Annotated in this window: 54 protein-coding genes (2 of these 54 running past the window's edge); 40 read left to right on the top strand and 14 right to left on the bottom strand. The window is 71.4% G+C overall.

Annotated features, from left to right (window positions below; translation table 11 throughout):
- On the top strand, positions 1–38 hold the 3' end of the coding sequence (locus ACFWZH_RS11150) for a DUF397 domain-containing protein (protein ID WP_384428021.1). 202 nt of this gene lie to the left of the window's left edge; 38 of the gene's 240 nt are visible here — the last part of the coding sequence; its start codon lies off the left edge, out of view; the stop codon is at positions 36–38.
- A gap of 146 nt (positions 39–184) precedes the next feature.
- Here the strand turns inward: ACFWZH_RS11150 and ACFWZH_RS11155 are convergent, their stop codons facing one another.
- Positions 185–667, bottom strand: coding sequence for an ATP-binding protein (locus tag ACFWZH_RS11155; protein ID WP_384428023.1), 483 nt, complete (start codon positions 665–667; stop codon positions 185–187).
- A 314-nt stretch (positions 668–981) separates the two neighbouring features.
- Between ACFWZH_RS11155 and ACFWZH_RS11160 the strand changes: the two genes are divergently transcribed.
- The 5 genes from ACFWZH_RS11160 (at position 982) to ACFWZH_RS11180 (ending at position 5,463) form a co-directional block, all read left to right on the top strand.
- Positions 982–1,845: a helix-turn-helix domain-containing protein gene (locus ACFWZH_RS11160; protein WP_384428025.1), complete on the top strand. Its 864-nt coding sequence runs from the start codon at positions 982–984 to the stop codon at positions 1,843–1,845.
- Between the two features lie 84 nt (positions 1,846–1,929).
- Entirely contained in the window at positions 1,930–3,387 is a 1,458-nt protein-coding gene (locus tag ACFWZH_RS11165; RefSeq protein ID WP_384428027.1) for an aldehyde dehydrogenase family protein, read from the top strand.
- Positions 3,388–3,510: 123 nt separating this feature from the next.
- Positions 3,511–4,059 carry a DinB family protein gene (locus ACFWZH_RS11170; RefSeq protein WP_384428029.1) on the top strand — a complete coding sequence of 183 codons (549 nt, stop codon included), beginning with the start codon at positions 3,511–3,513 and terminating at the stop codon, positions 4,057–4,059.
- 65 nt (positions 4,060–4,124) lie between these two features.
- A complete protein-coding gene (locus tag ACFWZH_RS11175; RefSeq protein ID WP_384428031.1) occupies positions 4,125–4,769 on the top strand; it encodes a PadR family transcriptional regulator in 645 nt (214 codons plus the stop codon).
- Between the two features lie 130 nt (positions 4,770–4,899).
- Positions 4,900–5,463, top strand: a complete 564-nt coding sequence (locus tag ACFWZH_RS11180; RefSeq protein WP_384428033.1) for a hypothetical protein — start codon at positions 4,900–4,902, stop codon at positions 5,461–5,463.
- Between the two features lie 2 nt (positions 5,464–5,465).
- On the opposite strand, the gene ACFWZH_RS11185 is transcribed toward ACFWZH_RS11180, so the two are convergent.
- The 3 genes from ACFWZH_RS11185 to leuE form a co-directional block, all read right to left on the bottom strand.
- The gene (locus ACFWZH_RS11185) at positions 5,466–6,881 is read right to left on the bottom strand and encodes a glutamate decarboxylase (protein WP_384428035.1); all 1,416 of its coding nucleotides are present in this window, start codon (positions 6,879–6,881) and stop codon (positions 5,466–5,468) included.
- A gap of 14 nt (positions 6,882–6,895) precedes the next feature.
- Complete coding sequence (gene wrbA / locus ACFWZH_RS11190) at positions 6,896–7,519, bottom strand: NAD(P)H:quinone oxidoreductase (RefSeq protein WP_384428037.1); 624 nt, start codon at positions 7,517–7,519, stop codon at positions 6,896–6,898.
- Positions 7,520–7,683: 164 nt separating this feature from the next.
- The gene (leuE, locus tag ACFWZH_RS11195; RefSeq protein WP_384428192.1) at positions 7,684–8,349 is read right to left on the bottom strand and encodes a leucine efflux protein LeuE; all 666 of its coding nucleotides are present in this window, start codon (positions 8,347–8,349) and stop codon (positions 7,684–7,686) included.
- Positions 8,350–8,464: 115 nt separating this feature from the next.
- Between leuE and ACFWZH_RS11200 the strand changes: the two genes are divergently transcribed.
- Entirely contained in the window at positions 8,465–9,223 is a 759-nt protein-coding gene (locus ACFWZH_RS11200; RefSeq protein ID WP_384428039.1) for a MerR family transcriptional regulator, read from the top strand.
- Between the two features lie 54 nt (positions 9,224–9,277).
- Here ACFWZH_RS11200 and ACFWZH_RS11205 read toward each other — a convergent pair whose 3' ends face one another.
- Positions 9,278–9,646 carry a YbjQ family protein gene (locus tag ACFWZH_RS11205; RefSeq protein ID WP_384428041.1) on the bottom strand — a complete coding sequence of 123 codons (369 nt, stop codon included), beginning with the start codon at positions 9,644–9,646 and terminating at the stop codon, positions 9,278–9,280.
- A gap of 198 nt (positions 9,647–9,844) precedes the next feature.
- On the opposite strand from ACFWZH_RS11205, the gene ACFWZH_RS11210 reads away from it, so the two are divergent.
- On the top strand, positions 9,845–10,552 hold the full coding sequence (locus ACFWZH_RS11210; RefSeq protein WP_384428043.1) for a DedA family protein: 708 nt from the start codon (positions 9,845–9,847) through the stop codon (positions 10,550–10,552).
- Positions 10,553–10,724: 172 nt separating this feature from the next.
- Positions 10,725–12,434, top strand: coding sequence for a threonine/serine exporter ThrE family protein (locus ACFWZH_RS11215; RefSeq protein WP_384428045.1), 1,710 nt, complete (start codon positions 10,725–10,727; stop codon positions 12,432–12,434).
- 71 nt (positions 12,435–12,505) lie between these two features.
- Here the strand turns inward: ACFWZH_RS11215 and ACFWZH_RS11220 are convergent, their stop codons facing one another.
- Positions 12,506–13,000, bottom strand: a complete 495-nt coding sequence (locus ACFWZH_RS11220; RefSeq protein WP_017949744.1) for an inorganic diphosphatase — start codon at positions 12,998–13,000, stop codon at positions 12,506–12,508.
- An 86-nt stretch (positions 13,001–13,086) separates the two neighbouring features.
- Here ACFWZH_RS11220 and dacB point away from each other — a divergent pair, with 86 nt between their 5' ends.
- The 6 genes from dacB to folE all read left to right on the top strand — a co-directional run bounded on the left by dacB (position 13,087) and on the right by folE (position 21,111).
- A complete protein-coding gene (dacB, locus tag ACFWZH_RS11225; protein ID WP_384428047.1) occupies positions 13,087–14,664 on the top strand; it encodes a D-alanyl-D-alanine carboxypeptidase/D-alanyl-D-alanine-endopeptidase in 1,578 nt (525 codons plus the stop codon).
- Positions 14,665–15,150: 486 nt separating this feature from the next.
- Positions 15,151–16,293 (top strand): zinc-dependent metalloprotease, encoded by a 1,143-nt coding sequence (locus ACFWZH_RS11230; protein ID WP_384428049.1) that lies wholly within the window; start codon positions 15,151–15,153, stop codon positions 16,291–16,293.
- A 191-nt stretch (positions 16,294–16,484) separates the two neighbouring features.
- Entirely contained in the window at positions 16,485–17,492 is a 1,008-nt protein-coding gene (gene tilS / locus ACFWZH_RS11235) for a tRNA lysidine(34) synthetase TilS (RefSeq protein ID WP_384428051.1), read from the top strand.
- Between the two features lie 103 nt (positions 17,493–17,595).
- On the top strand, positions 17,596–18,135 hold the full coding sequence (gene hpt / locus ACFWZH_RS11240) for a hypoxanthine phosphoribosyltransferase (RefSeq protein ID WP_384428194.1): 540 nt from the start codon (positions 17,596–17,598) through the stop codon (positions 18,133–18,135).
- Positions 18,136–18,370: 235 nt separating this feature from the next.
- The gene (gene ftsH, locus ACFWZH_RS11245) at positions 18,371–20,383 is read left to right on the top strand and encodes an ATP-dependent zinc metalloprotease FtsH (protein WP_384428053.1); all 2,013 of its coding nucleotides are present in this window, start codon (positions 18,371–18,373) and stop codon (positions 20,381–20,383) included.
- Positions 20,384–20,505: 122 nt separating this feature from the next.
- Positions 20,506–21,111 carry a GTP cyclohydrolase I FolE gene (gene folE / locus ACFWZH_RS11250; RefSeq protein ID WP_384428055.1) on the top strand — a complete coding sequence of 202 codons (606 nt, stop codon included), beginning with the start codon at positions 20,506–20,508 and terminating at the stop codon, positions 21,109–21,111.
- Between the two features lie 57 nt (positions 21,112–21,168).
- On the opposite strand, the gene ACFWZH_RS11255 is transcribed toward folE, so the two are convergent.
- The gene (locus ACFWZH_RS11255) at positions 21,169–22,284 is read right to left on the bottom strand and encodes an alpha/beta hydrolase (RefSeq protein WP_384428057.1); all 1,116 of its coding nucleotides are present in this window, start codon (positions 22,282–22,284) and stop codon (positions 21,169–21,171) included.
- A 142-nt stretch (positions 22,285–22,426) separates the two neighbouring features.
- Here ACFWZH_RS11255 and ACFWZH_RS11260 point away from each other — a divergent pair, with 142 nt between their 5' ends.
- The 6 genes from ACFWZH_RS11260 to ACFWZH_RS11285 all read left to right on the top strand — a co-directional run bounded on the left by ACFWZH_RS11260 (position 22,427) and on the right by ACFWZH_RS11285 (position 27,806).
- Entirely contained in the window at positions 22,427–24,274 is a 1,848-nt protein-coding gene (locus tag ACFWZH_RS11260; protein WP_384428059.1) for a phosphatidylglycerol lysyltransferase domain-containing protein, read from the top strand.
- A 124-nt stretch (positions 24,275–24,398) separates the two neighbouring features.
- The gene (gene folP / locus ACFWZH_RS11265; protein WP_384428061.1) at positions 24,399–25,328 is read left to right on the top strand and encodes a dihydropteroate synthase; all 930 of its coding nucleotides are present in this window, start codon (positions 24,399–24,401) and stop codon (positions 25,326–25,328) included.
- 5 nt (positions 25,329–25,333) lie between these two features.
- Positions 25,334–25,804: a nuclear transport factor 2 family protein gene (locus ACFWZH_RS11270; protein WP_384428196.1), complete on the top strand. Its 471-nt coding sequence runs from the start codon at positions 25,334–25,336 to the stop codon at positions 25,802–25,804.
- A 444-nt stretch (positions 25,805–26,248) separates the two neighbouring features.
- On the top strand, positions 26,249–26,608 hold the full coding sequence (folB, locus tag ACFWZH_RS11275) for a dihydroneopterin aldolase (protein ID WP_384428063.1): 360 nt from the start codon (positions 26,249–26,251) through the stop codon (positions 26,606–26,608).
- Positions 26,605–27,198 carry a 2-amino-4-hydroxy-6-hydroxymethyldihydropteridine diphosphokinase gene (gene folK, locus ACFWZH_RS11280; RefSeq protein ID WP_384428065.1) on the top strand — a complete coding sequence of 198 codons (594 nt, stop codon included), beginning with the start codon at positions 26,605–26,607 and terminating at the stop codon, positions 27,196–27,198. Before folB ends, folK begins: the two co-directional genes overlap by 4 nt.
- A gap of 122 nt (positions 27,199–27,320) precedes the next feature.
- On the top strand, positions 27,321–27,806 hold the full coding sequence (locus ACFWZH_RS11285) for a DUF3180 domain-containing protein (protein WP_384428067.1): 486 nt from the start codon (positions 27,321–27,323) through the stop codon (positions 27,804–27,806).
- A 25-nt stretch (positions 27,807–27,831) separates the two neighbouring features.
- Here ACFWZH_RS11285 and ACFWZH_RS11290 read toward each other — a convergent pair whose 3' ends face one another.
- Positions 27,832–29,040 (bottom strand): ABC transporter ATP-binding protein, encoded by a 1,209-nt coding sequence (locus tag ACFWZH_RS11290; protein WP_384428069.1) that lies wholly within the window; start codon positions 29,038–29,040, stop codon positions 27,832–27,834.
- Between the two features lie 174 nt (positions 29,041–29,214).
- Between ACFWZH_RS11290 and ACFWZH_RS11295 the strand changes: the two genes are divergently transcribed.
- From ACFWZH_RS11295 to ACFWZH_RS11310, 4 genes are all read left to right on the top strand, one after another.
- The gene (locus tag ACFWZH_RS11295) at positions 29,215–29,949 is read left to right on the top strand and encodes an ABC transporter permease (RefSeq protein ID WP_384428071.1); all 735 of its coding nucleotides are present in this window, start codon (positions 29,215–29,217) and stop codon (positions 29,947–29,949) included.
- A gap of 2 nt (positions 29,950–29,951) precedes the next feature.
- On the top strand, positions 29,952–30,704 hold the full coding sequence (locus tag ACFWZH_RS11300; RefSeq protein ID WP_384428073.1) for an ABC transporter permease: 753 nt from the start codon (positions 29,952–29,954) through the stop codon (positions 30,702–30,704).
- A 204-nt stretch (positions 30,705–30,908) separates the two neighbouring features.
- Entirely contained in the window at positions 30,909–31,868 is a 960-nt protein-coding gene (locus ACFWZH_RS11305) for an ABC transporter substrate-binding protein (protein ID WP_384428075.1), read from the top strand.
- Between the two features lie 64 nt (positions 31,869–31,932).
- Positions 31,933–33,159: a hypothetical protein gene (locus ACFWZH_RS11310; protein ID WP_384428077.1), complete on the top strand. Its 1,227-nt coding sequence runs from the start codon at positions 31,933–31,935 to the stop codon at positions 33,157–33,159.
- 273 nt (positions 33,160–33,432) lie between these two features.
- On the opposite strand, the gene ACFWZH_RS11315 is transcribed toward ACFWZH_RS11310, so the two are convergent.
- A complete protein-coding gene (locus ACFWZH_RS11315; RefSeq protein WP_384428079.1) occupies positions 33,433–34,575 on the bottom strand; it encodes an NADH-quinone oxidoreductase subunit D in 1,143 nt (380 codons plus the stop codon).
- A 58-nt stretch (positions 34,576–34,633) separates the two neighbouring features.
- Positions 34,634–35,677 carry an SAM-dependent methyltransferase gene (locus tag ACFWZH_RS11320; RefSeq protein WP_384428081.1) on the bottom strand — a complete coding sequence of 348 codons (1,044 nt, stop codon included), beginning with the start codon at positions 35,675–35,677 and terminating at the stop codon, positions 34,634–34,636.
- Between the two features lie 332 nt (positions 35,678–36,009).
- Here ACFWZH_RS11320 and ACFWZH_RS11325 point away from each other — a divergent pair, with 332 nt between their 5' ends.
- Both ACFWZH_RS11325 and ACFWZH_RS11330 read left to right on the top strand, forming a co-directional pair.
- Complete coding sequence (locus ACFWZH_RS11325) at positions 36,010–37,215, top strand: sensor histidine kinase (protein ID WP_384428083.1); 1,206 nt, start codon at positions 36,010–36,012, stop codon at positions 37,213–37,215.
- A gap of 114 nt (positions 37,216–37,329) precedes the next feature.
- The gene (locus ACFWZH_RS11330) at positions 37,330–38,022 is read left to right on the top strand and encodes a response regulator (protein ID WP_384428085.1); all 693 of its coding nucleotides are present in this window, start codon (positions 37,330–37,332) and stop codon (positions 38,020–38,022) included.
- A gap of 46 nt (positions 38,023–38,068) precedes the next feature.
- Here the strand turns inward: ACFWZH_RS11330 and ACFWZH_RS11335 are convergent, their stop codons facing one another.
- Positions 38,069–39,178, bottom strand: a complete 1,110-nt coding sequence (locus tag ACFWZH_RS11335; RefSeq protein WP_384428087.1) for a DUF5937 family protein — start codon at positions 39,176–39,178, stop codon at positions 38,069–38,071.
- A 100-nt stretch (positions 39,179–39,278) separates the two neighbouring features.
- Between ACFWZH_RS11335 and ACFWZH_RS11340 the strand changes: the two genes are divergently transcribed.
- The gene (locus ACFWZH_RS11340) at positions 39,279–39,584 is read left to right on the top strand and encodes a hypothetical protein (RefSeq protein ID WP_384428089.1); all 306 of its coding nucleotides are present in this window, start codon (positions 39,279–39,281) and stop codon (positions 39,582–39,584) included.
- Positions 39,585–39,875: 291 nt separating this feature from the next.
- The gene (locus ACFWZH_RS11345; RefSeq protein ID WP_384428091.1) at positions 39,876–40,631 is read left to right on the top strand and encodes a GntR family transcriptional regulator; all 756 of its coding nucleotides are present in this window, start codon (positions 39,876–39,878) and stop codon (positions 40,629–40,631) included.
- A gap of 204 nt (positions 40,632–40,835) precedes the next feature.
- On the opposite strand, the gene ACFWZH_RS11350 is transcribed toward ACFWZH_RS11345, so the two are convergent.
- Positions 40,836–42,050, bottom strand: coding sequence for a threonine aldolase family protein (locus ACFWZH_RS11350; RefSeq protein ID WP_384428093.1), 1,215 nt, complete (start codon positions 42,048–42,050; stop codon positions 40,836–40,838).
- Positions 42,051–42,393: 343 nt separating this feature from the next.
- Here ACFWZH_RS11350 and ACFWZH_RS11355 point away from each other — a divergent pair, with 343 nt between their 5' ends.
- From ACFWZH_RS11355 to ACFWZH_RS11400, 10 genes are all read left to right on the top strand, one after another.
- Positions 42,394–43,422: a Rossmann-like and DUF2520 domain-containing protein gene (locus ACFWZH_RS11355; RefSeq protein WP_384428095.1), complete on the top strand. Its 1,029-nt coding sequence runs from the start codon at positions 42,394–42,396 to the stop codon at positions 43,420–43,422.
- 11 nt (positions 43,423–43,433) lie between these two features.
- Positions 43,434–44,621: a pantoate--beta-alanine ligase gene (gene panC, locus ACFWZH_RS11360; RefSeq protein ID WP_384428198.1), complete on the top strand. Its 1,188-nt coding sequence runs from the start codon at positions 43,434–43,436 to the stop codon at positions 44,619–44,621.
- Positions 44,618–46,399: an L-aspartate oxidase gene (locus ACFWZH_RS11365; protein WP_384428097.1), complete on the top strand. Its 1,782-nt coding sequence runs from the start codon at positions 44,618–44,620 to the stop codon at positions 46,397–46,399. Before panC ends, ACFWZH_RS11365 begins: the two co-directional genes overlap by 4 nt.
- Positions 46,396–47,478, top strand: coding sequence for a carboxylating nicotinate-nucleotide diphosphorylase (nadC, locus tag ACFWZH_RS11370; protein WP_384428099.1), 1,083 nt, complete (start codon positions 46,396–46,398; stop codon positions 47,476–47,478). Before ACFWZH_RS11365 ends, nadC begins: the two co-directional genes overlap by 4 nt.
- 5 nt (positions 47,479–47,483) lie before the next feature.
- Positions 47,484–48,281 carry a type III pantothenate kinase gene (locus tag ACFWZH_RS11375; protein WP_384428101.1) on the top strand — a complete coding sequence of 266 codons (798 nt, stop codon included), beginning with the start codon at positions 47,484–47,486 and terminating at the stop codon, positions 48,279–48,281.
- A 145-nt stretch (positions 48,282–48,426) separates the two neighbouring features.
- Positions 48,427–49,044, top strand: coding sequence for a hypothetical protein (locus ACFWZH_RS11380; protein ID WP_384428200.1), 618 nt, complete (start codon positions 48,427–48,429; stop codon positions 49,042–49,044).
- 62 nt (positions 49,045–49,106) lie between these two features.
- Positions 49,107–49,283: a hypothetical protein gene (locus tag ACFWZH_RS11385; RefSeq protein ID WP_384428103.1), complete on the top strand. Its 177-nt coding sequence runs from the start codon at positions 49,107–49,109 to the stop codon at positions 49,281–49,283.
- Positions 49,284–49,473: 190 nt separating this feature from the next.
- The gene (locus ACFWZH_RS11390; protein ID WP_384428202.1) at positions 49,474–49,971 is read left to right on the top strand and encodes a BlaI/MecI/CopY family transcriptional regulator; all 498 of its coding nucleotides are present in this window, start codon (positions 49,474–49,476) and stop codon (positions 49,969–49,971) included.
- A gap of 9 nt (positions 49,972–49,980) precedes the next feature.
- Complete coding sequence (locus ACFWZH_RS11395) at positions 49,981–50,499, top strand: amino-acid N-acetyltransferase (protein WP_384428104.1); 519 nt, start codon at positions 49,981–49,983, stop codon at positions 50,497–50,499.
- Positions 50,500–50,655: 156 nt separating this feature from the next.
- Positions 50,656–50,991: an Lsr2 family protein gene (locus ACFWZH_RS11400; RefSeq protein WP_384428204.1), complete on the top strand. Its 336-nt coding sequence runs from the start codon at positions 50,656–50,658 to the stop codon at positions 50,989–50,991.
- Here ACFWZH_RS11400 and ACFWZH_RS11405 read toward each other — a convergent pair.
- Positions 50,922–51,611, bottom strand: a complete 690-nt coding sequence (locus tag ACFWZH_RS11405) for an SCO3374 family protein (RefSeq protein ID WP_384428106.1) — start codon at positions 51,609–51,611, stop codon at positions 50,922–50,924. The two genes, ACFWZH_RS11400 and ACFWZH_RS11405, sit on opposite strands and share 70 nt — an antisense overlap.
- A gap of 498 nt (positions 51,612–52,109) precedes the next feature.
- Here ACFWZH_RS11405 and ACFWZH_RS11410 point away from each other — a divergent pair, with 498 nt between their 5' ends.
- Positions 52,110–54,635: an ATP-dependent Clp protease ATP-binding subunit gene (locus tag ACFWZH_RS11410; RefSeq protein ID WP_384428108.1), complete on the top strand. Its 2,526-nt coding sequence runs from the start codon at positions 52,110–52,112 to the stop codon at positions 54,633–54,635.
- Between the two features lie 226 nt (positions 54,636–54,861).
- On the opposite strand, the gene ACFWZH_RS11415 is transcribed toward ACFWZH_RS11410, so the two are convergent.
- Positions 54,862–56,068 carry the 3' end of an NACHT domain-containing protein gene (locus tag ACFWZH_RS11415; protein ID WP_384428109.1) on the bottom strand. 1,364 nt of this gene lie beyond the right edge of the window, so only the last 1,207 of its 2,571 coding nucleotides appear in the window; the start codon falls outside the window, past its right edge; it ends in the stop codon at positions 54,862–54,864.

Genomic DNA, 56,068 nt, shown 5'->3' on the forward strand with positions numbered 1-56,068 from the left:
TCAAGGACGGGGAGTTCGACCACCTCGTCCTGGACTGAGCCGGCGCGGGGAGCCCGCCGGCGCGCGCCCGTACTGCGCGCCCGCGTGCCCTACAAGACGACCGGCTGCCCATAAGGCGACCGGGCGCCCGTGGGTGACGGTGCGCCCGGTGTGCGGATCGGCCGCGAAGGGCCCGCGGCACGCGCTACGGCAGCCGGAAGAGCGCCCACACGATCTTGCCGTGCGTGACACCGGACAGCGGGTGCCAGCCCCAGCTGTCGCTGAAGGACTCGACCAGGTACAGCCCGCGCCCCGACTCGTCGGCGGAGTCGGCCTCGCCGGCGACCGGTGAATCGTCGCTCGGGTCCCGTACGGCGCAGATCAGCCGCTGCGACCAGCGCATCAGGTGCAACCGGGCGGGCGGTGTGGCGCCGGCGTGCTCCGAGGCGGCGAGGACCGCGTGGCGCAGCGCGTTGGTGACGAGTTCGGAGACGACCAGGGCGACCGGGTCGAAGAGTTCGTCGAGCTCCCAGCCCTGCAGGGTGTCGCGGGTGAAGTTCCGTGCGCAGCGCACCGATTCGTAGCGCGGGGGGAGCGTGCACGAGGCGGATCCGGAGACGGCCAGGGGATCGACGGGAGGAAAGCCCTGCCATAACGGCTCGAGCATGGTCAAAACCTTGGTCCCCATGCGAGGCACTCCTGGCGTTCGCGGACGTCATGACCCTGGCCGGTCAGCCGGATCTGGCGGATCTTTCACGAGCGTGCATGCGTGCGACGCCTATGGTTCCCAATGTGCGAGACAGATGCAAGGGCAGATGCACGTGCACGCGCCAGGATTGCGGCAGCGCGCACCGATTTGCTCGGAATTCTTTCCGTCGGTTCTTGTGGAGGCCGTGCGTGGGCCTCACATATCAGTAACCGGATGAGCACTCAACGAAGCGCGAACGTGGCAGACTTCGGCCCACTGTTGGACGGGGTGGGGGTCACAGGAGGGTCTGAGAGGTGTCCGGAAGTGAGTCGAGCGGGTCGGTGGTGCGGCGGATCCTGCTCGGGTCGCAGCTTCGCCGCCTGCGTGAATCCCGTGGGATAACCCGCGAGGCGGCCGGCTACTCGATCCGTGCGTCCGAATCGAAGATCAGCCGCATGGAGTTGGGCAGGGTGAGCTTCAAGGCGCGCGACGTCGAGGACCTGCTCACGCTGTACGGAGTCGGTGACGCACAGGAGCGTGAGGCGCTGTTGTCCCTGGCGCGCGAGGCCAATGTCGCGGGCTGGTGGCACAGTTACACCGATGTGCTTCCCGGCTGGTTCCAGACGTATGTGGGCCTGGAAGGCGCCACGTCCCTCATACGTGTCTACGAAGTCCAGTTCGTGCACGGGCTGCTGCAGACGGAGAGCTATGCGCAGGCCGTCGTCAAACGGGGCATGCCCGACGCCGGGCCCGCCGAGATAGAGCGCCGGGTCGCGCTGCGCATGGAGCGCCAGAAGCTGCTCGTCGCCGAGCGGCCGGCACAGTTCCACTGCGTGCTGGACGAGGCCGCGCTGCGCCGCCCGTACGGCGAACGCGAGGTGATGCGCGAACAGTTGAAGCATCTGATCGACGTGTCCGAGCGGCCCAATGTGCGCCTCCAGGTGATGCCCTTCAGTCTGGGCGGGCACTCGGGCGAGAGTGGCGCCTTCACCATGCTGGGCTTCCAGGAGTCGGGGCTGCCGGACGTCGTCTACCTGGAGCAGCTGACAAGCGCGCTCTATGTGGACAAGCCGGAGGAAGTGGCGCAGTACGGCCGGGTGATGGACCGCCTCCAGGCGGACGGCCCCAGCCCCGCCGAGACCAGAGATCTCCTGCGCGGACTGCTCCAACTCATGTGACGCGTCGGTAGGATGGCGCACCATCAGGAGTCAGCACCCCCCAACTTGGCGCTCCGTGTGCCCTGTTCTCCAGATCGGGATGGCATGTCCTACTTCGACGACTTGGCCTATCAGTTCATCGGCGGTGAGTGGCGCTCCGGAAGCGGCTCGTGGGACATCGTCGACTTCAACCCCTACAACGGCGAGAAGCTGACCTCCATACCCGTCGCCACGGTCGAGGAGATCGACCAGGCCTACCGCGCCGCCGAACGCGCGCAGCGGGAGTGGGGCGCGGTCAATCCGTACACCCGCCGGCTGGTCTTCGAGCGCGTGCTGCGGATCATCGACGACCGCGAGGCGGAGCTGGCCGAGGCGATCACCGCCGAGGTCGGCGGGACGCTCGCGAAGGTGGGCTTCGAGCTCCATCTGGCCAGGGAGTTCCTGCGCGAGGCGATCCAGCTGGCGCTGCGCGCCGAGGGCCGCATCCTGCCCTCGCCCATCGACGGCAAGGAGAACCGCCTCTACCGGCTGCCGGTCGGTGTCGTCGCAGTCATCAGCCCCTTCAACTTTCCCTTCCTGTTGTCGATCAAGTCGGTCGCGCCGGCCATCGCGCTGGGCAACGCCGTCGTCCTCAAGCCGCATCAGAACACCCCGGTCTGCGGCGGTGGGCTGGTCGCCAGGATCTTCGAGGAGGCCGGGCTGCCGGCCGGCGTGCTCAACGTCGTCGTCACCGACATCGCCGAGATCGGCGACGCGCTGATCGACCACCCGGTGCCCAAGAGCATCTCCTTCACCGGCTCGGAGAAGGTCGGCCGGCACGTCGCCACCGTCGCCGCCGCCCACTTCAAGCACACGGTGCTGGAGCTGGGCGGCAATAGCGCGCTGGTGGTCCTCGACGACGCGGACATCGACTACGCGGTGGACGCCGCGGTCTTCAGCCGCTTCGTGCACCAGGGCCAGGTCTGCATGGCCGCCAACCGGGTGCTCGTGGACCGTGCCGTGGAGCGGGAGTTCACCGAGAAGTTCGTCGCCAAGGTCGCGTCCCTGAAGGTGGGCGACCCCACCGACCCGCAGACCCATATCGGCCCGCTGATCAACGAGGGCCAGGCCGAGGCCGTCACCGCCCTGGTGGACCGCGCCGTCGCCGAGGGCGCCACGCCGCTGCTGCGGGGCGAGACCCGCGGCACGCTCGTCGCGCCGAGCGTGCTGGGCGGGCTGCCGGCGGACTCCCCGCTGCTCACGCAGGAGATCTTCGGCCCGGTCGCGGTGCTGGTCCCCTTCGACGGGGACGAGGAGGCCGTACGGCTCACCAACGCGACGCCCTACGGGCTCAGCGGCGCCGTGCACACCGGCGACATCGAGCGGGGCGTGCGGTTCGCCAAGCGCATCGACACCGGCATGTTCCACGTGAACGACGCCACGGTGCACGACGAGCCGATCGTCCCCTTCGGCGGCGAGAAGAGCTCCGGGCTGGGGCGGCTGAACGGCGACGCCATGGTGGAGGCCTTCACCACCACCAAGTGGATCTCCATTCAGCACGGGCGCTCGCAGTTCCCGTTCTGAGCGGGCTCGTATCTGCTGGGCATTGCGGACAGAGGCTGACCGCAAGGGCTCGTAGCGTGTGTGAGGTCGGAAGGGCGACGGCCAGACGGCCGGCCGCCCGGGATGTCACGAAAGGCGGATCCCATGCCCACTCACGTTCCTGCCGAGGCCCACGGCGACGAGACCGGTGCGCTGCTGTCCTTCCTGGAGGCCCAGCGCGGCGGGCTGCGACGGGCGGTCCTCGGGCTGACCGACGCCCAGGCGAGCAAGCGGCCGAGCGCCAGCGAGCTGTCGCTGGCCGGGCTGCTCAAGCATGTCGCGGAGACCGAGCAGGGCTGGATCGAGACCGCGCAGGAGCGGCCGCACTCCATCGAGCGCAGCCAGGACACCTGGCACCTGAGCTTCCAGCTGGAGGACGGCGAGACGCTGGCGGGTGTGCTGGAGTTCTGGGACGGCGTCGCGCGGCGGACGGAGGAGTTCATCCGGTCCGTACCGAGCCTGAACGACACCTTCCCGCTGCCCGAGGCGCCGTGGTTCCCGCCCCAGGCCCGGCAGTCGATGCGCTGGCTGCTGCTGCATCTGATCGAGGAGACCGCCCGGCACGCCGGCCACGCCGACATCCTGCGCGAGTCCCTGGACGGCAGGACGGCGTTCGCGCTGGTGGACGAGGAGCGGGCGGCGCGGGAGGGGTAGCGCCTCTGCGCGGTCCCGGCGCGCTCTAGGCTGACGGCAGGGGGCCGCGAGGGATTGAGGAGACGATGTCGGCGATCCGGCTGTTGGTATTGGGCGCCGTGCGGCAGCACGGGCGGGCGCACGGCTATCAAGTACGCAACGACCTGGAGTACTGGGGCGCCCACGAGTGGTCCAACGCCAAGCCCGGCTCGATCTACCACGCGCTCAAGCAGATGGCCAAGCAGGGGCTGCTCCGCGCCCATGACATCGCGCCCAGCACCGTCGGCGGTCCGCCGCGTACCGAGTACGAGCTGACCCCGGCGGGCGAGGCGGAGTACTTCGCCCTGCTGCGTACGGCGCTGTCCGAGCACGACCAGAAGTCCGACATGCTCAGCGCGGGCATCGGCTTCGTCGTCGATCTGCCGCGGGACGAGGCGCTGGCGCTGCTCAGGCAGCGGGTGCGGGGCCTTGAGGAGTGGCGCGGCACGGTCACCGAGTACTACACGCCCGAGGAAGGGCCCGGACAGCTCGGCCATATCGGCGAGATCATGAACATGTGGGTGCACTTCGCGGACAGCGGCGCGGTGTGGACGCGCGGGCTGATCGAGCGCATCGAGGGCGGCGCGTATGTCTTCGCGGGCGAGGGCGAGCCGTTCGTGGGGGTGCTCGCGGAGGGGCAGGAGAACCCGTACGCGACGAAGGACGTCCACCCCGGGGACCAGCGCCGGTGACCCCGATCCAGCGGGCAGCGCGCCTGGGGGAGAGGTGCCCCCTGGCCAAGTTTGGCGCGTAACGCGGCGGTCGGGTGCCGGGTTCGGCGGGCCGGGCCCCTGGCGGTGGGCCGGCTGCCAGTATGACGCCATGACGAACAAGCGATCGATTACGCGCATCGAGGTGGCGCCCCGTCTGGTCGCCCTCGGCATCGTGGCGAAGGAGGCGGCCGAGGAGGCGCTCGGGAGGGTCCGGGACTGGGCGGACGCTCCGCTGGAGGACGGCGAACTGACCGAGGTGCTCGTCGAGTTCGGTGTGGCCGTCGCCGTGTACGCGGACGAGGTCGACGACCTGGAGGAGTCCTACCGGGCCGTCCTGGAGGAGGCCGCCGCGTGCTCCGGCGGGCTGGTCGTCGTCGGCGACGTCGAGCTGATCAGGGGCGAGGGCGGCCGGGACCGCCTGGAGTTCGTCCGCGACGGCGAGCGGATCGGCCGGCCCGCCGAGCACGGCACCGGCCGGTCCCTGAGCCGGCCGGCCGTCTTCGCGTGCCTCGGCCGGCTGGCACCCGGCGGCGAGGACGAACGGACCTTCCACCGGGTGCTGCCGGGCGCGGGCACCGACGCCGACGGCGAGGTGTACGTCCTGGTCACCCCCGCCCAGGCGGCCGCGCTCGGCGAGGAGTTCGGCCTGGCCCTGGACGGCCGCGGGGCGTGAGGTCAGTGGTGGAAGGCGGTCGCCATCGACTCGGGCCGGTCCAGCGGGCGCGGCTGCGCCCGGAGCTCGGGCAGCAGCGCCTCCAGGTCCGCCAGGAACAGGTCGGCGAGGTCCTGGGAGAAGCCGTTGCGGCAGACCACCCTCAGGACGGACAGGTCCTCGCGGTGCGGCGGGAAGGTGTAGGCGGGGACCAGCCAGCCGCGCTCCTTCAGCCGCCGCGACACGTCGAAGACGTCGAAGGCCTTGACGTCGGCGGCGGTGGTGAAGGCGAAGACCGGCAGCTGGTCGCCGCGGGTGAGCAGGGTGAAGTCTCCCAGTGAGCCGATGCGTTCGGCCGTCGAGCAGGCCACGTCCCGGGTCGCCTGCTGTACGGCGCGGTAGCCGTCCCGGCCGAGCCGCAGGAAGGTGTAGTACTGGGCGGCGACCTGGGCTCCGGGGCGGGAGAAGTTGAGCGCGAAGGTCGGCATGTCGCCGCCCAGGTAGTTGACGCGGAAGACCAGCTCCTCGGGCAGCGCACCGGCATCGCGCCACAGCGCCCAGCCGACGCCGGGGTAGACCAGGCCGTACTTGTGGCCCGAGGTGTTGATGGAGGCGACCCGGGGCAGCCGGAAGTCCCAGACCAGCTCCGGGTCGACGAACGGCGCGAACATCGCGCCGGACGCGCCGTCCACATGGACCGGGATGTCCCAGCCCTGCTTCTGCTGCACCTCGTCGAGCGCCGCGCAGATCTCGGCCACCGGCTCGTAGGACCCGTCGAAGGTCGAACCGAGGATCGCGACCACGCCGATGGTGTTCTCGTCGCACAGCTCGGCGGCGGAGGGGGCGTCGAGGTGGAAGCGGTCGCCCTCCATGGGGACCTGGCGCGCTTCGACCTCCCAGAAGTTGCAGAACTTCTCCCAGCAGACCTGGACGTTGGCGCCCATGACGAGGTTGGGCCGGGCACTGCCCGGATACCGGTCCGCGTTGCGCTGCATCCAGCGCCGCTTGAGGGCCATGCCGGCGAGCATGCAGGCCTCGCTCGACCCGGTGGTGGAGCAGCCGACGGCGGCGGAGGGGGCGGGCGCGTGCCACAGGTCGGCGAGCATCGCCACGCACCGTCGCTCCAGTTCGGCGGTGCGCGGGTACTCGTCCTTGTCGATCATGTTCTTGTCCCGGCAGTCCGCCATCAGGATGCCGGCCTGCGGCTCCATCCAGGTCGTGACGAACGTCGCCAGGTTCAGCCGGGAGTTGCCGTCCAGCATCAGTTCGTCGTGCACGAACTGATAGGCGGTGTGCGGGGCGACGGGGCCGTCGGGGAGCGTGTGCCGGGGCGGCGAGGTCTCCATGCCGGCGACCGGGTCGGCCTCGCCGTAGAAGGGGTTGACCGGGTTCGCGCTGTGCCGGCGGTCGGATTCCGAAGCGCCCTTGTGCAGAGTCATCTGTCGCCCATCCGTCAACTCGTCGGTGCAAGGCCGTGTTTGATGGCTTTGGTGAACTTCACCACGCGCTCTGCCTGGATGCGGGCGGCGGTGCGCGCGTCGTCGTCGAGCGGGGTGTCCGGGCCGCCGACGTGGGAGGTGCCGTAGGGATTGCCGTCGGTGAACTTCGCCGGGTCGGTGTAGCCCGGGGCGACGAGGATGCCGCCGAAGTGGTGCACCGTCTGGTAGAGCGCGAGCAGGGTGGACTCCTGGCCGCCGTGCCGGGTGGCGCTCGCGGTGAAGCCGCTGTAGACCTTGTCGGCCAGCCTGCCCTGCTGCCAGAGGCCGCCCAGGGTGTCGAGGTACTGCTTGAGCTGGGAGGACACATTGCCGAAGCGGGTCGGGGTCCCCAGGACCACCGCGTCCGCCCAGAGCATGTCCTCGTGGGTGGCCTCCAGGATGTCCGCGGTGGCCGCGGCGTTCGCCGCCCAGGCAGGGTTGGCGTCGACGGCCGTCTGGGGGGCGAGCTCCGCCGTCCGGCGCAGCCGTACGTCGGCTCCGGCGTGCTCGGCCGCGTCCGCGATCAGCCGCGCCAGCTCGGCGATGGTGCCGGTCGACGAGTAGTAGATGACGGCGACGTGGACGTCGTGGACGGGCATGGACGCACCTCCTGGAACCCGACAATACGGGCGTATGGGGTGCGTGGCCTCCAGGGTTCGCCCAGTGGAAGCGCGAACGGGCGGGCGGCCGCCCCAGGGGGTGCCTTCCCCCCCAGGGCGGCCGCCCGCCCGCGCCCGGATCGATCCGCTCCGAAGAGCTCCGCTCAGCTCGCGCTCGCCAGCGACAGCTTCGCCGCGAAGCCGAGGAACGCCGCGCCGGCGCCCGCGGACAGCCCGGCCGTCAGCCGCCTGCGCCGCCGGAAGGTCGCCGCCAGGAACGTCCCGCTGAAGATCAGGATCGACAGATAGGTGAGGCTGAACAGCTGCGCCCAGGCGCCCAGCGTCAGGAACGACAGCACCGGGTGCGCGTAGGACGGGTCCACGAACTGCACGAAGAAGGAGATGAAGAACAAGATCGCCTTCGGGTTGAGCAGGCTGACCACGAGCGCCCGGCGGAACGGCCGCTCGACGGCTTCCTTCGCCGCCTTGGGCGCCCCCTCCTTCCGCTCGGCCCGGCGCGCCTCCCGGCCGCGCCACAGCGTCCAGGCGCCGCGCAGCATCCCGACCGCGAGCCAGGTCAGATAGCCCGCGCCGGCGAACTTGACGACGGCGAACAGCACCGGGCTGGTCTGCAGCAGCGAGGCCACCCCGCCCGCCGACAGCGTCATCAGCACCGTGTCACCGCACAGCACACCGGCCGCCGCCCGGTAGGCCACCCGGGGCCCGCGCCGGGCCGCCACCGACACCACGTACAGCGAATTGGGGCCCGGCAGCAGAATGATCAGCGCCAGCCCCACCAAATAGGTGGACAGATCCGTTATCCCCAGCATGTGCGGCAGGATCTCACCCCCCGAGACCGCCGCCACCGGATTTTTCAGCATGCGGACTTGCACCTCACGCGGCGTGAGGACCCATCGTGGAGCGCGTACCGAGAAGGGAGCGGAAGTGAGCTATTCGGTAGGGCAGGTCGCGGCCTTCGCCGGGGTGACCGTGCGCACCTTGCACCACTACGACGAGATCGGACTGCTGCTGCCCGGCGCACGCAACCACGCAGGTCACCGCCGCTACGGCGACGACGACCTGGACCGGCTGCAGCAGATCCTGTTCTACCGGGAGCTCGGCTTTCCGCTCGAAGAGGTCGCGGCCCTCCTGGACGACCCGGCCACCGACCCGCAGGAGCACCTGCGGCGTCAGCACGAGCTGCTGACCGCGCGGATCGGCAGACTCCAGGAGATGGCCGCGGCCGTCGAACACGCGATGGAGGCACGCAGGATGGGAATCAACCTCACCCCGGAGGAGAAGTTCGAGGCCTTCGGGGACTTCGACCCCGACCAGTACGCGGCGGAGGCCGAGGAGCGCTGGGGGCACACCGACGCCTACAAGGAGTCGCAGCGCCGGGCGGCCACGTACACCAAGGACGACTGGAAGCGGCTGAGGGCTCAGTTCGACGCCATCCACCGCAAGATGGCGGACCTGCTCGGTCAGGGGGTGCCGGCCGGCTCCGAGGCCGCGATGGACGTGGCGGAGGAGCACCGCCGGTTCATGGACGGCGCGTCCTACACGTGCAGCCACGAGTTCCACGCCTGTCTCGGCGAGATGTACGTCGCCGATGAGCGCTTCACCGCCACATTCGAGGCGATCAGGCCCGGTCTCGCGGTCTACCTGCGCGACGCGATCGTCGCCAACACCGCCCGCCACCAGTGATCCGTACGGGCCGGAGCACGCCTCCGGCCCGTACGGGTGTGCCGCCGACCGGGCTCAGCTCTTCGGCGCGATCACCACGGCCGTCCCGTAGGCGCACACCTCGGTGCCCACGTCGGCCGCCTCCGTGACATCGAAGCGGAACATCAGCACCGCGTTCGCGCCGCGCGAGCGGGCCTGCTCCACCAGCCGCTGCATCGCCTGGTTGCGGGTCTCGACGAGGGTCTTGGTCAGCCCCCGCAGCTCGCCGCCGACCAGCGACTTCAGACCCGCGCCGATCTGGCTGCCGAGGTGGCGGGAGCGCACGGTCAGGCCGAAGACCTCGCCGATCACCCGATCCACATGAAACCCCGGCACGTCGTTGGTCGTCACGACCAGGACGTCCGACTGCTCGTGCTGCCCACCGCCGTACTCGTCGATACCCATGGGTGCGCACCTCCTTGTGGCCAGCATCACCCGGCCCCGGGGGCTCGGCCAGCGGTCGGGGAGCGGTCGGGTGGAGGCCGGCGAGGGACGCCTGGAACCACGGGGGGCCGCGCGGCGTTGATAGTTTTGGGCCGCACACGCGCCTGCAACCCCGTCGCTCGCACGATCCGGCGCCCTCGACCCAGGAGCCTTCACCCCGTGAATACTCTCGCGCTCGGCCCCCAGTGGCTGGACCCGGACTATCTGATCGCGACATTCGGCCTGATCGGCGTCCTGGTCATCGTCTTCGCGGAGTCCGGCCTGCTGATCGGCTTCTTCCTGCCGGGTGACTCGCTGCTGTTCACCACCGGTCTGCTGGTGACCACGAACAAGCTGGACAAGCCGCTGTGGCTGGTGTGCTCGCTGGTCGTGCTGGCCGCGGTCCTGGGCGACCAGGCCGGCTACCTCTTCGGCCGGAAGGTCGGGCCCGCGCTCTTCAAGCGCCCCGACTCCCGCCTGTTCAAGCAGGAGAACGTCGAGAAGGCGCATGACTTCTTCGAGAAGTACGGCCCCAAGTCGCTGATCCTGGCCCGCTTCGTGCCGATCGTGCGGACCTTCACGCCGATCGTCGCCGGTGTGAGCCGGATGAACTACCGCTCCTTCATCACCTTCAACATCATCGGCGGCACGCTGTGGGGCGCCGGCGTCACCCTGCTCGGCGCGCTGCTCGGGAACATCGAGTTCGTCCACAAGAACATCGAGATGATGCTGGTCGCGATCGTGCTGATCTCCGTGGTCCCGATCGTCATCGAGTTCCTGCGCGCCCGCGGCAAGGCGAAGACGGAGCAGCCGGCGGCGGAGTCCGGCCCGGTGCGGCCGCACGGCGCCCCGGCGGAGCCCCGCCGCGGCCGGCACGCCAAGCGCTGACCCGCCACGGGCGGGCCCGTCCCGCCCTTGGCCACCCGCCTGTGGCAAGGGCGCGGGCGGCCCCGCACCGCGCGGTGACCGGCTATGTACGCCCCGGGCAAGCGCGCCGACCCGGCATCAGGCATCGTGTCCTTGACCACCCCCCCAGGAGGCCAACAAGGAGCGAAGACCTGTGGCGTCGGACCCACACGTATCGGAGCAGACAGGCGGACCCGAGGACCGCAAGCCCCTGTCGGACGAGGCGCACTCCGCCTTCACCCCGCCGCTCGGCGTCCCCTTGCCCCCTCCACCCGAGGAGGAGCACCCCACCTCCGAGTTCGCCCTCCCCACCGGTCTGCGTCCGGAGGCGCCGACCGAGCCGGAGGGATCCGCTTTCGCGCCGCCCGGCAGCACCACCGGGCAGACCCCGCTGCCCGCCCCCGTCGGCGCCACCGCCCTCGGTCTGGCGTTCACCCCGCCGCACGGGATACCCGCGGTCAGCCTCACCAAGGAAGCCCCTTGGCAGGACCGGATGCGGACCATGCTGCGCATGCCGATCCACGAGCGCCCGGTCCCCGAACGCCTGGAGCGCGGCGACGAGGAGACCGGCCCGGCCGTCCCCCGCGTACTCGACCTGACGCTGCGTATCGGCGAGATCCTGCTGGCCGGCGGCGAGGGCGCGGAGGACGTCGAGGCCGCCATGTTCGGTGTCGCGCACGCCTACGGGCTGGAGCGGGTCGAGCCGACCGTCACCTTCACCCTGCTGTCGATCTCGTACCAGCCCTCACTGGTCGACGACCCGGTCACGGCCAGCCGGACGGTGCGCCGCCGCGGCGTCGACTACACCCGGCTGTCCGCGGTCTTCCGGCTCGTCGACGACATCACCTCCGAGGGCATCACCCTCGAAGAGGCCTACCGCGGCCTCGCCGAGATCCGCCGTAACCGCCACCCCTATCCGAGCTGGGCGCTGACGGTGGCCTCCGGCCTGCTGTCCGGCGCCGCGTCCATGCTGGTCGGCGGTACGGCGCTGGTGTTCCTCGCGGCCGCGGTGGGCTCGATGCTCGGCGACCGGCTGGCCTGGCTCGCGTCCGGGCGCGGGCTGCCGGAGTTCTACCAGTTCGTGGTCGCGGCGATGCCGCCGGCCGCCGTGGGCGTCGCCTTCGGCCTGGCCCACGCCAACGTGCAGGCGTCCGCGGTCATCACCGGTGGGCTGTTCGCCCTGATCCCGGGGCGGGCGCTGGTCGCCGGCGTCCACGACGGGCTGACCGGCTATTACATCACCGCCGCCGCCCGCCTGCTGGAGGTCGGCTACCTCATCGTCGGCATCGTCGTCGGCGTGCTCAGCGTGCTCTACATCGGCCTGCAGCTGAACCCGGGACTCAAGCGGATCGACCCCGAGCAGGCACTGGGCATCTACAACGAGCCGCTGGTGCAGATCATCGCGTCGATGCTGCTGGCGCTGGCGTTCTGCGTGCTGCTTCAGCAGGAACGTTCCACTGTCGCCTTCGCGACCCTCAACGGCGGCGTCGCCTGGGTGGTCTACGGCGCCCTGGTCTACGTCGCCGGCATCAATCCGGTGCCCGCCACCGCCATCGCGGCCGGACTGGTCGGCCTCTTCGGCCAGTTGCTCTCCCGCTACCGCTATGCGTCCGCGCTGCCGTACGTCACCGCCGCCATCGGCCCGCTGCTGCCCGGTAGCGCCACGTACTTCGGCCTGCTCAACTTCGCCCAGGGGCACCTGCCGCAGGGCCTGACGTCCCTGGTCCAGGCCGCCTCGCTGGCGCTGGCCATCGCCGTGGGGGTCAACCTCGGCGCCGAGGTCGCCCGGCTGTTCCTGCGCGCACCCTCCATCCAGGAGGAGGCCGGCGGCCGCCGCGCGGCCAAGCGCACCCGCGGGTTCTAGAACGCGCCTCTCACGCACGACGGGCGGCAACCCGACTGGGTGCCGCCCGTTCGCGTAGGAAAATCAGCGCGTCAGTGCGCGCCGCCCTGCGCCTCGAGGCGCTTGAAGGAGGCCTCGATCTCGGCCTCGGCCTCGGCGCGGCCGACCCAGTTGGCGCCCTCGACGGACTTGCCGGGCTCCAGGTCCTTGTAGACCTCGAAGAAGTGCTGGATCTCCAGGCGGTCGAACTCCGACACGTGGTGGATGTCGCGCAGGTGCTCCACCCGCGGGTCGGACGCCGGGACGCACAGCAGCTTGTCGTCGCCGCCGGCCTCGTCCGTCATACGGAACATGCCGATGGCGCGGCACTTGATGAGGCAGCCGGGGAAGGTCGGCTCGTCCAGGATGACGAGGGCGTCCAGCGGGTCGCCGTCCTCGCCCAGGGTGTTCTCGACAAAGCCGTAGTCGGCCGGGTAGCTGGTCGAGGTGAAGAGTCGACGGTCCAGGCGGATCCGACCGGTCTCGTGGTCCACCTCGTACTTGTTCCGCGAACCCTTCGGGATCTCGATGGTGACGTCGAACTCCACGGGTGGCTCCTCCATGATCAACACATACGTCTGGTGATTAAGTGTCCCCCACGCAGGTGTGTGGTGGCGAAAGGGGCTGGTCCGAGGTGCCGGAGACCAGAACGTGGCAGGTCAGATGGCAGTCGGTGCAGCGCTCCGCGCGGGCGGCGACCCGCGCGGCGGGACAGCGCGCACAGGCGGCGGCCGACGCCGCGCGGCAGGCCTGGCAGGCCATACCGCGCCACACCCAGCAAACCTGGCAGCTGACGGCGGTCTCCGCAGCCACCGGGCTGGCGGTCGCGATCGCCGCGGTGGCGGCGGCCGGCCCGTGGGACTCCGGTCAGCGTACGGCCGAGCGCGCGGAGGCGGCCGTGATGGACGGTGCCAGTGGCGAGCATCACGCCGCGGACCCCGGTGCCCGGCCCAGCGCACCGCCGGTGCTGCCCGCACTCGGCGCCCCCACGCACGGCGCCGCGGGCGGCCGCGGCGCCGCCCCCGTCCCCACGAGCGAGGGGCTGGGCGACGCCCTCGACCCGCTGCTGGAGGACCCGGCACTGGGCACGCTGCGCACCGCCTCCGTCCTCGACGTGGCCGCCGGCCGCGAGGTCTACGGCGCCGGCCAGACCAAGGCCGCCACCCCGGCGTCCACCGTCAAGATCGCCACAGCGGTCGCCGCCCTGGCCACCCGCGGCCCCGATCACCGCATCGACACCACCGTCGTCATGGGCGGCAGGAACCGCATCGTGCTGGTGGGCGGCGGCGACCCCACCCTCACCGCCCGCGCCCCCCGGCAGAACGCCGCCGATCAGCCCGCGAACCTGCGGACCCTCGCCGACGCCACCGCCCGTGCCCTCCAGCGCCGCCATCTGACCAAGATCAGCCTCGGCTACGACACCTCCGCCTACTCAGGCCCCGTCGAGCACCCCATCGGCCCCAACGAGAACCTCGCCCCGGTCACCGCGCTGATGGCCGACGAGGCCCGCCTGGACGACAGCGAGCACGGCCCCGCACCACGGGAGGCGGACCCGGCCGAGGCCGCCGCCCGCACCTTCGCCGACCTCCTCCACCAGCGCGGCATCTCCGTCGACGGCGAGCCCTCCGCCGCCAAGGCCCCCGCACGCCCCGACCGCCTCGCCGCCGTCCACTCCCTGCCGCTCTCCGCCCTCGTGGAGCGGATGCTCACCTACTCCGACAACGACATCGCCGAGGCCCTGGCCCGCCAGGCCGCCATCGGCTCCCGCCAGCCGGCCAGCTTCGCCGGCGCCGGCAAGGCCGTACGCACCGCACTGGCCCGCCTCCGCCTCCCCCTCTCCGGCGCCGTCTTCGCCGACGGCAGCGGCCTGGACCGCGCCGACAGGGTCAGCGCCGGTCTGCTCTCCCGCCTCCTGCTGGCGGCCTCCGCCCCCGACCACTCCGCCCTGCGCCCGGTGGTCACCGGCCTGCCGGTGGCCGCGTTCACCGGCACCCTCAGCAACCGCTACGCGGGCCAGAGCGCCGGCGCCGGCGCCGTACGCGCCAAGACGGGCACCCTCACCGGAGTGAACACCCTCGCCGGCACCGTCGTCGACGCCGACGGCCGCCTCCTGGTCTTCGCCTTCATGACCACCGGCACGACGGACGCGCAGGGCGCGCAGCGGGCCCTGGACAACTTGGCATCGGCGGTGGCCAATTGCGGATGCCGCTGACGCTTGGGCCTGGCTTCCCACGTTGTCGGCTTTCCCGCCGTGGTGGGTTTTCGCCGTTGCGCCTGGCGGCGGGCGGTTGTTTGTCGGCTGCGGTGACAGCCCTACGGACTCCGTCCTACGGTCTGTCCCCTCCCGTGAGTGGGTGGAAGAGCGGTCGGCGGGGGCGGGCCCTGTCCGTCGACTGCCGGCACACGAAGGCTGACGTTCACCCCTACCGGTCTCCTCTCCCCCTCCCACGGGAGGGGACAGACCGCAGGACGGAGTCCGGAGGGGCGCACCCGCTGCCGAAAACGCCCCGCGCAGCGGCACCAGCCCGCCGCAGGCGCAACGGCGAGAAGCCAGACGGGTCGGCCGCAGCAAAGCGCAGCGAAAGGGCCGCCAGGCGCCACGGCGACAAACCCCACGGCGGGAAAGCCGAAAACGTGGGAAGCCGCCCAGCGCAGCGGATGGGTACCAGCCGTCCCCGCAGCCCCGTACGGTGAACTCATGACGAGCATCGGTGGAGCCGAGATGGTCGACTGGAATCTCGCGGTGGCGACCGCGACCCGTTTCGTGCGGCCGGGCCCGGAGGTGAGCCGGGACGAGGCGCGGGCGATCGTCGCCGAGCTGCGCAAGCACGCCAAGGCCTCCGAGGCGCATGTGCGCGCCTTCACGCGGATGGCACAGCCCGACGCGACGGGCGAGACGCCCCATGACACACCGGTTCTGGTCGTGGACCGGCCCGGCTGGATCAGGGCCAACGTCGCGGGGTTCCGGGCCGTGCTCAAGCCGCTGCTGGCCAAGATGGAGGACCGTCGCTCGACGCTCCCCGGGGGCGCGGTGCTCGGTGCGGTCGGCGGCAAGGTGACCGGCGTGGAGCTGGGCATGCTGCTGTCGTTCCTGGCGTCGCGGGTCCTCGGCCAGTACGAGACGTTCGCGCCGGCCTCCCGGAGCCTGCCGGCCGCGGCCCAGGGCGGCAGGCTGCTGCTCGTGGCGCCGAACATCGTCCATGTGGAGCGTGAGCTGGAGGTCGAACCGCACGACTTCCGGCTGTGGGTGTGCCTCCACGAGGAGACCCACCGCACCCAGTTCACCGCCGTCCCGTGGTTGCGCGACCACATCGAGGGCGAGATCCAGTCGTTCCTCGGTGAGACCGACATCGATCCGGGCACCCTCCTGGAGCGGCTGCGCGAGGCCGCCCAGTCGCTGGCCGGCGCCAAGCCCGAGGGTGAGCAGGGCGACGAGGGCCACTCGCTCGTCGATCTCGTGCAGACACCCGCGCAGCGCGAGATCCTCGGGCGGTTGACGGCGGTGATGTCCCTTCTGGAGGGGCACGCGGATTATGTGATGGATGGCGTGGGGCCCGATGTCGTGCCGTCGGTCGCCGAGATCCGGGAGAAGTTCCAAAAGCGGCGGGCCAGCGGTGCCGGCCGGCTAGACCTGGCGCTGCGTAAACTGCTCGGTCTGGACGCCAAGCTGCGGCAATACCGCGACGGCGAGCGCTTCGTGCGTGCGGTCGCGGAGGAGGTCGGCATGGACGGATTCAACCGGGTCTGGACATCGCCGAACACGCTCCCCACCAAACAAGAGATCGCCAAACCGGCGGACTGGATCGCGCGGGTGCACCGCAAGGCGGACGGGGCACCGTAGAGGAACGTTGTGAGCTGGGCACGCCGCGTGGCAGAAGAGCGCCCCTTCAATCACCCGTCTGAGGGACCGTTGGCGATGGATAGGCGTGCAATGCTCGGGGAACCGCTCGCCTCTGTCACCATCTAGGCACTCTGTGTGACGAAAACGCCCTCACCGGCTGAGGCTCCCCAGCTGAACGATTGGAAACGGACATGGGTCCCCATCCAGCGGTCGCCGCGATACGCCTGGCGGTCCGCCGCGTACTCCACGACGTGCTCACCCACCACTGCGCACAGGACCGGCACGAGCCCCCGCTCGTGCTCGCCGCGTGCTCCGGCGGCGCCGATTCGATGGCGCTCGCCTCCGCTCTCGCTTTCGAGGCGCCCAAGCTGGGCGTCCGCGCCGGGGGCGTCACCATCGACCACGGCCTCCAGGAGGGCTCCGACCTCCGCGCCGCCGAGGTCGCCCTGCGGATGCGGGCCCTGCGGCTCGACCCCGTAGAGGTCGTCGCCGTCACCGTGGGCCGCGAGGGCGGCCCCGAGGCCGCCGCCCGGGATGCCCGCTACGCCGCCCTCGACGCCACCGCCGAGCGCCTCGGCGCCGCCGCGATCCTCCTCGGCCACACCCGCGACGACCAGGCCGAGACGGTGCTCCTCGGCCTCGCCCGCGGCTCCGGCACCCGCTCGCTCTCCGGGATGGCCGCGAGCTCCGGGACGGGCGGGCGCTACCGTCGCCCCTTCCTGGACGTGGACCGCCAGACCGCCCGCAAGGCCTGCCTGATCCAGTCGCTGCCCGTCTGGGACGACCCGCACAACACCGATCCCGCCTACACCCGCTCACGGCTGCGCCACGAAGGGCTGCCCGCCCTGGAGAAGGCGCTCGGCAAGGGCGTCGTCGAGGCGCTGGCCCGTACCGCCCAGCTCTCCCGCGACGACGCCGACGCGCTGGACGCCTGGGCCGCCGCGGCCGAGGGCACGGTGCTCGACGACTCCGGCACCCTCGACGTCGCCGCCCTGTTCGCCCTGCCGCCCGCGGTCCGCCGCCGGGTGCTGCGCCGGGCGGTCATCGCCGCCGGTTCCCCGGCCGGTTCGCTCTTCGCCCGCCACATCGAGGAAGTGGACCGGCTGATCACCGCCTGGCGGGGGCAGGGGGCCATCAACCTCCCCGGGCGCGTGGGTGTCCGCCGGCAGGGTGGCAGACTGGTCATCCGGCAGGGCTGAGCCGCAGACGCTGCCCGGCCTGTGAAGTCCCACGACTTCTGCAGTCTCACGACTGGCGTGAACACCGAACCGAGCGAGAGTGGCACGGGTGGACGACAAGGACATGGGCGCCGACCTTCAGTCGGTACTCATCACCAAGGAAGAGATCGACGCGAAGCTGGCGGAGCTGGCTGCGAAGATCGACGCGGAGTACGCGGGCAAGGACCTGCTCATCGTCGGTGTCCTCAAGGGCGCCGTGATGGTGATGGCGGACCTGGCGCGTGCGCTGTCCACCCCCGTCACGATGGACTGGATGGCCGTGTCCTCCTACGGCGCGGGCACCCAGTCCTCCGGTGTGGTCCGCATCCTCAAGGACCTGGACACCGACATCAAGGGCAAGCACGTCCTGATCGTCGAGGACATCATCGACTCCGGCCTGACGCTGTCGTGGCTGCTGTCCAACCTGGGCTCGCGCGAGCCCGCCTCCCTGGAGGTGTGCACGCTGCTGCGCAAGCCGGACGCGGCGAAGGTCGCCATCGACGTGAAGTGGATCGGCTTCGACATCCCCAACGAGTTCGTCGTCGGCTACGGCCTGGACTTCGCGGAGAAGTACCGCAATCTGCCCTTCGTCGGCACCCTCGCCCCGCACGTATACGGCGGCTGAGGCCGTCACTTCCGACCGGCGGGAACCCTTTCGGGTCTCCCGCCGTTGGAGCAGGGTGAGCGGAATCCTCGGCTGCATGTTCACTCCCGGCGCAGGCGCCGGGTGACAATGCTGGGGTACCGTCCGAAGGCAGTTCTTTTTCGGGCCAGTAATACACCGTACGCACGACCAGCCCTCAGAGGGCGTTGTGCCTCACTGTGGCAGGAGGGACGGGGCCGCTAACGGCTCCGTATGGATGGACGTGAAGCGATACTTCCGTGGGCCGGTCATGTGGATCGTGCTGGCCGTCCTCGCCGTGGTCGTGTTGATGCAGGTCGTCGGCTCGTCCGGCGGCTACAAAACGGTGGACACCGGTCAGGTCGTCAAGGCGATCGCTGACAACAAGGTGAAGTCCGCCGAGCTGACGACCGGTGACGAGAACAAGATCAAGGTCGAGCTGTCCGGCTCCAACAAGGTCGACGGCTCCAACAAGATCCAGGCAAGCTACATCGGCGACCAGGGCGTCGATCTGGCGAAGAACCTGCAGGCCAAGTACCAGACCGGCGAAATCAAGGACGGGTACACCGTCTCCCCGTCGAAGCAGAACCCGTTCGTCGGTGTGCTGCTCTCGCTGCTCCCCTTCGTCCTCATCGTGGTCGTCTTCCTGTTCCTGATGAACCAGATGCAGGGCGGCGGCTCCCGGGTGATGAACTTCGGGAAGTCGAAGGCGAAGCTGATCACCAAGGACACCCCCAAGACGACGTTCGCGGACGTCGCCGGGTCGGACGAGGCCGTCGAGGAGCTCCACGAGATCAAGGAGTTCCTGCAGGAACCGGCCAAGTTCCAGGCCGTCGGCGCCAAGATCCCCAAGGGCGTGCTGCTGTACGGCCCGCCCGGAACGGGCAAGACGCTGCTGGCGCGCGCCGTCGCCGGCGAGGCGGGCGTCCCGTTCTACTCGATCTCCGGCTCCGACTTCGTCGAGATGTTCGTCGGTGTCGGTGCCTCCCGGGTCCGTGACCTCTTCGAGCAGGCCAAGGCGAACGCCCCGGCGATCGTCTTCGTCGACGAGATCGACGCCGTCGGCCGGCACCGCGGTGCGGGCCTGGGCGGTGGCCACGACGAGCGCGAGCAGACCCTCAACCAGCTCCTGGTCGAGATGGACGGCTTCGACGTCAAGGGCGGCGTCATCCTGATCGCCGCCACGAACCGTCCGGACATCCTCGACCCGGCGCTGCTGCGCCCCGGCCGCTTCGACCGGCAGATCGCCGTCGACCGCCCGGACCTGCAGGGCCGTCTGGAGATCCTCAAGGTCCACCAGAAGGGCAAGCCGGTCGCGCCGGACGTCGACCTCTCGGCCGTCGCCAAGCGCACCCCCGGCTTCACCGGTGCCGATCTGTCGAACGTCCTGAACGAGGCCGCGCTGCTGACGGCCCGGAGCGACGAGAAGCTGATCAACAACCACTTCCTGGACGAGGCGATCGACCGCGTCGTGGCCGGCCCGCAGAAGCGGACCCGGATCATGTCCGAGAAGGAGAAGAAGATCACCGCGTACCACGAGGGCGGACACGCCCTGGTCGCGGCGGCCTCACCGAACTCCGACCCGGTCCACAAGATCACGATCCTGTCCCGCGGCCGGGCCCTGGGCTACACCATGGTCCTGCCCGACGAGGACAAGTACTCCACCACCCGCAACGAGATGCTCGACCAGCTGGCGTACATGCTGGGCGGCCGCGCGGCGGAGGAGCTGGTCTTCCACGACCCGACCACCGGTGCCGCGAACGACATCGAGAAGGCCACGGCCACGGCCCGCGCGATGGTCACGCAGTACGGCATGACCGAGCGGCTCGGCGCGATCAAGTTCGGCACCGACAACTCCGAGCCCTTCCTGGGCCGTGAGATGGGTCACCAGCGCGACTACTCCGAGGAGGTCGCCGCGCTGGTCGACGAGGAAGTCAAGAAGCTGATCGAGACCGCGCACAACGAGGCGTGGGAGATCCTGGTCGAGAACCGCGACATCCTCGACAACCTCGTGCTGACGCTCCTGGAGAAGGAGACGCTCAACAAGGAGGAGATCGCCGAGCTCTTCAAGCACGTGGTCAAGCGCCCGGCCCGCCCGGCGTGGACCGGCTCGTCGCGTCGTACGCCCTCCAGCCGCCCGCCGGTGCTGTCGCCCAAGGAGCTGGCCCCGGCCAACGGCTCCGTGACGACGACGGCCACCGTCTCGACGGAGAAGGCGGAGGCTCCCGAGGAGCCGCGCACGGAGAGCTGATCTCTCCGGGCCACCCCGGCCCCCGGAATAGATGCCGTGCCCCTCAGGTTTAGCCTGGGGGGCGCGGCATTTCGCGATTCCACCCGCGCTGCTGAGCGGGCGCAGAAGGAACGAGGCACCACATGACCGACCCTGTGACGCTGGACGTCGACGGCAAGATCGGCACGTTCGACGAGAAGCGTGCGGAGAACGCCGTCCGCGAGCTGCTCATCGCGGTGGGCGAGGACCCGGACCGCGAGGGGCTGCTGGAGACGCCGGCGCGGGTGGCACGGGCGTACAAGGAGATCTTCGCCGGCCTGTGGCAGAAGCCGGAGGACGTGCTGACGACCACCTTCGACCTGGGCCATGACGAGATGGTGCTGGTCAAGGACATCGAGCTGGTCTCCAGCTGCGAGCACCACCTGGTGCCGTTCGTCGGCGTGGCGCATGTCGGCTACATCCCGTCCACCGACGGCAAGATCACCGGCCTGTCGAAGCTGGCCCGGCTGGTCGATGTGTTCGCCCGCCGTCCGCAGGTCCAGGAGCGGCTGACGACGCAGATCGCGGACTCGCTGATGGAGATCCTGGAGCCGCGCGGTGTGATCGTCGTCATCGAGTGCGAGCACATGTGCATGACAATGCGCGGGGTGCGGAAGCCGGGTGCCAAGACCACGACGTCGGCCGTGCGCGGCCAGCTGCGGGACGCGGCGACGCGGGCCGAGGCCATGAGCCTGATACTGGCGCGCTGACGCCCGGAGGAGGCTCCGTCGCGGCGGGGACGTGATCCGCCGCGACGGCCGTTGCCGTCAGGCCTTCAGACGGCTGCCCATCCACTCCAGGGCCGCCGGAATCTCGCGGCGCCAGGTGTTGAAGTTGTGGCCACCGCTGTCGAGGATGATCGACGAGATGCGGGTGGGCGACTTCGTCTCCTCGATGAAGCGCAGCGTGTGCCGGTAGTTGCTCTCGCCCTGCTTGCTGCTGGTGACCAGCAGGTTCACCGGCGGGGCGGGCATGTTGCGCTGCCGCCACAGCAGGTTGTTCTCCAGCTCCAGCCGCTTGCTGCCACCGAAGAGCGGGCCGGTGGTGGCGTCCAGCGGCGCCTTGTACGAGCCGGAGAGGGAGACCGCGGTGGAGTACGCCTCGGGGTGGCGCATGGTCATCTTCAGTGCGCAGTAGCCGCCGGTGGAGTCGCCCATGACTCCCCAGTTCTTGGCCTCGCGACCTATTCGGTAGTGCCCGGCGATATCCGCGCGCAGGTCCTTGGTGAAGAACGTCTCGGTCTGCGGGCCGTTCGGTATGTCGACGCACTCGGTGTCGCGGGGCGGCGCCACGGTCGGCCGCATCATCACCAGGACGGTCGGCTGCATCTTGCGCTGTTTGAGCAGCTCGTGCTGGGTCTGCGGGAAATGCAGCTTCTTGTACAGGGCCTCCGCCGTGCCGGGGTAGCCCGTGAGCACCAGCGCCGCCGGGAATTTCTTGTTCGCGTATTTCTTCTGGAAGTACTGCGGCGGCAGATACACGAATGCGGGGCTGGCGATCTTGGAATGCTCGCCCTGGATCAGCACCTTGTCGATCCGGCCGGCGGCCGCGGGCCGGGAGCCGTTCTGCACGCTGATGCGCTCGGTGCCCAGCATCCGCAGCTTGGTTCCGTTCGGCCCGGTCTGGTAGTTCGTGACCACGCCCGGCTCCTGCTCCTGGCCGAAGAGGTCGGCCCAGGACGCGTAGAAACCGAAGGATTGGTTGGCGGACAGGCCGACCGCGGCGAACACGGAGAGCTGGGTCGCCAGCAGGAGTCCGACGCGTCCCAGGACGGCGCGCCAGTTTCCCTTGGACAGGCGCGGCCAGAGCCAGATGGTGAGGATGAAAAGTGCCACCGCGACGAGGACGGCAAGAAGCAGCACTTTCTTGCTGGTGAGACCCATGAGGTGCTTTCTTCCGGGCGGCCGGGCCATCCCGTGCCGCTATGGGAACCCCGAGCCCTGAAACGCCGTCATACAGGGCGCAAAAAGTCCAGATGCTGCGACAAGGCTCGCACGTTCTCTCGACCGGGGCGACGGGAAAGTGATGTCTGACAGGCTAGATGGCGAAAAGTCGGGGAAGGTTGCGTGGCGCACGCCACGCTGGCTCCGTGGCCCGCGGCCGGAGTCGGTGCCGGGGGTCGTCGGAACGGCCGGAGTGGTCGTCGGCCTGTTGAACCTGGCCGCCGGGGTGTTCCCACGGTTCCGGCACAGCCGGGTGCACGCCCTTGCCGAGGTGCTGCCGGGCGCGGTGAGCCCGCTGGCGGCCGCCGCCTCCATCGTCGTCGGCATCCTGCTGCTCCTGCTGGCCCATGGACTCAAACGGCGTAAGCGGCGGGCCTGGGGCGCGGCCGTGGCGCTGCTCCCGGTGGGGATCGCCGCTCAGCTGGTGTACCGCCACTCCGTCTTTGGAGCGCTGCTGTCGCTGGCGCTGCTGGTGTTCCTGGTGTGGCACCGGCGGGAGTTCGCGGCACTGCCCGACCCCCGCAGCCGCTGGAAGGCGGTGGCCAACCTCGTCGTCCTCGGCGGCGCCGGCTTCGCCATCGGCATGGTGATCGTCAGCTCCCACCCCCACAAGATCGTCGGCTCGCCGTCCTTCTGGGAGCGCGCCCAGCACGTCCTGTGGGGCCTGTTCGGCTTCGAGGGCCCGGTCGGCTACACCCACCAGGTCGACTACACCGTCGGCTACTCGCTCGGCGCGCTGGGCCTGCTGATCGTGGCCACCACCGCGTACCTCGCCTTCCGCCCCGAGCACCCGGCGGCCCGGCTGACCGACGAGGACGAGCGGCGGCTGCGCGAGCTGCTCGCCCGCCACGGCGGCCGGGACTCGCTCGGCTACTTCGCGCTGCGCCGGGACAAGGGCGCGGTCTTCTCCCCGTCGGGCAAGGCCGCGGTCTGCTACCGGGTCATCTCCGGCGTGATGCTCGCCAGCGGCGACCCCATAGGGGACGTCGAGGCCTGGCCGGGCGCCATCGAGCGCTTCATGGAGGAGGCGCGGGCGCACTCCTGGACGCCGGCGGTCACCGGCTGCAGCGAGACCGGCGGCCAGGTGTGGACCCGGGAGACCGGCATGGACGCCCTGGAGCTCGGCGACGAGGCCATCGTGGACGTGGCGGACTTCACCCTCTCCGGGCGCTCGATGCGCAACGTGCGGCAGATGGTCAAGCGCATCGAGCGCAACGGCTACGAGACCCGGGTGCGGCGGGTGCGCGACCTGGACCCGGCCGAGCTGGCCCGGATCCAGCAGGCCGCGGACGCCTGGCGGGACACCGACACCGAGCGCGGCTTCTCCATGGCGCTGGGCCGGATCGACGCCGTGGCCGACGGCGACGCGGTGATCGCCACCGCGCATCTGCCCGTCGCCGAGGGCGAGGAGCCCGGACCCTACGGCGATCTGAAGGCGATGCAGCACTTCGTGCCGTGGGGTGACAACGGGATCTCCCTGGAACTGATGCGGCGTGACCGCAGCGCCGACCCCGGCATGAACGAACTGCTGATCGTCGCCGCGCTGCAGGCCGCGCCCGACCTCGGCATCAAGCAGGTGTCGCTGAACTTCGCGGTCTTCCGCTCCTCCCTGGAGCGCGGTGAGAAGCTCGGCGCCGGACCGGTCATCCGGGTCTGGCGGGGAATGCTGATCTTCCTGTCCCGCTGGTACCAGATCGAGTCGCTCTACAAGTTCAACGACAAGTTCCAGCCACGCTGGGAGCCCCGCTTCGTGGTCTTCCGCAACAGCCGTGACATCCCGCGCATCGGTCTGGCGGCGCTGCAGGCCGAGGGCTATCTGGAGCTGCGCCTGCCGCGCGTACTGCGCCGGGGGAACGCCGCCGAGCCCCGGCCGTGCGTGCATACGGTGGAGCCGGTCCACGCGGCGGGTGCGGTCGAGCGGGCGGCCTGACGGGCGCCCGGCCCGGCCGCCCGGGCCGGGCGCGCGCCCCGCGCCACGAGGGCCCGGCGGCGGGCGCGTACCCGCACGCGACGGCCGCAATCCGGCCGGTCGGCACACGGCCTACGCTGGTGCCATGAGTACCTTGCGTGGCCGGGTGGCCGGACTGCCGGACTGGGACCGCTGCGCGGTGATGGGCGTCGTGAACGTGACGCCCGATTCGTTCTCCGACGGCGGTGAGTGGTTCGACACCGAACTCGCCGTCAAACACGGTCTCGACCTGGTGGCGCAGGGCGCCGACATCGTCGACGTGGGCGGCGAGTCGACCCGGCCGGGCGCGGCGCGGGTGGACGAGGCCGAGGAGCTGCGCCGGGTCGTCCCGGTCGTCCGGGAGCTGGCCGCGGCCGGCGTGGTGGTCTCCGTCGACACCATGCGCGCGTCGGTCGCCGAGCAGGCGGTCCAGGCCGGGGCGCGGCTGGTCAACGACGTCAGCGCGGGCGCCGCCGACCCGGCGATGGTGCCGGTGGTGGCCGCCCATCACGTCCCGTTCGTCGTGATGCACTGGCGCGGCCAGTCCATCGACATGAACAACCGCGCCGTCTACGGGGACGTGGTCGCGGAGGTCGTCGAGGAGCTCGGGCAGGCCATGGACCGCGCGGTGTCCGGCGGCATCGACCCGGACCGGATCGTCATCGACCCGGGGCTGGGCTTCGCCAAGGAAGCCGGGCACGATCTGGCGCTGGTCGCCCAACTGGCGCGGCTGCGGGCGCTGGGCCGGCCGCTGCTGGTGGCGGCTTCGAGGAAACGGTTCCTGGGCAGGGTGCTGGCAGGCGGCGAGGGAGCCGCCCCGCCGCCGGCCCGGGAGCGGGACGCCGCGACGGCGGCGGTATCGGCGATGGTGGCGCGAGAGGGGGCCTGGGCGGTGCGGGTGCACGAGGTCAGGGCGAGCGCGGACGCGGTACGGGTGGCCCGTGCCGTGGAGGGCGCGGCGGCGGCCGCCAAGGGGGACGCGGCCGGCATGGCCGCTGCGGACGGGACGACGGTGACCACGACGGGAGCGGTGTGAGCGGCTTGGGCCCACGGACGGACATCGAGCTGGTCGAGCAGGCGAACACGACCCTGTACGAGACCATCGAGCGCGGCGATCACGAAGCGCTGTCCGAGCTGTGGCTGGACGGTCAGGTGAGTGTGGTCCACCCCGGCTGGCCGGTGTTGCGCGGGCGCGGCGAGGTGCTCCGCTCGTACGCCCTGATCATGGCGAACACCGAGTACATCCAGTTCTTCCTCACGGATGTGGAGATCGACGTCATCGGCGACACCGCGCTGGTGACCTGCACCGAGAACATCCTCAGCGGCGGGCCCGCCGAGGACGACGGGTCGGTGGGGCCGCTGATCGGCCAGCTGGTCGTCGCGACCAACGTCTTCCGGCGCACGGAGGACGGCTGGCGGGTGTGGTCGCACCACGGCTCGCCGGTGCTGGCGGACCGCGAGGACGAGGACGACGAGGAAGGGGAGGGCGAGGGGGACGAGGACGCCCTGTGAGCGCGTCCTCGCGCGCGGCGGGTGCGGACGCCCGCTGAGCGGGCCGTCCCGGGGGCGACGGCGTTTCCCGGGCCCGAGCGGCGGCGGCGTGTGAGCCTTGCCATGACGGCCCGCCCTTGCGTTCACGGCGATGGCCTGCGCAAAGCGTCAGCGACGGGCGTCAGCCGTCCGGGTGGGGGCGCACCCGTTCGAGCCAAGTGCGGCACGGGTAGGGGTGGGGCGTGGGCAGGGGGGTAAGAGGCCGCGCGGACGATCTCCCGGTCCGCGGGGCGCGCCGCGCCTAGCAGCAGGTCGGGGTCTTGTCCATAGCCCCCGTGGGCGAGGACTGTCGGTGCTCGAAGGTAGATTCGATGGCGGGGCAGTGTTGCCGGATCGCTCCGGCGCCTGCCCGGAACCGACGATCAGTGGCGCCAGAGGTGCCGTGGACCAGTGGGAGTGATTCGCGTGGATCGTGTCGCGCTGCGTGGGCTTAAGGCCCGGGGCCACCACGGGGTTTTCCCCCGTGAGCGCGAGGAAGGCCAGACCTTCATCGTCGACCTGGTCCTCGGTCTGGACACCCGCCAGGCGGCAGCCTCCGATGATCTCGCGAAGACCGTGCACTACGGGGTCGTGGCCGAGGAGGTGGTGGCCGTCGTGGAGGGCGAGCCCGTCGACCTCATCGAGACCTTGGCGGAGCGCATCGCCGACCAGTGCCTCAAGCACGCGGGCGTGCAGGAAGTGGAGGTGGTGGTGCACAAGCCGGACGCGCCGATCACCGTCCCCTTCGACGACGTGACCATCACCATCACTCGGAGCCGAGTATGAGCAGCAGTGACCCGACCGTACAGCCGGTGCCCGCCTCGGTGGTGGAGCAGGTTGACGCCGCCGACGTGACGCTCTCCAACCCCAAACGCGCCGTGATCTCCCTCGGCAGCAACCTCGGCAACCGCCTGGAGACCCTCCAGGGAGCCGTCGACGCGCTGGAGGACACCCCCGGCCTGCGGGTCAAGGCGGTCTCCCCGGTGTACGAGACCGAGCCGTGGGGCGTGGCACCGGGCAGCCAGCCGTCGTACTTCAACGCCGTGGTGCTGATCAAGACGACGCTGCCGCCGGACTCCCTCCTGGAGCGCGGGCACGCGATCGAGGAGGCCTTCGAGCGGGTCCGCGACGAGCGCTGGGGCCCGCGCACGATCGACGTGGACATCGTCGCCTATCAGGACGTCCTCTCCGACGACCCGCGCCTGACGCTGCCGCACCCGCGCGCCCATGAGCGGGCGTTCGTGCTGGTGCCGTGGCACGACATCGACCCCGAAGCGGTGGTCCCCGGGCGCGGCGCGGTGGCCGAACTCCTCTCGTCGATCGGCCACGCCGGCGTGGCGCCGCGGGCGGATCTGGAACTGCGGCTGCCGGAGTAGCCGTTAGGGTTGCGGGTCGGTTCCCTGCGGGAGACATGCGTACGGAACGGACAGCGCGGCCATAACGGCAAGATGGTCGTGACGGCAGGGATGGTCATGACGGTGCGAGGGGCGATCGCTCGGTGAAGCAGCTACACATCAAGGTGCTGGTCGGGCTGTTCCTGGCGGCCGGGGTGCTCGCCTGGGGCGGCGCCCGGCTGTGGGACTCGTTCGGGACGCTGCCCAGCGTGCCGGTGGCCGCGCCGATCGTGCTGGCACTGATCGCCGCGGTGCTCGCCGCCACCGCCCTCTCGCTCCGCTCGCGGCTGCGCGCCCAGCGTGAGCGCCGGCCCGGCGCGAAGGGCGTCGATCCGCTGGTGGCCGCCCGTGCGGTGGTCTTCGGGCAGGCGAGCGCCCTGGTGGCGTCGCTGGTGGCGGGTCTCTACGGCGGCGTCGGCGTCTTCCTGCTGACCGCCGGGCTCGATGTCGCACCGCGCCGGGACCAGGCGATCTACGCAGGTCTGTCGGTGGTCGCCGGGGCGGCGGTGGTCGCCGCGGCGATCTTCCTGGAGCGGGTGTGCAAGCTTCCCGACGACGAGGGGAACGGCGGGGTCGACGCCGCGGTGTGACACCGCGGTCCGCCGTCGGCCGCGGTCAGGCTCCCGCGCCCGGCACCGTGTCGAGCGACACCTCGCCGCGCGGGAGGTTCCCGGCGTCCGCGGCGGTGGACCGGCGCAGCGCGCCGTGCAGCCCGGCGGGCGTCAGGACGCCCAGATGACGCTCTTCGTCGCGGACCGCGACCCAGCCGGCGTCGTGCTGCAGCATCGCGCTGAGCGCGTCCTTGAGCGGGGCGCCGAGCGGCAGCCAGGCGTCCATCCGCCGGGCGTGCGCACGGACCGTGCCCCCGGGGGCGCTCTTGTCGAAACCTCGGCCGGCCGGCGGGCCGCCCGCCGCTCCCGTGAGCGCCGCGGCCGCCACCCAGCCGTACGCTGATCCGTCGGCCTCCAGGACGACCGCCCAGGGAGCGCCCTCGGAGGTCAGCCGCTCGGCGGCGCGGGCCGCGGGGTCGTCGAGCCGGACGACCGGCGGCTGTTCGAGATCACCGGGGTCGACGGGCGTGACGGAGAGCCGCTTCAGGCCCCGGTCCGCGCCGACGAACCGGGCGGCGTACGGGGTCGCCGGCGCGCCCAGCACCGTCGCGGGGGTGTCGAACTGCTCGATGCGCCCGGCCCCGTAGACCGCGATCCGGTCGCCGAGCCGGACCGCCTCCTCGATGTCGTGGGTGACGAACAGGACCGTCTTGCGGAGCGTGGACTGCAGCCGCAGGAACTCGTTCTGGAGGTGCTCGCGCACGACCGGGTCGACGGCGCCGAAGGGCTCGTCCATCAGCAGCACGGGCGGGTCGGCGGCGAGCGCGCGGGCCACGCCGACGCGCTGGCGCTGGCCGCCGGAGAGCTGGTCGGGGTAGCGGTCGCCGTACGTCGACGGGTCCAGGCCGACCAGGTCGAGGAGTTCGGCGGCGCGGGCCCTGGCCTTGCCGCGCGGCCGGCCGAGCAGGTGCGGGACGGTGGCGGTGTTGTCCAGGACGGTCTTGTGGGGGAAGAGCCCGACCTGCTGGATGACGTAGCCGATGCGGCGTCGCAGCTGGACCGGGTCGATGGCGGATATGTCCTCGCCGTCGAGGTGGATGCGGCCGCTGGTGGGCTCGACGAGCCGGTTGACCATCTTCATCGTGGTGGTCTTGCCGCAGCCCGAGGGGCCGACGAGCGTGACGAGTTCCCCCTCGGCGACCTCGAAGGTGAGGTCGTCCACGGCTTTCGTACCGTCGGGGTAGCTCTTGGTGACGTGCTCGAAGCGGATCATGATTCCCCCTTGTCGACGGGCCCATTGTGGCCGGGGCCCTGTGAACGCGGTGTTGCGCGCGGATGGCGATGCGGCCGGTGAGCTGCGGGGCCGGGCCGATTGTCAGTGGTGGGGGTTAGGGTCGCAGACAGCCACCGCAAGGGTGTGCGACGGGGGCGGGGGAGGTGACGAGTCATGAGCGGCAGTGCCGCCGGGTCGAGCTGTCTGGTGACGAACGACTGGATCTGCGGTGAGTATCTGCGCACCCGCAGCCAGGAGTTGGTGGACGCGACGGTCCAGCACATCGGCATCACCGCCGTGTCCGTGGCGATCGGCCTGCTGATCGCCTTTCCGCTGGCGCTGCTCGCCCGGCACCGCCGGGGCGCGGCCGGGCCGGTCCTGGGGCTGACGACGGTGTTGTACACGGTCCCCTCGCTGGCGATGTTCGCGTTGCTGACACCGGTGTTCGGGGTCTCGGCGGCGGTGGTCGTCACGGGCCTGGTGCTGTATTCGCTGACGATCCTGGTGCGCAACATCCTCGCGGGTCTGCAGGCGGTGCCCGCCGAGGTGCGGGAGGCCGCCCGCGGGATGGGGTACGGCTCCGCGCGGCTGCTGTTCGAGGTGGAACTCCCGCTGGCGCTGCCCGCGGTGGTGGCCGGCCTGCGGATCGCGACGGTCTCGACGGTGGCGATGACGACCGTCGGCTCCGTCGTCGGGTACGGCGGCCTGGGGAATCTCATATCCAGCGGTATGGAGGGCTTCTTCAAGGCGGAGGTGCTGACGGCGTCGGTGCTGTGTGTGCTGCTGGCGCTGGCGGCCGATGTGCTGCTGATGGGCCTTCAGCGGCTGCTGACGCCCTGGACGCGGGCGCAGGCGCGGGCGAAGTCCCGTGCCCGGCGCGGCGCACGGACGGCGAAGGCGGTGGGCTGAGCATGGGCGCGATCGCGGATGCCTGGCAGTGGCTGACGACGGCGGCCAACTGGGCGGGGGAGAAGGGGGTGTGGCATCGGCTGGCCGAGCATGTCTGGCTCAGCGGGCTGTGCCTGCTCCTCGCCTGTCTGATAGCCCTGCCGGTGGCGCTGTATCTGGGGCACATCGGCAAGGGCGGGGCCCTGGCGGTCAACCTCTCCAACGTGGGGCGCGCGGTACCGACGTTCGCGGTGCTGGTGCTGCTGACGCTCAGTCCGCTGGGGCGGCACGGGGACTGGCCGACGATCATCGCGCTGGTGCTGTTCGCCGTGCCGCCGCTGCTGACCAACGCCTATCTGGGCATGCGGGAGGCGGACCGTGATGTGGTCGAGGCGGCGCGCGGGATGGGGATGTCGGGGCCGCAGCTCCTGGTGCGGGTCGAGATACCGCTCGCCTATCCGCTGATCATGACCGGCCTGCGGTCGGCCACGGTCCAGGTGGTGGCGACCGCGACGCTGGCCGCGCTCGCCGGCGGCGGGGGCCTGGGCCGGATCATCACCGCCGGCTTCGGCAACTACGACACCGCCCAGGTCGTCGCGGGCGCCGTGCTGGTGGCCGTGCTCGCCCTGGCCGTGGAGGGCGTACTCGTCCTCGCGGAGCGGCTCCTGGACCCGATGCGGGGGCGGCGCCGCGCCGTGCGGACAGCATCGCGTACGACCAGGGGCGCGGGCGAGGGGCGCAGCCGCGGCACACCGGCATCGGCACCCGCCCCGTAGGGACCGAAGCCGACCGGCGTCCCCGACCGTCTCTGCCGGCCCGGCCACGACCTGGCCGACCCGACCACGACGTGACCCGACCGCGACCCGACCGCCCCGATCACAACCTGACCGACCCGAACCCGACCGAACCCGACCGGACCACGACCCGAACCCGACCCGGCCGGACCCGAGCTGATCCGAACGGACTGAATGGTGGCATCCATGAGCAGCAAGTCGCGCGCGGCCCGGACCGCGCTTGTCGCGGGCACCGTCGTCGCGCTGGCGGCCGGACTGGCCGCGTGCGGTGGCCAGAGCCTGGAGGAGAAGGGCGGCGGCAAGGGAGGCAAGGGCGAGCTCGTCATCGGCTCGGCCGGTTTCACCGAGTCGAAGGTGCTCGCCGAGATATATTCCAAGGTCCTCGCCGACGCCGGATACCGCACCCGGGTGCAGACGCTCGCCAATCGCGAGCTGTATGAACCGGCCCTGGAGAAGGGCCAGATCGATGTGGTTCCGGAATACGCCTCCACGCTCGCCGAATTCCTCAACGCGAAGAAGAACGGCAGCAAGGCGAAGCCCGTCGCCTCCAGTGACGTCGACAAGACGGTGGCGGCGCTGAAGAAGCTCGCCGGGCCGCGCGGACTCAAGGTCCTGCCCGCGGGTGGGGCGACGGATCAGAACGCGTTCGCGGTCACCAAGGAATTCGCCGCCGAGCACAAGCTGAAGACCCTCTCCGACCTCGGCAAATCGAAGCAGAAGATCAAACTCGCGGCGGGCGAGGAGTGCGAGACCCGGGTGTTCTGCAAGCCGGGCCTGGAGCGGACGTACGGCATCGACATCACGGGCCTGGACCCCAAGGGAGTCGGGACCCCGCAGGCCAAGCAGGCGGTCAAGGACGGCACCGACCAACTGGTGCTCACCACGACCACGGACGCCACGCTCGACAACTTCGGCCTGGTGCTTCTCAAGGACGACAAGAAGCTCCAGAACGCCGACAATGTGCTGCCGGTGCTGAATGCCAAGAGCGCAGGTGACAAGGAGATCGAGGCCGCCCTCGGGAAGCTCGCGAACGCGCTGACGACCGAAGATCTGATCGACCTGAACCGCAAGGTGGATGCCGAGCGGCTCAAGCCCGCGGATGTCGCGCAGGCGTTTTTGGAGTCCAAGGGGCTGGCCGAGAAGTAACCAGCGGGAAACGGATTGGCGGGCGGGGCCCCATAGGTCCCGCACGCACGGTAAGTTTCTGGCCATGCCACGAGGACGCCACCGCCATTCACCACCCCTCCACCGGCTGCTTCCTCCCTCGACGGTCGCCGGTGCGTCAATCGCCTGCGCCGCGGGCGCGTGGTTTGTCGGCGACGATCTGGTGCAACGGGTGCTCGCCGCGGGCGCGGCAGCCGCCGCACTGACCGGCGCCGTCCTGCTGCGGAGCTGGGACCGCAAGGCCGGCCGACGGGTCGCCGAACTCACCCGCGCCCGGGTGCGCGACGAGTGGCGCACCGAGGAGCGGATAGCCGAGCTCGAAACGGACGTCGAGGAGTCCCGCGAGCTCCGGGTGGCCCTGGACACCAAACTGCGTGCCAAGCGTGCCGAATTGGCCCGGCTGCGCAGCGAGCACGCCGAGCTGCTGCGCCGCTACGCCACCGCCGAGACCGAGCGGGCCAGCGCCCTGGAGGGCCGCCGACTGCTCGCCATAGAGGCCGCCGCCCCGGCCAGGGCGCTGCCGGCCGCCGCCGGCCCCCTCCCGGCGCAGCGCGAGCCCGCCGCGACGTCGGGCCGCCCGGCCGCGGACCGCCAGGGCCCGACCCCCGCCCTGTACGCGCGGGCCGACCGGGCGCTGGGTCAACTGGCCCGTAACGCCGCCAGGCAGCGCGCCGCCCAGAACGCCACGGGTACGCCGCGGGCCGGCGACCGGGCGGCGGCGACCGCCCCCGCCGGGTCCGCCGACGGTGCCGCCCAGAGCGGCCGGACCGGCCGGAGCGCCCAGGACGGTGAGAACGGCCGGGGGAACAACCGGGCGGCCGCCGCCGAGCGCACGGGCGAGGCACGCCACGCCCGTACGGCCACCGCCGCCGGACCCGCGCTCCGCCCCGTCCCGGCCACCGCCACCGCCGTCGCCCCGCACCGCCCCACCGCCTCGCGCGAACTGGGCGGCTTCGACTTCTTCGGCAACGCGGCCGCCGCCGGCCCCCGGGAGCTTCCCGCGCCGCTGGAGGACGATCTGGCGGACGTCGTCGGCGACGAGGCGCTCGCGGAGCAGTCGGCCCGCGCGAAGGCCCGTGTGGCGCGTACAGAGGCGCGCAAGGGGACGCGTGCGGAGCTGACCGCGGGGAGCGCCGGGACGGACGGCGAGGAGGCCGCCGAACCGACCGCGGACGGCGAGACCACCACCGGCGCGGGCGAGGTCATCGACCTCACCGCGCACGACGAGACCGAACAGCTCGACCTCGGCGCGCTGCGCAGCGCGATGTCCTGACGGCGCCAGCGCGCCACGACCTCGGCACCGTGTCCTGACCGAGGCCGGCGGGCGCCGGCACATCCGGCAGATCGGCCCCGGAGCCTCACCGGCTCCGGGGCCGCACGCTTTCGGCGGTCTCGGCTCCCGCGGCCCGTAGCGGCGGCTGTCCACAGGGTGTGGACGAGGTGGGCGAGGGCGGGGACGGCGGCAGACGCAGGCCGGGCCGCGCGCCGGACCGACGGCGAGATGGTGCTCACCCGGGGGACAGCGGCCCGGCGCGCCGCCCGCCGCCTACTTGTCGATGTCGCCCACGACGAAGAAGAGCGACCCGAGAATCGCCACCATGTCGGCGACCAGCGTCCCCGGCAGCAGCTCCACCAGCGCCTGGATGTTGTTGAACGACGCCGAGCGCAGCTTGAGGCGGTAGGGGGTCTTGTCGCCCTTGGAGACGAGGTAGTAGCCGTTGATCCCCAGGGGGTTCTCGGTCCAGGCGTACGTCGTGCCCTCGGGCGCCTTCAGGACCTTGGGGAGCCGCTGGTTGATCGGCCCCGCGGGCAGCTCGGCGATCCGGTCCAGGCAGGCGTCGGCGAGATCGAGCGCGTTGTGGCTCTGCTCCAGGAGGCACTCGAAGCGCGCCAGGCAGTCGCCCTCCTGCCGGGTGACGACCTTGAGCGTGGACCGCAGCTCCTCGTACGCCAGATACGGCTCGTCGCGCCGCAGGTCGAAGTCGACACCGGAGGCGCGGGCGATCGGCCCGGAGACGCCGTAGGCGTGCACCGTCTCGGGCGCGAGCACGCCGATGCCCCGCGTACGGCCGCGGAAGATCTCGTTGCCCAGGACCAGGTTGTCGAAGACGTCCATCCGGGAGCGCACATCGGCGACGGCGTGCCGGGCCCGGCCGAGCCAGCCGGCCGGCAGGTCCTCCTTGAGGCCGCCGACCCGGTTGAACATGTAGTGCATCCGGCCGCCGGAGATCTCCTCCATGACGGTCTGCAGCTCCTCGCGCTCACGGAACGCGTGGAAGACGGGGGTGATGCCGCCCAGCTCCAGGGGGTAGGAGCCGAGGAACATCAGATGGTTCAGCACGCGGTTCAGCTCGGCCAGCAGCGTCCGCACCCACACCGCGCGCTCGGGTACCTCCATGCCCAGCATCCGCTCGACGGCCATCACCACGCCCAGCTCGTTGGAGAACGCCGACAGCCAGTCGTGCCGGTTGGCGAGCATGATGATCTGGCGGTAGTCGCGCGCCTCGAAGAGCTTCTCCGCGCCGCGGTGCATATAGCCGATCACCGGCTCGGCGTGCTGGATCCGCTCGCCGTCAAGGACGAGGCGCAGCCGCAGCACACCATGCGTCGAGGGATGCTGCGGGCCGATGTTCAGCACCATGTCGGTGCTCTCCGCCGCGCCGCCGATGCCGACCGTCGTCTCCGTCATGGGAACAGTCTCGCAGCACCTGGTCCACGCCTCTCAGGTGTCCCACCCCTTGAGCCGCTCAGGCGTCCCGCCCCGTGAGCAGTCCCGCGCACTCCCCGCCCACCGGCTCCAGGAGCCAGCCGAAGCCGCCCAGGCCCGCCGGGTCGGTCAGCTCCGCCGCCGCACCCGCCGCGCTCAGCGCCCGCAGGTAGGCGCCGGGGTCTGTGCCGGCCAGGGCGAGCGGTGGGCGCCGGCCGTCCACCCCCAAGGCGCGCAGCGCCTCGCGCTGGGTCAGCCGCTCCGCCGACGGGCCGGCGCAGGCGTCCAGCGCGACATGGGCGGTGATGTCGCAGCTGCCGTCCGGCACGGGGTGCACCTCGCGGCCGTCGCGGAAGCCGGTGAGGGTGCCGAAGAGCGGGCGGTCGCCACGTTCGTGGGCGTAGTCGGCGGCGACGGCGAGCCCGGCGCGCAGCGAGCGGACCGCCCGCGCCCAGGCCTGGTCCCGGGGACGGCCGATTTCGGCGCGTATCCCGGGGGAGGGGGCGTCGGCCGTGGCGTCCTCGGAGGCGCTCAGCGGAGGCGCCCACCACCGGCGGAGCCACGCCGCGTCCGCCCCGTCGACCGGCTCGCCCAGCCGCTCGGTGCCGTCGGCGCGGACCAGCACCCGGCGCGGCACGCCGTCCGCGTCCGTCTCGACGACGTCGACCGGCACGTTGTCGAGCCATTCGTTCGCGAACAGCAGCCCGGTGACCGAGCCGGGGGCGGGCAGCTCGGCCAGCCAGCCGATCCGCCGGTCCAGACCCTCGGGGCGGGCGGCACGCTCCACGGCGTACGGGTGCAGCCGTGCGGCGACCTCGTCCGGCAGTGCGGCCAGCACCCCGGTCAGCAGCTCGCCGCGCCCGGCGCCGACGTCGATCAGCGCCAGCTCGTCCGGGTGGCCGAGTGCGGCGTCGACGCGGCACAGGAGCGTGGCGACCGCACCGGCGTAGAGGGGGGAGGCATGGACGGAGGTACGGAAGTGGCCGGCCGGGCCGGGCCCGCCGGGCCGGGTGTAGAAGCCGTCGTCCGCCCCGTACAGCGCCCGCTCCGTCGCGTCCCGCCAGCCGCACCACTCGTTCGTCACCCGTCCCACGGTACGGGCGGGCGCGGGCCCCTGGCGGCCGGGGAGACCGGGGGACCGAGGATCGGCTCGCGGGGCGACTACGGGGATCGGCTCGCGGGGCGACGACGGCGGTCGGCCCAGGCGGAGATGCGGATCGGCCCACGCGGAGATGCGGATCGGCCCAGGCGGAGATGCGGATCGGCCCCCGCGGAAAACGCGCGGAGATGTGGAGATCATCCTCCGGTCCACCACATTCGGCGCAGAGAGTCTCCACCTTGCGGAGTAGGCCGGTCGCACAGGATCGCTCCTCCGGTTGACCCGTACACCTATCCGGGCTGCCTACGCTGGGTTACGTGCAGCGCCTCTACGACTTCCTCCGCAGGCACCCGACGGGAGTGGACACCTTCTGGGCCGTCCTCCTCCTCGGGTTCAGCGGGCTGTGGCTCGCGGCCGACACCTCAGGCACCGAGCAGATCATCGCTGCGATCTTCACAGTCGGCCTGTGCCTCGTCATCGCGCTGCGCCGCAAGGCACCCGTGAAGATGCTGCTGCTGACGGCCGCCATCGGCGTCGGTCAACTGATCTTCGCCATCCCGACCAACCCGGGTGACTTCGCGATGTTCGTGATCACCTACACCGTCGCCTCCGGCCCCACCATCCCCCGCTGGGCCTCCCGCTGCGCGCTCGCCGGCGCCCTCCTGGGCCCCGCCCTGTCCCTGTGGCGCTTCTCGGAGGGGCCCACCAGCCGGCCGGTGTGGGAGATGGCGTTCTTCACCGCGCTGCTCACCGTGCCCTTCGTACTGGCCTGGGTGCTCGGCGACTCCATGCGCACCCGCCGCGCCTACTGGGCGCAGCTGGAGGAGAAGGCCGCCCGGCTGGAGAAGGAGCGCGAGGCGCAGTCCCGGATCGCGGTCGCCGCCGAACGCGCCCGGATCGCCCGCGAGCTGCACGACGTCGTCGCCCACAACGTCTCGGTGATGGTCGTCCAGGCCGACGGCGCCGCCTACGTCCTGGACACCGCCCCCGAACAGACCCGTCAGGCCCTGGAGACGATCTCCGGCACCGGGCGCCAGGCACTGGCCGAGATGCGCCGCCTGCTGGGCGTACTGCGCACCGGCGAACAGCCCGAGAGCGGCGAGTACGTCCCCCAGCCGGGCGTCGAGCAGCTGAGTGATCTCATCGACCAGGTGCGCGGCGCCGGACTTCCGGTCGACTTCCGGGTGGAGGGCGAGGCCCGCCCGCTGCCCAGCAGCGTCGAACTGACCGCGTACCGCATCGTCCAGGAAGCGCTCACCAACACCCGCAAACACGGCGGCCCCGATGTCGGTTCCACCGTCCGCCTGGCCTACAAGGACGACGAACTCGACCTGCTCGTCGAGGACGACGGACGGGGCGCCCAGCACGAGCTGTACGAAGAGGGCGGGGCGGACGGCCTCGGGCACGGCCTGATCGGCATGCGCGAACGGGTCGGCATGGTCGGCGGCAGTCTGACCGCGGGCCCGCGGCCGGGCGGCGGCTTCCGTGTCACCGCCGTGCTGCCGCTCAAACCGGAGCGGTGAGCCGAGTCGGCCGGCCCGCCACGGTCCGCACCGCCGACGCACCCGCCCCGCCCACCGCCTCGACCCCGTACGCTCGGCCGCCTCACTCTCCTGCTCTGAAGGGATCCCCACGCCATGACCATCCGCGTGATGCTCGTCGACGACCAGGTGCTGCTGCGCACCGGCTTCCGGATGGTGCTGGCCGCGCAGCCCGACATGGAGGTCGTCGCCGAAGCGGGTGACGGCGTGGAGGCTCTGGAGGTGCTGCGCTCCACCAAGGTCGACGTGATCCTCATGGACGTCCGCATGCCGCATCTGGACGGGGTGGAGGCCACCCGCCGGATCTGCGAGGGCGGGCAGAAGGAGGGCGCCCCGAAGGTGCTCATCCTGACCACCTTCGACCTGGACGAATACGCCTTCTCCGCGCTGAAGGCCGGCGCCAGCGGCTTCATGCTCAAGGACGTGCCGCCGGACGAACTGCTCGCCGCCATCCGGGCGGTGGAGAGCGGCGACGCGGTCGTCGCGCCGTCCACCACCCGCCGGCTCCTCGACCGCTTCACGCCGATGCTGCCCGCCACCTCCGCCGAGCCGTCCCGGCCCGAGCTGGAGCGGCTGACCGAACGCGAGCGGGAGGTGCTGCTGCTGGTCGCCCAGGGCCTGTCGAACGGTGAGATCGCGGCCCGGTTGGTGCTGTCGGAGGCCACCGTCAAGACCCATGTCGGCCGGATCCTCACCAAACTGAGCCTGCGCGACCGGGTCCAGGCAGTGGTCCTCGCATACGAGACGGGGCTGGTACGGGCGGGCGGGTCAGGGGGAACGGGCGCCTAGCGGATTGGGCGCCTAGCCAAGCGGGCGCCCAGCCGAGCGGGCTCCCTCAACGCAGCACGCCTTCAAGGAAGTCGCTGCCCAGCCGGGCCACCACCTGGAGGTCCAGCTGGTGCAGCACATAGCGCCCACGGCGCCGCGTCTGGATCAGCCCGGCCTTCTTCAGCATCGCGACATGGCGCGACACCTCCGGCGGGGTGATGCCGTACGCGTTCGCCAGCTCCCCCGTCGTGTGCGGCCCCCGCGACAGCGTGCGGCACAGCTGCATCCGCATCGGGTGTGCCAGCGCCTCCAGCCGCTGCTGTACGAGTTCCAGCGCGGCCGGCGCCGGCAACTCCGGGCTGGCGACCGGGTACTGGATCACCGGACGCCACCCCGGCGCATGGCTGAACACCAGATGCGGCCAGCCGAACGACGTCGGCAGGAACGTGACGCCGGGGTCCGCGGGGCTCGCATACGCCGTCGTACGGCCGCCGGCCAGCTTGTCGATCACGATCCGTACGCCGCCGCTGCCGTCCTGCGCCTCCTCCAGCGACAGCGCCGCCGACGTCGCCGGCAGCGTCTCGGCCAGGCCCTTGCGGCGCAGCAGCTCGGTCTTGTGCCGGGCGTCCGCGGCCAGTTGGATGCCCACCCGCCGCCAGATGTCCCCGAAGAACGCCTCCTCGCAGTCCTCGAACAGCCGGCGCAGCCACACCCGCAGGCCGTCGGGATCGGTCAGCATCCGATCGGTGAAGGCCGCCTGCCGGGGGCCCCGCGCGGCGGCCATCTCCCGTACGCGCGCCCGCTCGTCCGCGTCGACGAGGGGCGAGGGGGTGAGATGGGTGTACTTCGGCGAGCAGGAGATCTCGAACGCGGCGGCCACGAACCGCTCATCGTCGATCTTGTCCAGCTCGTCCAGGTCCTCGGCCAGCGTCGCCCCGGGACGGGCCGGCAGCAGGATGTCGGAGCGGGAGGAGCGCCACAGGAAATCCGCCTCGCACAGCCGGTCGGCCAGGTCGGTCTTCAGCGCCGCGTTGGTGGCGGTGACCCAGCCGTGCAGCCCGGGGTGGTGCCCCGGCTCGGACAGCGCGTGCAGCGCGGCGCTCAGCTCCGCCAGGGGCGAGGGGGAGAAGACGACGCGCTCCGCCGGCAGCCCGGTGATGTCGATGACGTTGGCCATGGAACCATCATGCGCGAGCCCGCGACCTGCACGGTCGTCGATTGACGGCTCCCGTCAATCGACGCGCCCCAGCCGGCCGGACCACCCCACAGTGGGACCCATGGACGCCATCCAGCAACACCTCCTCGACACCTACCGCACCGCCCAACAAGCCGAGGCCACCCCACCCGCTCCGGGGTTCCACACCGTCCGTACCGCTCAGGAGATCCGCCAGTGGCGACGCTTCCAGGACGTGGTCTTCGGAACGCAGGGGTGGGGGCTGGAGCGGATCCGGCGGGCCGTACGCGCAACCGTCCCGGGCTTCCCCCGCCCCCGCCCCGCCGCCCACCCACTCGCTCCCACCCCGGCCGAGAACCGCTCGCCGGAGCCGACCACCCGGGACGGCAACGGCCTGCTCCGTGCCTGAGCCCTGCCTGATGAGCCAGGGCCGGACAGGCCCCAGTGCTCCGGCACCGGTACCGGAGCGACGCTGGGCACCCCCGAGCCGATGCCCCCGGCTGCGGGCGACGCGCAGGGTGTCACCGAGGGCGTCTCTCAAGCAGCGGGCGAGGTAGCACAGTTCGTGGGCGGTGGCCCTTTCGTCGAGCAGCGTCAACTCCTCTCTGGAGATGCGAATGCCTGTCGCGATGATGCCGTCATCAGGCGACTCGAACGCCTCTCTAGGATGTCTAGAGATCGCCAGGAGGGAAGCGCCGCCATGGTTGGCCAGGACAAGCAGTGGCCCAAGTACCAGCGGATCGCCGAGGCTTTGAAGCAGGCCATCGCCTCAGGCGCATACCAGCCGGGCGATCGCCTGCCCGGAGAGAACGACCTGATGGCCGAGCACGGCGTCGCGCGGATGACGGCGCGTCAGGCGCTGGGAGTGCTGCGTTCCGAGGGGCTGGCCGAGTCCCGTAAGGGGGCTGGGGTGTTCGTGCGGAGTTTCCGGCCGATCCGGCGGCGCGGGATTCCTCGCCTGGCACAGGAGCACTGGGGCGCCGGGCACTCCGTCTGGTCGGCCGATGTGCCTGATCGGGACCTGGTGGTGGACGAGGCCACCACCGGCGAAGAGCGGGCGGGCGACTCCGTTGCGGCACGGCTCGACATCGCGCCGGGTGCGGCTGTTTGTGTGCGCAGACGTCGCTTCGTGCTCGACGGGAAACCCGTGCTGCTCTCCACGTCCTTCCTCCCGGCCGATCTGGTGGCGGGGTCGGCGATCACCCAACCCGATAGCGGGCCTGGCGGGATCTATGCCCGGCTCGCGGAACTGGGTGCGGGACCGGTGCGCTTCCGGGAGGAGGTGCGGGTCCGCATGCCCTCGACAGGTGAGGCCGAGCGGTTGCGGCTGCCCTCCGGCACGCCCGTGATCCTCATCAGTCGTACGGCGGTGACCGAGGAGGGGCGCGCGGTTGAGGTCAACGAGATGACGCTCGACTCGTCGGCCTATGTGCTGGAGTACGACTTCGACGCCTGAGCCGGTTCATCCGCTGAGTGCGCAGCCCTGGGAGGCCGGGCCGACGGCGGCCACGGTGTCCGGACGCGCGACGCGACGCGTGCTCCGGGATGCCGGGGGCGGGCCGCGGTATCCGCCCCCGGTCGTGCCCGGGGCGAAGTCCGCGCCCGGCCCGCCTGGTCCGCCCGGCGCGCCCGGTCCGCGCCCGTGCGGGCCGGCCCATGGCTAGGAGGCTGTCCCCGTCACCCTCCCCACATAGCCCACGAACTCCACGACCGCCCTCTGCACGTCCGCGGCCGTCCACTCCATGGCGGAGGCGGCGACCGTCATCTCGGTCATCGCCACCCCGGGCGGTCCGGCCAGATCCGGCGCGAACCACTTGCGGAACAGCGTCGTCCTGGCCTCCTCCGCCTGCCGGACCACGGCCTCGTTCAGCGCCGCGGGCGGATACGGCAGCCACAGCTGGAACTCGTGGGTGTGCGGGACCTGCGGGTGCACCCTGAACCACGGCACACCCGCCTCGGTCAGACCGTCGTGCAGCGCCCGCGCCACGACCTCGGCGTGCGCCACGTACCCGGGCAGCCGTGGCAACTCGTGGTCCAGACCGGCCAGTGCGGCCAACGCGGTCGGCCACTGCTGGAACAGCTGGCCGCCGTAACGGTGTCGCCAGGCGCGCGCCTCCGCCACGAAGTCCTCGCTGCCGGCGAGCGCGGCGCCCGATATGCCGCCGAGCGACTTGTAGTACGAGACGTACACGCTGTCCGCGAGGGCCGCGATCTCCGGGAGGGAGCGGCCGAAGTGCCGGCCGCACTCCCACAGCCGTGCGCCGTCGAAGTGCACCACCGCATCGCGGTCCCGGGCCGCCGCCACCACAGCGGTCAGCTCCTCCCAGGTGGGCAGCGTGAATCCGACGTCCCGCAGCGGGAGTTCGAGGGCGAGGGTGCCGAACGGCTCCTGGAGGTCGTATATCTCGGCGGCGGTCGGCAGCCGGGGAGCGCCGGTCGGATGCACCATGCGCAGCCCGCTGACCACCGCGTAGGCATCGCGCTCATGCACCTCCAGATGGGAGCGGGGGTGACCGGCGACCGTCGCATTGCCCGTACGCCCCGCCCAGCAGCGCAGCGCCACCTGCTGGGCCATCGTGCCGGTCGGGAAGAAGGCGGCGGCCTCGGTGCCCAGGATTTCGGCCGTCCGGCGCTCCAGTTCGCCGACTATGCCGTCGTCGTTGCCGTAGACATCGACCCAGTCGTCCAGGTCGTATGCGGCGGGAGCGTCGGCCACCAGGCGCTTCAACCGCTCGCGGACGGTCTCGACGGGTGCGCCGCCCGGCAGTACCCGCTCCGAGCCGCGGAACGCCGCGAGCATCCGATCCCGCTCGACCGGGGCGGCGCCATGGAGCTCGTCCGAGTCCGCGTCGATTCCCCTGCCGGAATCGGTCACAGTGCCGGCGTCTGCGCCGGTGTCCCCCTCCGAAGGGGTACTGCCCGAGGCGTCTCGCGCGGCCCCGTCCGGAGCCCCGTCCCCTGTTTGCGTCGTGCGCTTCATCCGTCCCCCTGCCGTGCTCGTTCCGCCGGCTCGCCTGCCCTTTTCTCGGGCCTTCCGCGCGCCGATGCACCGATCATGACCCAGCCCGTCGCGGGCCCGCGACCCCTGTGGATAACTCTCGCGAGAGGACCCCCGTCTCACCCTCGGTACAGCACTGAAGCACGCCGGAAGCACTCGCGTAGCATGGCGAGGAATCGTCCGGTACCCCCCGCGGACTGGAACGGAAGGCCATCGCCGCGTGAACGCAACCACACCCATCGAGGCCCAGGACCGCCCCGCCCGGCTGACCGTCGGAGTCGTCGGCGCAGGCCGTGTCGGGCCCGCCCTCGCCGCGTCGCTGCAGCTCGCAGGGCATCGCCCGGTCGCCGTTTCGGGAGTCTCCGACGCCTCCGTACGGCGTGCCGCCGAGCTGCTGCCCGACGTCCCGCTGGTCACCCCGGCCGAGGTGCTCGCCCGCGCCGACCTCGTCCTGCTGACCGTTCCCGACGATGCCCTCGCGGGCCTGGTGAGCGGCCTTGCGGAGACCGGCGCCGTACGGCCGGGCCAGCTGCTGGTGCACACCTCGGGGCGCTACGGGACGGCGGTGCTGGACCCGGCCACCCGGGCCGGTGCGCTGCCGCTCGCCCTGCACCCGGCCATGACGTTCACCGGCACCTCCGTGGACATCCAGCGGCTGGCCGGCTGCTCGTTCGGGGTGACCGCCCCCGATGAGCTGCGGATGGCCGCCGAGGCGCTGGTCATCGAGATGGGCGGGGAACCCGAGTGGATCGCGGAATCCTCCCGTCCGCTCTACCACGCGGCCCTCGCGATCGGCGCGAACCACCTGGTCACGCTCGTGGCCCAGTCGATGGAGCTGCTGCGCGACGCGGGCGTGCAGGCCCCGGACCGAATGCTCGGCCCGCTGCTCGGCGCGGCGCTGGACAACGCGCTGCGCTCCGGTGACGCCGCGCTGACCGGACCGGTCGCGCGGGGTGACGCCGGCACCGTGGCCGCCCATGTCGCCGAGCTGCGCCGGCACGCGCCGCAGAGCGTCGCGGGCTATCTCGCCATGGCCCGTACGACCGCGGACCGGGCGCTCGCCCACGGCCTGCTGAAGCCGGAACTGGCCGAGGACCTCCTCGACGTGCTCGCGGACGCCGGCGACGGCCCCGGCCCCGCCTCCGGCGCAGCCGCCCCCGGTACGGCCGACCCGGACCCCGGCACCCCGGGACAAGGCCCCGACACCCCCGACACCCCCGACCACGGCCCTGAAGGAGGCGACCGGTGACCTCCTCGCCCGTGAGCCCGACGCCGGCACCGCAGCCGTCCCCGGATCCCGCACCGGCGCACCCCGCCCCCCTCCTGCACACCGCCGCCGCGCTGCGCGATCTGCCGCGCCGAGGCGGCGCGCGCGCCGTCGTCATGACCATGGGGGCGCTGCACGAGGGGCACGCCACCCTGGTCCGCACCGCCCGCCGCCGGGTCGGGCCGGACGGGCAGGTCGTCGTCACCGTCTTCGTCAATCCGCTGCAGTTCGGGGCGGGCGAGGACCTCGACCGCTACCCGCGGACCCTGGACGCGGACGTCGAGCTGGCCGTGGCGGCCGGTGCGGAGGTGGTCTTCGCCCCGTCCGTCGAGGAGGTCTATCCGGGCGGTGAGCCGCAGATCCGGATCGCCGCGGGCCCCATGGGCACCCGCCTGGAGGGTGCCAGCCGCCCCGGCCACTTCGACGGCGTGCTCACCGTCGTCGCCAAGCTGCTGCATCTGACCGCGCCGGACATCGCGTTCTTCGGCGAGAAGGACGCCCAGCAGCTCGCCGTCATCACGCGGATGGCGGCCGACCTGAATTTCCCCGTCGAGATCGTCGGCGTCCCCACGGTGCGCGAGGACGACGGCCTCGCCCTCTCCAGCCGCAACCGCTACCTGTCCTCCCCGGAGCGGCGCACCGCGCTGGCGCTCTCCGCGGCCCTGTTCGCGGCCCGCGACCGGCTCACCGCCGAGGAGGCGCTGCGCGCCCGCGCCGCCTCCGCCGGCCACCCGGCACAGGACCGCTCCGCGGCACTGGCCGCGATCGGCGAGGACCGCGCCGCCGCCGACGCGCACGCCGTCGCCTACGCCGCCGCGGGCCCGCCGCACGGGCCGTCCGTGGCGCGCGCCGCGGCCCGCGCGGTCCTGGAGGACGCCGCCCACCTCGACCCGCCGCTCGCGCTCGACTACCTGGCACTGGTCGATCCGTCGGACTTCACCGAGATCCCGGACGGCTACCAGGGCGAGGGCATCCTCGCGGTGGCCGCCAAGGTGGGCACCACACGCCTCATCGACAACATCCGTCTCGTCTTCGGAGCCCCGCCCCCACAGGACGAGGCCGCCCACCGGGCAGCGCCCCGCTCCGGCGGGACGATGCCGGACCCCGGCGCCCCCGGCACGTCCGCCGCACCCGCCACACCGCCCACCACCCCCCAAGGCCCCCTCGGAGTGACCCGATGACCGCCACTGGAACAGGCCCTGCCACCGGAGCAGGAACCGGCCCCGTACCAGGCACCGGCATACGTCTCAACGCCCCCGCCCCCGGCTGGGCCATCGAGGCGGACGTCGTCGTCGTGGGCTCCGGCGTGGCCGGGCTGACCGCCGCCCTGCGCTGCGCCGCGGCCGGCCGCCGGACCGTCGTCGTCACCAAGGCCCGCCTGGACGACGGCTCCACCCGTTGGGCGCAGGGCGGCATAGCGGCGGCCCTGGGCGACGGCGACACCCCCGAGCAGCACCTGGCCGACACCCTGGTCGCGGGCGCCGGACTCTGCGACGAGGTGGCCGTACGCACCCTGGTCACCGAAGGCCCGGACGCCGTCAACCGGCTGATCGGCACCGGTGCGCGCTTCGACACCGCACCGGGCAGCGACGAGATAGCGCTCACCCGTGAGGGCGGCCACCACCGCAGCCGCATCGTGCACGCCGGCGGCGACGCCACCGGGGCCGAGGTCTCCCGCGCGCTGGTCGAGGCGGTGCGCGCCGCCGGACTGCGCACCATCGAGAACGCCCTCGTCCTGGACCTGCTCAAGGACGCCGAAGGCCGCACCTCCGGCGTCACCCTGCACGTCATGGGCGAGGGCCAGCACGACGGCGTCGGCGCCGTCCACGCCCCCGCCGTGGTCCTCGCCACCGGAGGCATGGGGCAGGTCTTCTCCGCGACCACCAACCCGGCCGTCTCCACCGGCGACGGCGTGGCCCTCGCCCTGCGCGCCGGCGCCGAGGTCTCGGACCTCGAATTCGTGCAGTTCCACCCCACGGCCCTGTACTTGGGCCCGGAAGCGGAGGGCCAGCAGCCGCTGATCTCCGAGGCCGTACGGGGCGAGGGCGCACACCTCGTCGACGCCGACGGCACCCGCTTCATGGTCGGCCGGCACGAGCTGGCCGAACTGGCGCCGCGCGACATCGTCGCCAAGGGCATCACGCGCCGCGCCCAGGAGCAGGGCACCGACCACATGTACCTGGACGGCCGGCACTTCGGCGCGCAGATGTGGGAGCAACGCTTCCCGACCATCCTGGCGGCCTGCCGCTCCCACGGCATCGACCCGGTCACCGAGCCGATCCCGGTCGCGCCCGCCGCGCACCACGCCTCCGGCGGAGTCCGCACCGACCTGCACGGCCGGACGACCGTGCCCGGCCTCTACGCGTGCGGCGAGGTCGCCTGCACCGGCGTGCACGGCGCGAACCGGCTCGCCTCCAACTCCCTCCTGGAGGGGCTGGTGTTCGCGGAGCGGATCGCCGCCGACATCACCGCCCGCCCGGTTCGCACGCCCGAGCCGCCCGTCGCACCGCAGGGCCCGTGCGCGCCGCTGCTCGCCCCCGAGGCACGGATCAGGATCCAGCGGGCCATGACCGCGGGCGCCGGAGTGCTGCGGTCGGCGCAGAGCCTTATGGAGGCGACCAAGGCGCTCCTCCGGCTGCAGCGCGAGGCCGACGGCCCGGACGCGGTCGGCGCCGAGGACGCGGTCGGCGCCGGGGAGCACAAGGCGGTCGAGCCCGGCGTGGAGGCGTGGGAGACGACCAACCTCCTGCTCGTCGCGCGGGTGCTGGTGGCCAGTGCCCGGAGCCGCGAGGAGACCCGTGGCTGCCACTGGCGCGAGGACTTCCCCGAGCGCCGGGACGACCTCTACCAGCACCACTACATGGTCACCTACCGCCCGCCCCACACCGTGGCCGTCAGCGGCATATCCGACTCGCCCGACTTCCCCGCCACCCTTCCCGAAACGGAGCCGAACCCGTGAGCACGCCCGAAGACCTCCCCCTCCTCCAGATCGGCGGGCCCACCGGCGGCGCCCCCACCGGCGGAGGCTGCGGCGACGCCTGCGGCTGTGCCGGCGGCGACGACGGCTCGTACGAGATCGACCCGCTGACCTGCGGCCTCGACCCCGACCTGGCCGCCCTCCTGGTGAACGCCGGCCTGGACCCCGTACAGGTCGAGGACATCGCGCACCTCGCCGTCGAGGAGGACCTCGACCAGGGCGTCGACGTCACGACGGTGGCCACCGTCCCCGAAGACGCGGTCGCCACCGCCGACTTCACGGCCCGCGAGGCCGGTACGGTCGCCGGGCTGCGGATCGCCGAGGCGGTGCTGTCCATCGTGTGCACCGACGAGTTCGCCGTTGAGCGGCACGTCGAGGACGGCGACCGGGTCGAGGCCGGCGCCAAGCTGCTGTCCGTCACCACCCGCACCCGCGACCTGCTCACCGCCGAGCGCAGCGCGCTGAACATCCTGTGCCGGCTGTCGGGCATCGCGACCGCGACCCGCAGGTGGGCCGACGCCCTCGAAGGCACCAAGGCCAGGGTCCGCGACACCCGGAAGACGACGCCGGGGCTGCGCGCCCTGGAGAAGTTCGCGGTGCGCTGCGGTGGCGGCGTCAACCACCGGATGTCGCTGTCGGACGCGGCGCTGATCAAGGACAACCACGTGGTCGCGGCGGGCGGAGTGGCCGCGGCGTTCACGGCCGTACGGGCCGAGTTCCCCGGTGTGCCGATCGAGGTGGAGGTCGACCGGCTCGACCAGATCCCGCCGATCCTGGCCGAGGGCGCCGACCTGATCCTGCTCGACAACTTCACCCCGGAGCAGACCAAGGAGGCCGTGGACCTGGTGGCGGGCCGCGCGATGCTGGAGTCCTCCGGGCGCCTGACCCTCGCCAACGCCCGTGCCTACGCCGAGACCGGCGTCGACTACCTGGCCGTGGGCGCCCTGACCCACTCCTCCCCGATCCTCGACATCGGCCTCGACCTGCGCGAGGACGAGAGCGACGGCGCGGACGGGGCCGCCGGGGCGGGCTCCGGAGACGACCTGCGTGAGGGCCGCTGACCGCCATGCTGCTGACCATTGACGTGGGCAACACCCACACCGTTCTGGGCCTCTTCGACGGCGAGGAGATCGTCGAGCACTGGCGGATCTCCACCGACGCCCGCCGCACCGCCGACGAGCTCGCCGTCCTCCTGCAGGGCCTGATGGGCATGCACCCGCTGCTCGGCGACGACCTGGGCGACGGCATCGAGGGCATCGCCATCTGCTCCACCGTGCCCTCCGTCCTGCACGAGCTGCGCGAGGTCACCCGCCGCTACTACGGCGATGTGCCCGCCGTCCTGGTGGAGCCCGGCGTCAAGACGGGCGTGCCGATCCTGATGGACAACCCCAAGGAGGTCGGCGCCGACCGCATCATCAACGCCCTGGCGGCGGTCGAGCTCTACGGCGGTCCCGCGGTGGTCGTCGACTTCGGTACGGCCACCACCTTCGACGCGGTCAGCGCGCGCGGCGAGTACGTCGGCGGCGTCATCGCGCCGGGCATCGAGATCTCCGTGGACGCGCTCGGCGTCAAGGGCGCCCAGCTCCGCAAGATCGAACTCGCCCGGCCGCGCAGCGTCATCGGCAAGAACACCGTCGAGGCGATGCAGTCCGGCATCCTCTACGGCTTCGCCGGCCAGGTCGACGGCGTGGTCCAGCGGATGGCGCGGGAACTGGCCGAGGACCCGGACGAGGTCACCGTGATCGCCACCGGCGGGCTGGCACCGATGGTGCTCGGCGAATCCTCGGTGATCGACGCGCACGAGCCCTGGCTCACGCTCATCGGGCTGCGACTGGTCTACGAGCGGAACATCGCCCGGTCCTGAGCGGGGCCGGAGCGCGGGCCGGAACACCGGGCCGGTGGACCGTGGTGCGGCTCGCTGCCGCGCCACCGTTCACGAATTAAGCGGCTTTTGTCGAAAACGGTCGTAAAGTCGCCATATGCCAATGCCAAACGGAACCCGCGGCGGCATGGCGTTCAGCGCCGATGAGTTGCGTGTGCTCCGTCGCGCCCTCGCCCATGCCCTCCAGACGGCGGACCGCGCCGCCCCGCCCGCCGCCCCCGGCCCGGAGTGGCCGCAGGACGTCCAGGAATACCTCCGGCTGGCCGAGGCGGTCGACGAGGCGATGTGCGAAGGCGGCCGGCTGCGCGCCTTCCTGCTCGCCGACCTCGTCCGCTACCGCGAAGCCCTGCCCGGCGCCGCCGTCGGCTACCTCGCGCACCTGAAGGAGGCGCTGACGGCCGGCTACACCCCCGATGCCGACGACCTCGCCGCCCTGCGCGCGCTGTGCGCCCGGCACATCGGGGCCGCCGAGCACGAACGCCGCAGCGCCCTGCTGCGCCACTGCGAGCAGCTCGCCGAACAATCCGTACGGGTCCGGCTCCGCGCGCTGCCAGGCGGCCGCTCAGGGCCCCGCAGCGGGGGCGAGCCGGACCCGTCGCGCAAGCCCAAACCCGAGCGGAAGCCGGCACCCGCCCCGGCGCCGCAGCCCAAGGCCCCCCGCCCGGACCGCCCGATCCCCACCCCGGGCGAGGTCTTCCCGCCCCGCCGCAAGCCCGCCCCGCCCCCCGAGAACCGCACCGCCTGAGCGCTGCGTACCCTGGCTGCGTAGCTTTTGGTTGCTTACGCCCTATGGGGAGGCCATACGCCATGGATTACGTCGCAGCGCTGCTCCCGCCCGTGGTGATGGCCGTGGCCTTCACCGCCCTGATCGTGACGATCATCAAGAGCCAGGGCGGGGAGAACAAGTCCAAGGAGGACGCCGCCGTGGACGCCGCACTGGCCCGCGCCGAGTCCGCCGCGGAGCCCAGCGCGCACGGCGCCTGAACCGCCCGCCGCCATTCGGGCGGCCCGCACGCACTGTCACGGCCCGGGACCCACCGTCCCGGGCCGTACATCTTTTTTCCGGCCCGGCACACGGGACGGCGCAAACGCAACGAGATCAACGGGCATTCGCGACATCTCCCACTATTGTTCTTGTGTGCCGAGACCATTGGGTGATCTGGAAGACGCGGTCATGACGCGGGTCTGGGAGTGGAACCGCCCGGTCACCGTTCGAGAAGTCCTGGAAGATCTGCAGAAGGAACGGTCGATCGCCTACACAACGGTCATGACCGTATTGGACAACCTCCATCAGAAGGGCTGGGTGCGTCGCGAAGCAGAAGGCCGCGCCTATCGATATGAGGCGGTCTCCACTCGTGCCGCCTACGCGGCCGCACTGATGAACGAGGCATGGTCCGCCAGTGACAACCCCGCGGCCGCTCTTGTGGCCTTCTTCGGCATGATGTCGCCGGAACAGCGACATGCCCTGCGCGATGCCGTACGGATGGTGCAGGCCGACGAACCGGCCGAAGACCCGGAAGCCGCGGAAGGCACGGAACAACAGGTGGAAGCGGCCCCGCGGCCCGCGCCGGCCGAAGAAGGCGAAGCACAAGCCGCGCCGGAAGCCGACGGGGAAGGCGGATCCTCCGAAGGGGATGAACCCGGGGCGGGCGCGGGCGGCAAGGGGCGATAGCGTCCCGGCATGCCTCCGCATTCAAAAGGCCTCACCGTTCGCCGCGCCAGGACCAGCGATGTGCCGGCCGTACGCCGTCTCATCGACGCCTACTCACGCGACGGGATCCTGCTCGACAAAGCCACCGTCACGCTTTACGAGGACATCCAGGAGTTCTGGGTCGCCGAGCGCGACGAAGACGGCGAGGTCGTCGGCTGCGGCGCACTCCACGTCATGTGGGAAGACCTGGCCGAGGTCCGCACCCTGGCCGTGGACCCGCAGCTGAAGGGCTCCGGCGTCGGCCACCAAGTGCTCGACAAGCTGTTGCGCACCGCCAGCTGGCTGGGAGTGCGGCGCATTTTCTGTCTCACCTTCGAAGTCGAGTTCTTCGGCAAGCACGGCTTCGTGGAGATCGGCGAGGCTCCCGTAGACGGTGATGTCTACAGCGAGCTGCTGCGTTCCTATGACGAGGGCGTTGCCGAGTTCCTCGGCCTCGAACGAGTGAAGCCCAACACCCTGGGTAACAGCCGGATGCTTCTGCACCTGTGATGAGTGTTCTATGTCCGAATCGCTCCCCTATCTCATGGCTACGGAAGCATGTGTTCCCCGGTCTGCGGGCAAGTGAACCCTACCCAAGGGTTTGTGTTTTTCCCGGAAAAGCGGTTTGCTTTCCGTCGTAATCCGCATTCGATGAAAGGGAAACCGGTGGCACAGAAGGTTCAGGTTCTTCTTGTCGACGACCTCGACGGCGGCGAGGCGGAGGAGACGGTGACGTTCGCTCTCGACGGCAAGTCCTACGAGATCGACCTCTCCGACACCAACGCGCAGAAGCTGCGTGAGTCGCTCGCAGAGTTCGTGAAGGCCGGTCGCCGTACCGGTGGGCGTTCCGCGGGTCGCGGCAAGGCGCGTGCGGTGGCTTCCGGCGCCAGCCAGGACACCGCGAAGATCCGCGCCTGGGCGAAGGAGAACGGCTACAACGTCAATGACCGCGGCCGTGTCCCCGCCGACATTCGCGAGGCATTCGAGAAGGCCAACGGCTGATCGCCGTAGGCGCGGTCCGATTGGGCATTACCAGCATGCAACAACCGGGCACGGTGGCACTGTGTCGCCGCCGCGCTCACGAGTCGTACGAGGTCGGGGACGCCCCCACCGTCCCCGATTCCTGCCCCGAGCCCCGTGGTGGGCAGGGAATTCTCCGCCTCGTACCCGGGCCGGGGAGGTCGCACCCATCCCGCGGCCTCCCGCGCGCCGAATCCGCAGGACGGCGATGCCGGTGACGTGCCAGTGGGGAACGACGGCGCCGGCATCCGGTCCCCGGCTCCTCGCGCCGTGAGATCCGAGGCGAGGGAACCCCACTCCAGCCATTCCAGGATTCCCGGGAGTTCCTCGGCACCGCCGGCCGCGATGAGCATGAGCAATTTCGGCCGATCAGAGGGCTGCTTCCCGTCGCCTCCGGTCCGCAGGAGCGCCACCGGGCCGGTCCGCGGCCAGCGCCGCAGGACGGCGCGGCCCGCGTCGGCCGGCATCTCCAGGACGTCGAAGCGCAGCCCCGTCAGCAGCTCGACCGGCTCGGATCCGGTGGTCGGCCAGCCCAGCTCGTCCTCGTACCAGCTGCGGACGTGGTCGAGAGGGCTGCGGGGGCGCGGAAGCACGCGGGCCATGCCCGGTGCAACTGCCCACCACCCGGGAAGTTACGCTGGGTAGGTATGCGGAGACGGAGCGTATTCGCAGAAGAGGCGTGGCGGGGCATTCGGTGGCGCGCGGATGTTCGCCCGTAGCGGATGGAAGCGGCCCGCGCCGCATGGAGTGTCAGTGGCAGCGGGTAAGACAGTCTCAGTGGGAAGAGACGGTGTGACCGGCGCACGAGGCGCCTCGACCCGGCCGATGGCGGGATGCGGGCGGCGTGTCGCAAAGCGGCGCGTTCGCCACGGGCGTAGTGGCCAAGGGCGTATATGCCTGGCCTGCGGGAACATCGTCTCGCACCATCGAGTTGGAGCAGATGTCAGCTGTTCGGCAGTAAATTTCCCCGCCGGAGCGGGGGTGATCCGGACGGGTGTCGGCAGTTGGAATGAGCTGTCCCGCCCCGCGGGACTAGCATGCGGAAGGACAGGGAGGGGACCGACCCCTAACTGCCTGACCGCTCTGAGGAGCGATTAACGATGTTCGAGAGGTTCACCGACCGTGCGCGGCGGGTTGTCGTCCTGGCTCAGGAAGAAGCCCGGATGCTCAACCACAACTACATCGGCACCGAGCACATCCTCCTGGGCCTGATCCACGAGGGTGAGGGTGTCGCCGCTAAGGCCCTGGAGAGCCTCGGGATTTCGCTCGAGGCGGTCCGCCAGCAGGTGGAGGAGATCATCGGGCAGGGCCAGCAGGCTCCGTCCGGTCACATCCCCTTCACTCCCCGTGCCAAGAAGGTCCTGGAGCTGTCGCTCCGCGAGGCCCTCCAGCTCGGCCACAACTACATCGGCACCGAGCACATCCTGCTCGGCCTGATCCGCGAGGGCGAGGGCGTCGCAGCCCAGGTCCTGGTGAAGCTGGGCGCCGATCTCAACCGGGTGCGGCAGCAGGTCATCCAGCTGCTCTCCGGCTACCAGGGCAAGGAAGCCGCCACCGCCGGCGGCCCCGCCGAGGGCACGCCCTCGACCTCCCTGGTCCTGGACCAGTTCGGCCGCAACCTCACGCAGGCCGCTCGCGAGACCAAGCTCGACCCGGTCATCGGGCGCGAGAAGGAAATCGAGCGCGTCATGCAGGTGCTGTCGCGCCGCACCAAGAACAACCCGGTCCTCATCGGCGAGCCCGGCGTCGGCAAGACGGCGGTCGTCGAGGGCCTGGCGCAGGCCATCGTCAAGGGCGAGGTGCCCGAGACCCTCAAGGACAAGCACCTCTACACCCTCGACCTCGGTGCCCTGGTCGCCGGCTCCCGCTACAGGGGTGACTTCGAAGAGCGCCTGAAGAAGGTCCTCAAGGAGATCCGCACCCGCGGCGACATCATCCTGTTCATCGACGAGCTCCACACCCTGGTGGGTGCGGGTGCCGCCGAGGGCGCGATCGACGCCGCCAGCATCCTCAAGCCCATGCTGGCGCGAGGCGAGCTGCAGACCATCGGTGCCACGACGCTCGACGAGTACCGCAAGCACCTGGAGAAGGACGCCGCCCTCGAGCGCCGCTTCCAGCCCATCCAGGTCGCGGAGCCGTCGCTGCCGCACACCATCGAGATCCTCAAGGGTCTGCGGGACCGCTACGAGGCCCACCACCGCGTGTCCATCACGGACTCCGCGCTGGTCGCCGCGGCCACCCTCGCCGACCGCTACATCTCCGACCGCTTCCTGCCGGACAAGGCGATCGACCTGATCGACGAGGCCGGCTCCCGGATGCGGATCCGCCGTATGACCGCACCGCCGGACCTGCGCGAATTCGACGAGAAGATCGCCGATGTGCGCCGGGAGAAGGAGTCCGCGATCGACTCGCAGGACTTCGAGATGGCCGCGGGCCTGCGCGACAAGGAGAAGCAGCTCCTGGCCGCGAAGGCGAAGCGGGAGAAGGAGTGGAAGGCCGGCGACATGGACGTCGTCGCCGAGGTGGACGAGGAGCTGATCGCCGAGGTCCTGGCCACGGCCACCGGCATCCCCGTCTTCAAGCTCACCGAGGAGGAGTCCTCGCGTCTGCTCCGCATGGAGGACGAGCTCCACAAGCGCGTCATCGGCCAGAAGGACGCCATCAAGGCGCTCTCCCAGGCCATCCGCCGTACCCGCGCCGGCCTGAAGGACCCCAAGCGTCCCGGTGGCTCGTTCATCTTCGCCGGCCCGTCCGGTGTCGGTAAGACCGAGCTGTCCAAGACGCTGGCGGAGTTCCTCTTCGGCGACGAGGACGCGCTGATCTCCCTCGACATGTCGGAGTTCAGCGAGAAGCACACGGTCTCGCGGCTGTTCGGCTCGCCTCCCGGCTACGTCGGCTACGAAGAGGGCGGCCAGCTCACCGAGAAGGTGCGCCGCAAGCCGTTCTCCGTCGTGCTCTTCGACGAGGTCGAGAAGGCCCACCCGGACATCTTCAACTCGCTGCTGCAGATCCTGGAGGACGGTCGCCTGACCGACTCCCAGGGCCGGGTCGTGGACTTCAAGAACACGGTCATCATCATGACGACCAACCTCGGCACGCGGGACATCTCCAAGGGCTTCAACCTCGGCTTCGCGGCCCAGGGCGACACCAAGTCCAGCTACGAGCGGATGAAGAACAAGGTCAACGAAGAGCTCAAGCAGCACTTCCGCCCCGAGTTCCTCAACCGTGTCGACGACACCGTCGTCTTCCACCAGCTGACCGAGGAAGACATCATCCAGATCGTCGACCTCATGATCGCCAAGGTGGACGAGCGGCTCAAGGACCGCGACATGGGCATCGAGCTCAGCGGCGAGGCCAAGTCGCTGCTGGCCAAGCGCGGGTACGACCCGGTGCTCGGCGCCCGTCCGCTGCGCCGCACGATCCAGCGCGAGATCGAGGACGCCCTCTCGGAGAAGATCCTCTTCAGCGAGCTGCGTCCGGGCCACATCGTGGTCGTCGACGTCGAGGGCGAGGGTGACACCGCCAAGTTCACCTTCCGCGGCGAGGAGAAGTCGGCCCTGCCCGACGCCCCGCCGATCGAGTCCGCCGCCGGCGGCTCGGGCCCGAACCTGAGCAAGGACGCCTGAAAGGGCGCCTGAGCGGATCGCGCCCCGAGCGCGTATCCCGCAAAGGGCGCATAGGGCACATAAGGGACTGCCCCGGAATCGTACGAAACGATTCCGGGGCAGTCCCTTTTCCCGTTCTGCGGGATTGCGGAGCGGAGAAAGCGGCCCGGTATGCACACCAGGGGCTATTTTCGGTCACCGAATGCGCCAAACGTATCGGCGCCCCTTCGCCTCCCCCGGCCGCCCGCTACATCCGCACCATGCGAATGCCGTCGGGAACGCCGTTCACCGGCGGAATACGGCGGCCGATCCGGAGCGTGTCGAGATTCGGAAAGGCCGACAGCCACTCCATGGAGCCCCCCAGGTCGTAGGCGAGCCACAGCCGGGTCAGGCCCTCGGCCGGAGCGATGCCCTCGATCAGCTGATCGGGGGTGAAATACCCGTCGAGCCGCAGATGCGGACGCCCGCCCAGCCGGCGCAGCGCATGCAGTTCCTCCAGGTCACAGACCGGGAAATACAACTCGGCCGGTTCGAGACGGGCGATGATCTCGCGGGCGTAGCGGGCCGTGTCATAGCGGCGCCAGGCCCCGGCGAGCTGCGCCCGGATGTCGTGATGCGCCCGCTCGCGCAGCCCCACCAGATAGTCGATCGCCATATCGTCCGCGATCGAGGTGGCGGTGATCGCGAGCAGACGGGCCTCACTGTCGGAGGCCTCGGCCGGGTCGGGGAGCATCTCCAGCACGATCGGCCCGATCCAGCCCAGGGCGCGGGCCGCCGACGGCGTGCTGGGGCGCACCATGTCGCGGGTGAAACGCCGCACCCGCGCCCGGACCGCCGGATCCAGCTCGGTGGCGTGCTCCAGACAGGCCGCCGCCAGCAGCTTGCGGTGCCGGGCCTCGGCGGCCCGTACGCCCGCATGCGGCGCGAGCAGCCCGTCGAGCAGGGCCGCGCACTCATCGGGCCGGGCCAGCGCCACGGCCATCCGGATGACGTCCTCCCAGGCGTCGTGGTGCGCATGGTCCAGCAGCAGGGCGAAGTCGTGCCGCTGAACGACGGCGCGGGCGGACAGGTAGTCCTGGAACGTGCGGTGCACGAAGTCGACGGTGCCGGGCGTGGGCTCACGCAGCAGCCCGGTCCGGTTCAGCAGATGCCTGAACACCTCCTGCGGGCCGCCCTGGCGGGCCGCGTCCGGAATGGCGGGCAGATGCCGGGCCAGGGTGTCGACGGCCGTCGCCTGATCCATCTCCGAACGACCGTTGACCAGCATCCAGTGAGCGAGCTTCTGCAACAGCTGGATCTTGGGCTGCCGGGTCAGCTCCACACCGTCGGTGGCGACCATCGCCCGCTCCCGGTCGCGCCGCTCCAGCAGCATCGACAGCGCCGCGTCGTAGAGCTCCTTGCGGCCGTTGGGCAGATAGCCGCGGCGATCGCGGTGCAGGGCGCACAGCAGCCCG

The sequence above is a fragment of the Streptomyces sp. NPDC059008 genome (genome assembly GCF_042749045.1).
In the GTDB taxonomy this organism is placed as follows: Bacteria; Actinomycetota; Actinomycetes; order Streptomycetales; family Streptomycetaceae; genus Streptomyces.

What these genes read in the sequence shown, in the direction of transcription:
- ACFWZH_RS11315 (WP_384428079.1), bottom strand. Translation starts at nt 34,575, where the DNA reads ATGACGGAGACGACGGTCGGCATCGGCGGCGCGGCGGAGAGCACCGAC.
- ACFWZH_RS11335 (WP_384428087.1), bottom strand. Translation starts at nt 39,178, where the DNA reads ATGGCCAACGTCATCGACATCACCGGGCTGCCGGCGGAGCGCGTCGTC.
- ACFWZH_RS11385 (WP_384428103.1), top strand. Translation starts at nt 49,107, where the DNA reads ATGGATTACGTCGCAGCGCTGCTCCCGCCCGTGGTGATGGCCGTGGCC.
- ACFWZH_RS11300 (WP_384428073.1), top strand. Translation starts at nt 29,952, where the DNA reads ATGGGCGCGATCGCGGATGCCTGGCAGTGGCTGACGACGGCGGCCAAC.
- wrbA (WP_384428037.1), bottom strand. Translation starts at nt 7,519, where the DNA reads ATGCCCGTCCACGACGTCCACGTCGCCGTCATCTACTACTCGTCGACC.
- ACFWZH_RS11230 (WP_384428049.1), top strand. Translation starts at nt 15,151, where the DNA reads ATGACGAGCATCGGTGGAGCCGAGATGGTCGACTGGAATCTCGCGGTG.
- tilS (WP_384428051.1), top strand. Translation starts at nt 16,485, where the DNA reads ATGGGTCCCCATCCAGCGGTCGCCGCGATACGCCTGGCGGTCCGCCGC.
- ACFWZH_RS11185 (WP_384428035.1), bottom strand. Translation starts at nt 6,881, where the DNA reads ATGACTCTGCACAAGGGCGCTTCGGAATCCGACCGCCGGCACAGCGCG.
- ACFWZH_RS11170 (WP_384428029.1), top strand. Translation starts at nt 3,511, where the DNA reads ATGCCCACTCACGTTCCTGCCGAGGCCCACGGCGACGAGACCGGTGCG.
- ACFWZH_RS11340 (WP_384428089.1), top strand. Translation starts at nt 39,279, where the DNA reads ATGGACGCCATCCAGCAACACCTCCTCGACACCTACCGCACCGCCCAA.
- ACFWZH_RS11365 (WP_384428097.1), top strand. Translation starts at nt 44,618, where the DNA reads ATGACCGCCACTGGAACAGGCCCTGCCACCGGAGCAGGAACCGGCCCC.
- ACFWZH_RS11175 (WP_384428031.1), top strand. Translation starts at nt 4,125, where the DNA reads ATGTCGGCGATCCGGCTGTTGGTATTGGGCGCCGTGCGGCAGCACGGG.
- ACFWZH_RS11295 (WP_384428071.1), top strand. Translation starts at nt 29,215, where the DNA reads ATGAGCGGCAGTGCCGCCGGGTCGAGCTGTCTGGTGACGAACGACTGG.
- ACFWZH_RS11205 (WP_384428041.1), bottom strand. Translation starts at nt 9,646, where the DNA reads ATGGGTATCGACGAGTACGGCGGTGGGCAGCACGAGCAGTCGGACGTC.
- folP (WP_384428061.1), top strand. Translation starts at nt 24,399, where the DNA reads ATGAGTACCTTGCGTGGCCGGGTGGCCGGACTGCCGGACTGGGACCGC.
- ACFWZH_RS11410 (WP_384428108.1), top strand. Translation starts at nt 52,110, where the DNA reads ATGTTCGAGAGGTTCACCGACCGTGCGCGGCGGGTTGTCGTCCTGGCT.
- ftsH (WP_384428053.1), top strand. Translation starts at nt 18,371, where the DNA reads ATGGACGTGAAGCGATACTTCCGTGGGCCGGTCATGTGGATCGTGCTG.
- ACFWZH_RS11375 (WP_384428101.1), top strand. Translation starts at nt 47,484, where the DNA reads ATGCTGCTGACCATTGACGTGGGCAACACCCACACCGTTCTGGGCCTC.
- ACFWZH_RS11330 (WP_384428085.1), top strand. Translation starts at nt 37,330, where the DNA reads ATGACCATCCGCGTGATGCTCGTCGACGACCAGGTGCTGCTGCGCACC.
- ACFWZH_RS11305 (WP_384428075.1), top strand. Translation starts at nt 30,909, where the DNA reads ATGAGCAGCAAGTCGCGCGCGGCCCGGACCGCGCTTGTCGCGGGCACC.
- ACFWZH_RS11255 (WP_384428057.1), bottom strand. Translation starts at nt 22,284, where the DNA reads ATGGGTCTCACCAGCAAGAAAGTGCTGCTTCTTGCCGTCCTCGTCGCG.
- folK (WP_384428065.1), top strand. Translation starts at nt 26,605, where the DNA reads ATGAGCAGCAGTGACCCGACCGTACAGCCGGTGCCCGCCTCGGTGGTG.
- leuE (WP_384428192.1), bottom strand. Translation starts at nt 8,349, where the DNA reads ATGCTGGGGATAACGGATCTGTCCACCTATTTGGTGGGGCTGGCGCTG.
- ACFWZH_RS11390 (WP_384428202.1), top strand. Translation starts at nt 49,474, where the DNA reads ATGACGCGGGTCTGGGAGTGGAACCGCCCGGTCACCGTTCGAGAAGTC.
- ACFWZH_RS11310 (WP_384428077.1), top strand. Translation starts at nt 31,933, where the DNA reads ATGCCACGAGGACGCCACCGCCATTCACCACCCCTCCACCGGCTGCTT.
- ACFWZH_RS11380 (WP_384428200.1), top strand. Translation starts at nt 48,427, where the DNA reads ATGGCGTTCAGCGCCGATGAGTTGCGTGTGCTCCGTCGCGCCCTCGCC.
- ACFWZH_RS11405 (WP_384428106.1), bottom strand. Translation starts at nt 51,611, where the DNA reads ATGGCCCGCGTGCTTCCGCGCCCCCGCAGCCCTCTCGACCACGTCCGC.
- ACFWZH_RS11155 (WP_384428023.1), bottom strand. Translation starts at nt 667, where the DNA reads ATGGGGACCAAGGTTTTGACCATGCTCGAGCCGTTATGGCAGGGCTTT.
- ACFWZH_RS11345 (WP_384428091.1), top strand. Translation starts at nt 39,876, where the DNA reads ATGGTTGGCCAGGACAAGCAGTGGCCCAAGTACCAGCGGATCGCCGAG.
- folE (WP_384428055.1), top strand. Translation starts at nt 20,506, where the DNA reads ATGACCGACCCTGTGACGCTGGACGTCGACGGCAAGATCGGCACGTTC.
- ACFWZH_RS11290 (WP_384428069.1), bottom strand. Translation starts at nt 29,040, where the DNA reads ATGATCCGCTTCGAGCACGTCACCAAGAGCTACCCCGACGGTACGAAA.
- hpt (WP_384428194.1), top strand. Translation starts at nt 17,596, where the DNA reads ATGGGCGCCGACCTTCAGTCGGTACTCATCACCAAGGAAGAGATCGAC.
- ACFWZH_RS11260 (WP_384428059.1), top strand. Translation starts at nt 22,427, where the DNA reads ATGTCTGACAGGCTAGATGGCGAAAAGTCGGGGAAGGTTGCGTGGCGC.
- ACFWZH_RS11395 (WP_384428104.1), top strand. Translation starts at nt 49,981, where the DNA reads ATGCCTCCGCATTCAAAAGGCCTCACCGTTCGCCGCGCCAGGACCAGC.
- ACFWZH_RS11165 (WP_384428027.1), top strand. Translation starts at nt 1,930, where the DNA reads ATGTCCTACTTCGACGACTTGGCCTATCAGTTCATCGGCGGTGAGTGG.
- ACFWZH_RS11180 (WP_384428033.1), top strand. Translation starts at nt 4,900, where the DNA reads ATGACGAACAAGCGATCGATTACGCGCATCGAGGTGGCGCCCCGTCTG.